Origin of the sequence: Natronococcus amylolyticus DSM 10524, assembly GCF_000337675.1 — an archaeon.
In the GTDB taxonomy this organism is placed as follows: domain Archaea; phylum Halobacteriota; class Halobacteria; order Halobacteriales; family Natrialbaceae; genus Natronococcus; species Natronococcus amylolyticus.
In genome coordinates this window covers 1-56428 of record NZ_AOIB01000039.1, presented here as the reverse complement: position 1 = coordinate 56428, position 56428 = coordinate 1, and the positions used below count along the sequence as shown (strand labels likewise).

Below are 56428 nucleotides of genomic sequence, written 5' to 3'. Positions count from 1 at the left end.
GAGCCTTGCGGGTCACGTGCTGTACGGAATCCTGCTCGGCGCGCTGTTCGCGGTGTTCGTCGATACCGACGCGGCCCAGGAGGTCGAGGCGCCGTTCGAAGAGGCGTCGGACTCGAGCTGACGCGCTCGAGCGATGATTTCCCCGCCGCTTCGAGGGGGCTACCGTGTGAGACGCGCGAGCGTCTCCCCGTTCCGTTTTTCGACCTCGACTAACCCGTCGTCCGCGAGATCCGACAGGAGCCCCTCGAGCCACGCCCGCCCGTACTCACCCTCGGGAACGTAGTCGACCCGGATCCGGTGGCCGAGTGCGTCCAGCTCGAGCTCGTCGTACTCCCGAAGCGTTCCGATCACGCGCCCACGGAACTGTCGGCGGCTCCCCTCGAAGCTGGGCTGGGTCGGGACGTCGGGGGCGGTGAAATCGCCCGTCGCGTAGGCCGAACACCACTCCCGCCAGGGGCAGCCAACTTCGTCACAGCGGGGCGTCTGTCGGCAGGCGACCCCGCCCAGCTCCATGATGGCGTTGTTCCAGACCCTCGAGCGACCCGCGGGCATCAACTCGTTGGCCCGCTCCTCGAAGGCCGAATCGTCGTCGGGAACGTCGAAGGCCCGGTACAGAACACGTTTGACGTTGGTGTCGACGACTGCGTTCCCGCTGTTGAACGCGAAGCTCGCGACCGCATTGGCAGTGTAGGGACCGACGCCCATCAGCTCCTGAAGCTCCTCGGGCGTCTCCGGAAACTCGCCGTCGTACTCCGCCTCGACCTGTCCGGCGGCCTCGTGGAGGTACTTCGCGCGGTTGTTGTAGCCGAGGCTGTGGTCGGTCCAGAAGCCGACGACGTCGGCCCGATCCGCGGCCGCCAGCTCGGCGGTGGTCGGCCAGCGCTCGAGGAAGTCCTCCCAGGCGTCAACGACCCGGTCGAGCTGGGTCTGCTGGCTCATCACCTCGCTGACGAGGATCTCGTAGGCGTCGTCGGTCTCGCGCCAGGGGTACGAGCGGTGGTCGGCCTCGTACCACGCGATCAGCGACTCGCGGACCGGCTCGAGGTCGTCGGGCACCGACGGCTCATCGGTCCCGGAGTCGACGTCGGCGTCGGCATCACTCATCGGCCGTTCTAGCGACTCCCCCGGCTTACGTCTACTGAATCGGCCTGCGATTCGAACGCGCTCGAGGAGTCTCGTCGGGCGAGCACGAAAGGTCTATCCGGCCCGCATGACTCCGCTCCCGTATGAGCCTCGACGATCTCAACGACGACGTACAGGAGTCCTACGCCGACGTCGGCGACGAGCTGTCCGTCGCCCTCGACCGCGAAACGAGAAACGAACTCGCCCTGCTCGAGTCGGCCCTCGAGCCCGAGGCGACCGACGAACTCGTCCGCCGGGCGATCCACATGCTGTTCCAGACGACCGTCGAGAGCGGCAAACTCGACTTCCAGCTGCGCTCGGGCTACGACGTCACCTACGACGAGTACCTCTCGGGGATGACCTACGACGAGATGACCGGCGCCGACCAGTATCCGAGCATGGACGACGAGCGACGCTACCAGTTTTAATCGACGAGCGCGAGCGGCGATCTCAGCGCTGCTGAGCCGGAAGCGTAACGGTGAACGTCGACCCCTCGCCGGACTCGGAGTCGACCCGGATCTCCCCGCCGTGGCGCTCGACGATCCGCTGACAGAGCGCGAGTCCGATCCCGGGTCCAGCGTGGTCGTCGACGGGATGGAGCCGTTCGAACACTTCGAAGACGCGATCGGATTCGCCGTCGGGGATCCCGATTCCCTCGTCGCTGACCGAGACGATCCACGTCTCGCCGTTCCGTTCGGCCTCGACCTCGATTTTCGGGGGTGTCTCGCCGCTGTACTCGATCGCGTTCTCGAGCAGATTCTGGAACAGCTGTCGGAGCTGGCTGGCGTCACCCTCGACGCGGGGCAAGGAGCCGACCGAAAGCACCGCGTCGCTTTCCTCGAGCCGGAGCTGGAGGTCGTCGCGTACGTCCTCGAGGACGTCCTCCAGGTCGACGGGCTCGAGGGGTTGGCCCTGGTTTTCGACCCGGGAGTACGCGAGTAGCCCGTCGATCATCTCGCGCATTCGGTCGGCGCCGTCGACGGCAAACGCGAGGAACTCCCGTCCGTCCTCGTCGAACTCCGTGGCGTAGCGGTCTTCGATCAGTCGAAGGTAGCTCGAGACCATCCGTAACGGCTCCTGGAGGTCGTGACTGGCGGCGTAGGCGAACTGCTCTAAGCGCTCGTTCGACTTCTCGAGGCGGTGGTTGGCTCGCTCGAGGCGCTCGTTCGTCCGCGCGAGTCGATCGTTCGTCTCCTCGAGTCGCTGCTGGTAGCGCTTGCGCTCGGTGATGTCGATGACGACTCCCTCGATGGTCTCGATGCTGCCGTCCTCGACGACCGCCCGCCCGGTCTCTTTGACCCACCGTTCGTCCCCGCCAGCGGTTTCGATCCGGTAGGTCGTCGAGAACGGCTCCCGATCGGAGACGTTCGTCTGGATTCGCTCCCAGAGCTTCCTGCGGTCCGCCGGGACGACGACGTCGGTTCCCCACTGCACGTCCCCCTGCTCGAGGACGGTCGAGCTGTACCCGGTCAGCTCCTCACAGCCGTCGCTGACGAACTCCATAGGCCAGCCGCGCTCGTTCCGACAGCGGTAGACCATCCCGGGAACGTTGCCCATCAGCCGTGAGAGTTCCTGCTCCCGCGCGCGAAGCTCCTGTTCGACCTTCCGCTGGTCAGTGACGTCGCTTGCGATCCCGACGATCCGGTAGACGTCGCCGTCGCTGTCGCGGATCGGAACCGCCCGATCCCGCACCCAGCGTACCTCGCCATCCGGGCGAACGACGCGGTACTCCTCGTCGTAGGTCCCCTCCCGTTGTTCGGGAAGGGCCTCGAGGACGCGGTCCCGATCCGCCGGATGGATCGCGTCGACGAACGACGCCGGGTCCTCGTACAGCGAGTCACGAGCCCGGCCCCAGACGTCCTCGTAGGCCGGGTTCACGTAGTGCATCTCGTCTTTCTCCGGGCTGCTCAGCCAGACCACCTCCGAAACGTTCTCCGTGACCTGGCGGAACTTCGCCTCGCTCTCCCGGAGGTCGGTTTCGATCTGCTTTCGCTCGGTGATGTCGACGAACGAAAACACTGCCCCCGATATCTCGCCGTCCTCACGCAGTGGCGTCCCGCTCACCGAGAGCCAGATCCGTCGTCCGTCGGCACGCTCGAGCCCGATCTCGAGGTCGTGGATCGTCTCGCCGTCGGAAAAGACCTGTCGGGTCGGAATTTCGTCGGGCGAAAACGGCTCTCCGTCAGGTTTCACGGGATCGAGTCCGGCCGTTCCGCCAGCGAGGTCCTCGAGCTCGTCGGCCGCGTACCCCGTGATCTCCTCGGCTCGTCGGTTCATCCGCTCGAACGAACCGTCGGGGCCGAGCGTGACGATTCCGGTCGGATTCGTCTCGATGATCCGGTCAGTGAGATCACGCTCCTCACGCAGGCGCCGTTCCCGCGCTTTCTGCTCCGAGATATCCCGGAAGTACACGGAGAGTCCCGTCTCCGAGGGGTAGACGTGGATCTCGAACCAGGTGTCGAGCGGGTCGGGGTAGTAGAGTTCGAACGAGGACGCCTCCTGGCGCTCCATGGCGCGTTCGTACTCCGTGCGGAGCTTCGAGTCGGCGGCCCACTCGAAGACGTCCCAGACGCGCTCGCCGACCAGTCCTCGATCCGTAACATCGATCAGCTCCGCCGCACGCTCGTTGACGTGTGTGAACCGCCACTCGGCGTCGAGCGCGTAGAAGGCGTCGGTCACCCGGTCCAGTATCTCCTCGAACTCGGTCTCGATTCGTTTCCGGTCGGTGACGTCGGTTAGCGCAAAGACCACGTCGGGACGGTCCGTGTCGTCCGTTCGCAACGGCGCGGCGTCGACCGAGAGCCAGACTCGCGTTCCGTCCGGGCGGGTCGCGCCGAGCTCAACGTCGGTGACCGGTTCGCCGGTCTCGAGGACCCGGTCGAACGGGAGGTCGTCGGTCGAGATCGGCTCTCCGTTCGCGTCGACGAGCCCCCAGCGCGGGTCGTCGTGGGCGACGTCGGCGATCTCTGTGCGACTCCGTCCGAGAATCTCCTCCGCTCGCTCGTTCGCGAACTGCAGCGTCCCGTCGGCGCCGACGACCGTAATCCCGACGGGGCTCCGTTCCAGAACCTCCCCCTTGCGGGTCCACTCCCCGCCGAGCTCGGCGTCCGCCTCGCCGGACGCGGACTCGAGCGCGCCAGCGAGGACGTTCGCGATCGTCCGCAGGGTCGCAGCGTCGTCCGCGTCGAACGCGTTCGGTACCGCGGCGCGAACCTCGAGGACGCCCCAGGGGTCGTCGGTGCCGACGGGCGCCCAGAGCCCGCTCCGGACGTCGCGTTCGAGCAGCCGATCAGGATACTCGCCTCCTCGATCCGCCAGGTCGTCAACGACGACGGAGTCGTCGTCCGTGACCGCCCGCACGAGCGGCGAGTCCCCGTGGTCGAGCGAGACCGTCGCCGACGCGTCGTCGTCGCTCGCACCCGTACTCCGACGACACACCGCGCGGTTCCCGCCGGGGAGTCGCTCGAAGAGCACCGAGGAGTCGGCCTCGAGCGCTCCCGCGGCGGCGTCGACGGCCGCGTCCAGCAGCTCCTCGGTATCCTCGGCCCGGAGCGCCAGCTCGGACAGCTCCGCGACGATCGCCTGCGAACTCTCCTGGCTGTCGAACGTCGTGTCGTCTCGGGACGAACTCATTCGATACGCAGCATCGCTTTTCACTTCGGAGTGATAAAGAGTGTGGCCGGTTTCAGTCGTCGATCAGCGCCGCACTCGAGAGGGCCTCGTCGATGTCGGCCTCGGCCATCTTCTCGATCAGGGCGTCGACGACCTCCTCGCGTTTGCCCTTGACGAACTTGATCGAGCCGACGACGAGGTGGCCGCCGCCGGAGACGCCGCCGCCGGGGATCTCCGCTTCGAGCTCCGAGACCATGTTCGGGATGTCGAGGCGAACGCCGTCGGAGCGGAGGACGGCGAAGTCGGGGCCGTAGCCGACCGTGATCACGGGGTCGCCGGTCTCCTCGATCTTGCGGTCGTGGATCTCGCCGGTGGTCTTGCCCGGTGCGGGGTAGGTAAAGCGGTGGGCGTAGTTCTCGACGTCGATCCCGTAGAGGTGGGCGCCGTTGTCGAGTTCCTCGTGTTCGACGTGGGGCATGGCGGCCTCGAGCTGTTCGTCGACCTCCTCGCGGGCGCGGTCGGCGAAGAACGACACCAGCTCGCGGTGGCGCTCCTCGTCGTCGCTGTCGACCTGGAGCAGGTCCTGGATCAGCTGATCGCCGGAGTTGTACCGGAGCCAGAAGGCGGCGTAGTCCAGCGCCTCGCTGACGTCCTTCAGGCGATCCTCGTCGTACCCCTCCTCGGCGGCGAGGGCGAGGTAGTCGTCCATCGCGTCGGCCTTCGAGCGATCGGAGAGACCGGCGACGGCAGGGATGTGGCGAAGCTCGTCGGTCATGTCCGGGTAGATCATCCGGGCGAGTTCGACACAGAGCATCCCCGTCGTGATGCGGTAGTCCTCGTCGTGGAGGTAGGGGTTGACGTGGGCGTCGAGCAGTCCGCCGACGGCGTCGGGGTCGGGGTGGTGGTGGTCGAGGGCAACGATCGGGATATCGTAGTGGGCCAGCGTCTCGTAGGCCGGCACGTCCTCGGCCGTCGAGCCGTTGTCGAGCATCAGGAGGAGGGGAAGCTGCTGGCCGTGTTTCTCTCGGTCCTCGAGCGCGAAGTTGAGGTCGCGCGTGGCGTCTTCCATCTCGTAGAATGGCGCCTTCGCGGGCAGTCGCTTGATGAGGTGTCGGGGGGCGTCCTCATCCTCGTGGACCTCGGCGATAAACCGCTCGAGGGCGATCTGGACGGGGACGGCGGCGCACATCCCGTCGCCGTCGGCGTGGTGGCGCACCCGGATGGGGCGTCCCTCGAGGACGGTTTGGCGAAGGAGCGTCGCGACCTCCTGCAGGTTGGGTCGGAGCTTCTCGAAGGCGGGCCAGTCGATCAGCGGCTCGACGTCGTGGGGCTCGGCGCGCTCCTCGAGGGCGGCCTCGAGCCGTTCGCGGGCCTGTTCGGCGTCCTCGCCCTCGAGTTTCGAGAGGCCGTCGACCTCGATCTGGACGGCGCCCTCGCGGTGTTCGGGCATCCCGGTGACCCGGATGACGTCGCCGACCTCGATGGCGGGGTAGGCGCGGACGCCAGCCTCCTCGAAGGCGGCGCAGGGAACGACGCCCTGCTCGTCGGCGACGTGGAAGATGGTCGGGCCGCCGGTCTGTTTGACCTGGACGACTTTCCCCTCGACGTGGATCTGGTCGCCGACGTTGGCCTCGAGACGGTTGGTGCCGGTCAGCGCGTAGTCGCGGGAAACCGATTCGAGGGTGTACTCCTCGATGTCGACGGGCTCGAACGCCATGTCGCCATTTTCACGGATCGACTCGAGCTCGACGACGAGCTCGTCGCCGACGGCGTAGGTGCCCTCGAGGACGGACTCGTGGACGAGTCCGGAGATCGAATCCGAGAGATCGACGAAGACGCCGTAGTCGACGATACCGTTGATCTCGGCCAGATACGGCCGGTCCTGTTCGAGGTCGTCTGCGGTGCAGTCGGCAGCGAGATCGTAGACGACGGAATCCCCGTCGTCCGCGCCGGAGTCTCCGGCGGGCTCAGCAGTCATCGTTGCCCGTTGTTTGGGACGGGCGCGTATAACCCTTGTTAAGCCTGCCGACCCGCTGGGTGGCCTTTCGGAACGTTTAGCAACCGGAAGCCCGGAGGAGGGGTATGGGGCTGTTCGACGCGCTGTTTCGCTCGAGCGAGGTCCTCGGCATCGCCGAGGAGACCCTCGAGTTCGCCATCGAGTCCTCCGAGGCGGCCCACCCCGACGAGTATATGGGGTTTCTGCGGGGCACCGAGGCTCGCGAGCTCGGACTCGAGCAGAGCGGGCTCGTCATCACGGACGTACTGGTCGTGCCGGGAACCGAATCGAACAGCGTCAGCGCGACGGTCCGGACGAGCCAGATCCCCAACGACGTGAAGGCGCTGGGGAGCGTCCACTCCCATCCTAACGGCGTGCTCCGTCCCAGCGGCGCGGATCTGGAGACGTTCGGCCGGGGGAGCGTTCACGTTATTATCGGCGCCCCCTACCGCCGAAGCGACTGGAAGGCCTTCGACTCACAGGGACGGCCGACGACGCTGAACGTGATCGACGTCGAACTTCCGGACAACGACGAGTTCTTCGATTTCACGCAGGCCGATATCGACGAGGATCTCTCATGACTCCGAACGCGACTCTCCCGCTCGAGACGACCGACGACTCGAACACCGATCGACGGCCGGCGACGGGGGCGGGATCGACGGTATGAGCCGCACCGTCATCGCGCAGGGAACGTTCGATATCCTCCACCCCGGACACGTCCACTACCTCGAGGAGGCCGCCGCCATGGGCGACGAGCTGTACGTGATCGTCGCCCGGAAGGCCAACGTCGATCACAAGGAGGCGCCAGTCTGTCCGGCGAGCCAGCGACGGGACGTCGTCGGCGCGCTCGAGGCCGTCGACGAGGCCCTGCTGGGCCACGAGGAGGACATCTTCGTCCCGATCGAGGAGATCGATCCCGACGTGATCGCGCTCGGTCACGACCAGCACCACGACGCCGACGCGATCCGAACGGCGCTCGAGGGACGCGGCGTCGACTGCGAGGTTCGCCGGGCAAGCGCGCGCGAGCCGGCGGCCGACGACGAGATCCTGTCGACGCGGCTGATTATTGATCGGATACTCGAACGGCGCGGTTGAGGCCGCTCGCGGGGAGAGAGCGATAGTTAGCTAACTGTGGGTGTGAAAAATATACTCTCGCTGAGGAACGTAGATAGCGGAAACATAATCCTGCTCTTCCCGTACCGAGTCGGCCGGCCCCGACGAAACGGTCGGTAGCTCGCGTCTCCGGCGTTCGGGCCCGTTCGAGTGAGACAAATCTTGCCTCTTCCTATGGTCCACAAATCCGAAATCTCGAGGTAGAGGGCCTGAAACCCGCAAACTTTTGAGGGCGGAGTACGGAGTATCTCGGTATGCAGACGAACTCCACTCGCAGACGGTTTCTCGCGGGAAGCACGACTGCGGGAATCGTCGCCGTCGCTGGCTGTCTCAGTGAGACGGACGGCGACGAGAGCGACGACCCGAACGGTGACGACGCCGACGACACCGAGGAGACCGACGACACGGCCGACTACGCCGACGCCGAGTACGAGGTCTGGGCGCTCGATCAGGGGACCGACAACATCCACATCTACGAACCCGGCGAGGGCGACGCCGAGTTCGATCTGAAGACGACGGTCGACCTGAACGAGCTCGAGGGCGTCCCGGAGGAGGGCGTCGTCCCGCACATGATCGACTTCAGCTCGGACTACGAGTACGCCGCTATCGCGTGTACGGCCGGCCAGCGCGTTCTCGTCTTCCGAACCGAGGGCTGCGAGCTCGTCGGCAACGTCGAGACCGGTCCCGGTTCGCACATGGCGATCTTCTCGCCCGACGACGAGTACATCCACGTCGACGTGATCGACGAGGAGGCGGTCGCCCGCGTCGACGCCGACCTCGAGAACGAGTCCTTCGAGGAGGTCGACCGCCTCGAACTGGCCGAGGACGAGACGGTCCAGGAGGCCGGCATCGAGTCGGCGAACCCGATCTGTCACCAGTTCGACGGGCAGGGACGATCGCTCCACACGCTCGGCCCGAGCTACCACGACGCCGGCGTCGTCATCGTCGACCACGACAGTTTCGAGGTCGAACGGGCCTACTCCGGCGACGAACTGCCGGCTAACTGCGGAACCATGCCCCACTTCGAGGACGGGAAGTTCTACCTCACCGCCGGGCTGCCGTCGGATCCCGACGAGGGCGAGGACGGCGTCGGCAAGTACTACGTCTACGACGTCGAGGAGGACGAGATCATCGTCGACGGCGAGAGCACGGAGGGCGTCGACGCCCACGGCTTCTGGTTCACTCCCGACGGCGAGGAGCTGTGGGTGCTGAACCGCGAGACCAACGACGGCGTCATCGTCGATCCGGAGACCGACGAGGTCGTCGAGGAGATCGAGGCCTTCGGGCCCGCCCAATCCGACGATCCCGAGGATCGCGACGCACCCGACATCATGTGGTCCTCGCCGGACGGCGAGTACATGTTCGTCACCCTGCGCGGTCCCGTCCCGCTGTCGGGCGATCCCCACGCCGCGACCGGCGTCACGCCAGGCTTCTCGGTGCTCGATATCGAGAGCCGCGAGATCGTCGACGTCGTCGAGCCGGATCCGATCGACGACTACGAGGAAGAGGAGCTACAGGCCGCACGGGACGAAGAGGAGGACGCACCCGCAATCCCGGACTTCCACGGACTGGGGGTTCGCGTGTTCAGTGACGGCGACAGCGAGATTCCGAACTCGCCACCGTTCTGATCGGCGCCGTTAGTTTTTGTTGACGCAGGGCGGCGGAAGCCGTATCGAGTCCACCGTGTGGCCGGTCTCGACGAAGTGCTCGATCGCCTTCCGCGAAACCTCCTGCTCGCTATCCCCGTCATCCGTACTCGCCTTCCAGTCACACTCGAGACAATACTTGTGCATCCCTCGCTCTGTTCGTAGTCGGGGACGGGACCGGGAAAGCCCCGTGCAGGAAATCGAAGGGAGGCTACTCCCGCTTGACGCCCGGATTGGTCACGGCGCCGTTCGACGCCGAGTCGAAGTCCCGGCCGTACTTCGCCAGCACACCGGCGTCGTAGGCCGGCTCCGGCTGGTCCCACTCTTCCCGTCGAGTTTCGAGTTCCTCGTCGCTGGCGTCGACTGCGAGGGTCCGCTCCGGAATGTCAATGGTGACCTCGTCGCCGTCCTCGAGCAGGCCGATCGGGCCGCCGACGGCGGCCTCGGGCGCGACGTGACCGATCATCGGACCCCGCGTCGCACCGGAGAATCGACCGTCCGTGATCAGCGCGACGTCGTCTTCGTGGCCGGCGCCGACGACCGCGGCGGTGACGCCGAGCATCTCGCGCATCCCCGGTCCACCCTGGGGACCCTCGTTGCGGATGACGATCACGTCGCCGCTCTCGATGTCCCCCTCCTGGACGTACCGCATGGCCTCCTCTTCGGTCTCGAAGATCCGGGCCGGCCCCTCGTGGTGGAACTGGTCCTCGCCGGTCGCCTTGAGGACGGCGCCGCCGGGGGCGAGGTTGCCCGTCAGGATCTTGATCGCGCCCTCTTCCTGTTTGGGCTCGTCGACGGTGTAGAGGAAGTCGGCCTCGATCTCCTCGTCGGCCGGGAGCCCGCGTTCGGCCTCGAGATGCTCGATCTCCTCGGCGATCGTTCGCCCCGTGACGGTCATGGCGTCGCCGTGGATCAGGTCCGCCTCGAGCAGTCGTCGGACGACAATCGGCACGCCGCCGAGCTCGTGGAGGTCGTTCATCACGCTGTTGCCGCCGGGCTGGAGGTCGGCGATCTTCGGGGTCCGTCGGGAGATCTCGTCGAAGTCCTCGATCTCGAGGTCGATCCCGGCCTCGCGAGCGAGCGCCAGCAGGTGGAGCACGCCGTTGGTCGAGCCGCCGATCGCGGTCTGGAGCGCGATGGCGTTCTCGAAGGACTCCCGTGTGAGGATGTCGGAGGGGCGCCGATCCGCCTCGACGACCTCGACGGCGAGTTCGCCCGCGCGCTCGGCGACGTCGTAGCGCTCCTCATCCTCCGCGGGCGGGGAGGCGCTGCCCAGTGGGGCGAGGCCGAGAGCCTCCGACACCGAGGCCATCGTGTTCGCGGTGAACATTCCGCCACAGGAGCCGGCGCCGGGACAGGCGCTGCGCTCGAGTTCGTCGAGTTCCTCGGCGTCCATCTCGCCGGTGCCGTAGGCGCCGACGCCCTCGAAGACCTGAACGATGGTGACGTCACGGCCCTCGTGCTCGCCGGGCATGATCGACCCGCCGTAGAGGAACACGGAGGGGAGATCGGTTCGGATCGCGGCCATCATCATGCCGGGCATGTTCTTGTCGCAGCCCCCGATCGTGACGAGCCCGTCCATGCGCTCGCCGAAGCTGACGAGTTCGACGCTGTCGGCGATCAGCTCACGGGAGATCAGCGACGCCTTCATCCCCTCGGTCCCCATCGAGATCGCGTCCGAAATCGTGATCGTGCCGAACTCGATTGGCATCCCGCCGGCGGTGTCGGCGCTCTCGAGAGCCGAGTCGGCGACGTCGTCCAGATGCACGTTGCACGGCGTGATGTCCGCAGCCGGGTTCGCCACGCCGATCATCGGCGAGGAGAGATCCTCGTCGTCGAACCCCATCGCTCGAAACATCGCACGGTGGGGGGCCTTCTCGGCGCCCTCGGTAACTTCGCTGCTCTGCAGGCGCTCGTCTTTCCCGTGGTCGAACCGATCGTCGCTGCTCATGGTCGGCCCTTGTCTCGAGGGGACATAAGTCACGCCTTCTCCTCAAGGGTTGCTGGCGATCGGGTGCCGGCTCCCGGGTTGGTCGAGGGTCATACTGTCGGGCGGAAGTCAGAGAGAAGTCGATCGCGAGTTCGCGGCCGTTGCCTCGGGAAACGGCCACAGTTGAGCGATCGATCTTCGAATAGTTCCGTCCGACAGTATCAGTGGCTCGGCGTCTCGAACCGGGTCGCCGCCTCCCGAAGCGCCTCCCGCGTATCGATGCTCTCGAAGGTATCCCCGCTCACCCCCTCGAGTTCGCCCTCGTCGACCACGACGACGTCGAGGTCCTCCACGGCCGCGAGAATCCGACCGTCCTCACCCTCGAGGGCGTCGGCGCAGGCCCGGGCCATCGGCTCGGTCCGGTAGACCGCCTGGGTCGTCTGGTACCAGCCGTCCTCGAGTTCGACGAGCGCCCCGTCGTGGCCCTGGGTGCGGTCGGCCAGCGCCTCGAGCAGGGTAGGGTCGACGAACGGCATGTCGCAGGCCACGACGGCGGCGTACTCTCGGGTGGCCGTCTCGAGTCCGACGGCGATCCCCGCGAGGGGTCCGCGGTCGGGTTCTGGATCGATCGCGAACGCGACGGGCTCGGGGAAGTCGACCATCGCCGCCTCGATCGCCTCCCGCTGGTCCTCGCGACAGTTGATTACGAGTTCGTCACAGACCGTCGCGAGCCGATCGGCGACCCGCCTGATCATCGGCGTTCCCGCGAGCTCCGCTACTGCCTTGTCGTCCTCGCCGAACCGGGTCGAGTAGCCGCCCGCGAGGACGACCCCCGACAGTGATCGCTGGGAGTGGGAACTCATAGTCGGCGCTTGGAGTGGGGAGCCGTAATACCTGTCGGGGACGCTGCGAAACCGACCGTTCGTCCGATCCGCTGCCCGCACCGGATGCTAGCTGAGGCACATAGATAATAATTATACACAAACCACGAACCAGTAATCACAGCAACATTTACCCCCCGAACCCGTGGCAAGTACTGTGGAGACAGATACCAAATGTCAATGAACGCTGTCGTCTATCAGGGACCGCACGAGGTAGCCGTCGAGGAAGTCGACGAGCCGGAGATCCAGCATCCGAACGACGTGATGGTCGACATCACGACGACCTGTATCTGCGGGTCGGACCTCCACATGTACGAGGGCCGGACCGCGGCGGAGGAGGGGATCGTTTTCGGCCACGAGAATATGGGGATCGTCAGCGAGGTCGGCGACGCCGTCTCGACCCTCGAGGAGGGCGACCGCGTCGTGATGCCCTTTAACGTCGCCTGTGGCTTCTGTCAGAACTGCGAGGACGGCTACACGGGCTTCTGTACGAACGTCAACCCGGGCTTTGCCGGCGGCGCCTACGGCTACGTCGCGATGGGGCCGTACAAGGGCGGCCAGGCCGAGAAACTTCGGGTCCCGTACGCCGACTTCAACGCCCTGAAACTGCCCGAGGGAGACGAACACGAGGACTCGTTCGCCTTGCTCGCGGACATCTTCCCGACGGGGTGGCACGGCACCCGACTGGCGGACCTCCAGCCCGGCGAGTCGATCGCCATCTACGGCGCCGGCCCGGTCGGTCTGATGGCCGCCTACAGCGCGAAGATCCAGGGCGCCTCGGAGATCTACGTCGTCGATCGGGTGCCGAGCCGCCTCGAGATGGCTGAAGACCACTGCGACGCTCATGCGATCAACTTCGAGGAGGGCGACCCCGTCGACCAGATCGTCGAGGCACACGGCGACCAGGTCGACAAGGGCGTCGACGCCGTCGGCTACCAGGCGATCGACCCCGAGACGGATCCGGGCGACGACGCCTACGACCCCGCCCGCGAGAACCCCGCGGTCGTACTCAACCAGCTGATCCAGACCGTGCGGCCGACCGGACAGCTCGGCATTCCGGGACTGTACGTCCCCTCCGATCCGGGTGGACCCGACGAGATGGCCCAGCAGGGCCGACTCGGCATCGACTTCGGGAAGCTCTTTGAGAAGGGTCACAAGTTCGGCACCGGGCAATGTAACGTCAAGCAGTACAACCGCCAGCTCCGCGACATGATCATCGAGGGCCGGGCGGACCCGAGCTGGGTCGTCTCTCACCGGGTCGACCTCGAGGAGGCCCCCGAGATGTACGAGCGCTTCGACGACCGCGAGGAGGGCGTCGTGAAGGTCTTACTCGAGCCCTGACGCGGACGGCCGCTAACTATTCTTTGCGCAATCTCCGCCCGCGAGCGTGCCGGCTGCGGAGTTTTACCGCTTCGCTGCCTACCTCAGTTGTTCATGCAGTACGCCGATCTCGTCGAGTCCTATCGCCGCATCGACGCGACCGCCTCGACCGACGAGAAGACCGCGATCGTCGCATCGGTCCTCGAGGCGGCGACGACCGACGAACTCGAGCGACTGTTGCCGCTATTTCGCGGGAAGGTAACGCCGGCGTACGAGGGGGCAGATCTCGGTATCTCCTCGAGTCTCACCCTGGAGGCGATCCGCAAGGCGACCGGCGTCGCCGAATCCGAGATCCGAACGACGTGGCACGAGACCGGGGACCTCGGCACCGCCGCGGCCGAGGCCGTCGCGAACCAGACCCAGCAGACGCTGTTTTCGACCGATCTGACCGTCGAGTCGGTTTTCGAGACGCTTCGGGACCTTCTCGAGTACGAGGGCGAGGGGAGCCAGCAGCGCCGCATCGACGCCGTCGCGAAGCTGCTCTCGAACGCCGAGCCCGAGGAGGCGCGCTACGTCGTTCGCACTGTCCTCGGCCACCTTCGGATCGGAATCGGCGAGGGGACGATCCGCGACGCCATCGCCCAGGCGGCCCTCGACGGGAGCGACGAGGCGACCGACGCCGTCGAGTACGCCTACCAGCTCACGAACGACTACCCGCTGGTCGCCCGAACGGCCCGCGAATCGGGCGTCAACGGCCTCCGTGACCTCGAGATCGAGCTGTTCCGGCCGCTGCAGGTGATGCTCGCCGATTCGGCCGACAGCGTCGAGGACGGGATCGACGCGGTTGCGACGAGCGACGGGCCGCTGCTGGCCGAGTACAAGTACGACGGCGTCAGGGTTCAGATTCACAAGGACGGCGACGAGGTGCGGGCCTTCACCCGCCGGCTCGAGGAGATCACCGAGCAGTTTCCCGACGTCGTCGAGAGCGTCCGTACGCGCGTCGCGGCCGACAGCTGCGTACTCGAGGGCGAGATCGTCGGCTACGATCCCGACACCGGGGCGCTGACGCCGTTCCAGGAGCTCTCGACCCGGATCACTCGAGAACACGATATCGAGGCGGCAGCCGAGGAGACGCCGGTCGTCGTCTACCTCTTCGACCTGCTCTCGCTCGAGGGCGAGTCGCTGCTCGAGGAATCGCTCGACGAGCGCCTCGCTCGCCTCGATTCCGTCCTCGAGCCCGAGGAGTGGGCGATCGAACCGACACAGCACGTTCGCTTCGATCCCGCCGATCCCGAGCTGGCCCGCGAGCTCTACGCGGACGCCCTCGCCGCCGGCCACGAGGGGCTAATGTGCAAGAACCTCGAAGTGCCGTACCAGCCGGGTCGGCGCGTCGGCTACATGCTGAAGGTCAAGCCGACGATGGAGCCCCTCGACGTCGTCGTCACCCGCGGAAAGTACAGCGAGGGCCGCCGGAAGGGCAAACTCGGTCGGCTCTACCTCGCCTGTCGCGACACCGAACACGACGAACTCAACGAGGTCGGCCGGCTGGCGACGGGGTACACCGACGAACAGCTCGCCGCCCTCACCGACGCCCTCGAGCCGCTGATCACCGAGACCGACGGTCGCGACGTGAACGTTCGCCCGGAGGTCGTCCTCGAGGTCGAGTACGAGGAGATCCAGTCCTCGCCGACGTACGACTCGGGCTACGCGCTGCGATTTCCCCGATTCGTGCGCCGGCGGGAGGAACTCTCGGTGTCGGACGTCGACACGCTCGAGCGGGTCGAGGCGCTGTTCGAGGCCCAGTAGCGACTCCTCACCCTTCGCCCGAGACTTTCACTTACACTACGGTTGGCGACGGTTTATCCGACCGTCGCCCGTTACTACGAGACGTCCCAGTTCGACGGTAAGCGACCGGTCCTGGCGCGGAATTCGGGTTAGCTGTATCGCCGGGCCGAGTGACAACGCCCGCGCTCACTACGTCCGCGACGCCCCATCACGAGTCGTCGACGACGGCGACCGAAGGAACGCCGATGCCGTGATCTCACACCTCAAAAATGAACGAGCTCGACCCCGATCCGACCGACCGTATCGACGCCGCCGCCTCGAACCGCCGCCCGCTCGCGGACGGCGAAACGCTGGTCCACGATCATCCGTTCGGAGCTGAGCACTAATGTTCGACCTCGGCATCGTTCTGATCGTCGTCGGACTCTGTCTGATGCTCGCGTCCGGACTGCTCGCCCCGATTATTAGATCCGGCTTCGAGCAGGACTCCGGAGGCGTCGACTGGTGACCGTCGGCTGGCGTTCGCCGCTCGGCGGCCCTCGCTACGACGGACCGGGGCTCGGCGAGCCAGCACGCGAGGAGTGTCGTCTCGAGGGTCGTAACCGAGAGGCGTCGACGGATCGTAGACAGGTCATGGATGTGGACGTCGCGACCGAGTGCAAGCACGCCGCCCATCACCGTCTCGGCCGTACTGCGGGATAGCACATGCGTCGAGTTCGCCTCGGAGACGGGATCCGGTTCGATCTGACGAACGGCGAGACCGTCGTCTGCGACGGCGAGCGCTCGAGCGACGGGATTCGCGTGCTGAGCCACGCCCACGGCGACCACCTCTATCGGGAGGACCCGGGCGCCGTGATCTGCTCGGACGTGACGGCGGCGCTCGCGCGGACTCGGCGCGAGGACACCCCGCTCGAGCGAACAACCCACCCCGCCGTCGACCTTCACGACGCCGGTCACGTTCCAGGTTCGCGGGCGACCCACATCACGGATCCCGACGGGACGACCTACTGCTACACCGGCGACTGCTCGACGCGGGATCGGTTCTACCTCGAGGGGTTCGACCCCAACTCCGTCGACGCCGACGTGCTCGTGATCGAGGCGACCTACGGCGAGCCCGAGTACGTCCTGCCGCCCCAGGAGACCGTCGAGGCCGAGATCGTCGACTGGCTCGAGGACACCGACGATCGTCCGGTGCTCCTGTTCGGTTACACGCTCGGCCGGGTCCAGGAGCTGCAGCTTCTGGTGAATCGATCCTCACGGGATCGACTGTTCGTCACGCAGGCGACCGAGCGAATCAACGCGGTCGTCGAGGACCACTACGACATCGACTTCGGCGCACGGCGCTACCGCGACGAGACGGAACTCGGCGCCGGCGACGCGTTGATCCTCCCCTCCCAGACGAGCAAGCTCTCGTTCGTCGACGCGCTGGTCCGCGACGCCGACGCGATCAAGGCCGGGTTCTCCGGGTGGGCGATCAACGACAGCTTTCAGTACCGCGGAGACTACGACGCGACGTTTCCGCTGTCCGATCACTGTGATTTCACCGAACTCGTCGACGTCGTTCGCGGCGTCGACCCCGACGTCGTCTACACCCAGCACGGCTCCGCCGCGGAGCTCGCGACGCATCTCGAGACGGTCGAGGGCTACGAGGCGTACCCGCTGGTCCGTAACCAGCGCTCGCTCGGCGACTTCTGAGTCGGTCGGAAAACGCGTGCCGAGGACGGACGCTATCGTCGAAGCCAGATCCGCGGGTGTTCTTCGCGGAGATGATCCTGGTAGCGTTCGATCAGGGCGGGGTAGGTGTCGTCGACAGCGTGCCACTCGCAGTGGTCACAGGAGCGTTCGACGACGTCGGTCGTGCTGGCGACGTAGGCACCGTTTCGGTTCGTGTTCATTGTCGGTGATCCGGCGGCGGGCCGTCGGATACCCGCTCTCGACGATACACCGGTATGGCTCTGTTGGATCGGGGGCCGGTTTCAGCGTCAGTGATAGGTTTTCGTGGCGGCGACGGAAAGGCGTATGTCGGCGTCGGTACTACCCGTCTCCGTGTGCAAGTACTGTAACTACTCGTTCACCGACGGCTGGGGCCAGCTGCTCGAGTACGACGACGTCTACCAGAACGCCCTCCCCGAGTCGGTGACAACACAGTCGACCCACGGCTTCCACGAGTCCTGGGACGAGCTCAGCGACGAGCTCGAGTCATAGCGGAAACGGGTCGGCCCAGCTCTCGGCTCCGTCGCGTTCGTCCGGATCGACGAGCATCGACTCGAGCTCCTCGCGAATCCGCTCCTCGTCCATCTCGCGGCCGATGAACACGAGCTGCGTTCGCCGGTCGTCGTCGGGCCGCCACTCGCCGATCGGTCCCGCCTGCACCGCGGGGCCGGCCTGACTGAGCCCGATCACCTCCTCGCGGCCGGCGACGTGACAGATCCCCTTTGCGCGGATGATCGAGCCGTCCCACTCCTCGAGCCACTCGCCGAATTCGTCGGGTCGGAACGGGTCGTCAGCCCGGAAGACGAACGAGGAGACGCCGTGGAGGTCGGCGGCGGAGTGGCCAGGGCCGTGGTCGTGATCCTCGTGATCGTGATCGTGCATCGCATCCGCTTTCCCGTGCTCGTGTTCCGCTTCTGCGTCCCCGTGCTCGTGGCTCTCGCCGCGCAGCTCCCGTTTCCACCCCTGGGAGCGCTTCGCGTCCTCAAAGTCGAACCGCCCCGTCCCCAGCACGAGGTCGGGGTCGATCTCGGAATACGTCGTTCGCACCCGTTCGGCCCGCGGCTGAAGCCGATCGACGACGGTCTCGATCTCCTCGAGGACGTCGTCGGGAACCATGTCGGTCTTGTTCAACAGGAGGACGTCGCAGAACTCGACTCCCTCGACGAGCACCTCGCTCAGCGGCCGCTCTTCGTCGGGCTGGGCGCCCTCGGGGAGCGTCGCGCCCGCGTCGAACTCCTTCCAGAAGCCGTAGGTGTCGAGGACGGTCACCATCGTATCGAGCCGGAACCGCTCGGTCGGATCGATCTCGCTTTCCTCGGTGCCCTCGAGAAACACCCGCGCTACCGGAATCGGCTCGCTGATCCCCGACGATTCGACGAGCAGGTAGTCGAACTCGCGGCTCTCGGCGAGCCGACGGGCCTCCTCGAGCAGGTCGCCCTGTAGCCGACAACAGATACAGCCGTTCGAGAGGTCGATCACCCCCTCCTCTTCGTTCTCGCGGGCGATCAGGTCCGCATCGATGTTCACCTCGCCCATGTCGTTGACGATCACCGCGATCTCGTGTCCCGCCTCGTTCGTGAGCAGGTGGTTGACGAGCGTCGTCTTGCCGGCACCGAGATAGCCGCTGACGATCGTCACCGGGATCCGATCGTCGTCTGGTCCTGTCATAGCGTACCGTACAGCACGGAATCCGACTACTAAACGCCCTTGGGTCGGGCTCGGTCCGATCCGACTGCCGTCGCGATTTCGGCACGTATCGAGACGAGGAACGACATACTGTCGTCTATTCGGAAAAACGGAAACCGACGGCATCTACTGAGTTCACCCGAGTGCTCCGGAGGAATCTGGCGGCCCCGGTTGTCGACACGTACGCGAGGGTATCGCCCGTCTCGTCACCGCAGAACGACGTACTACTAATATAACTGTTCTTTATGCTCGGCGTCGCGTGCTGTGGTATGCACTCGTCCGTCCGTACGACGCAGGGAAGGACTCGAAACACACAGCGACCGGGCGGGAGTGCCGTGCCGATCGGTCGGGAGGACTGCAATGAGCGATAACTGCCTGTCGGCTGTCGGCGACCGCGTCCTCCTCGGTCGCCTCGACTATCCGCGAACCCACCGGGCTCGGCGAATCGCCGTCGTCGGCGACCCACATGTCGCGACTCGAGCGTCGGGGACCTACCGCGTCTTTCACCGGACCGAGCAGCGACTTCGGGCCGTGATCGACGACGTCAACGATCGGGACGTCGATCTCGTGGTGTTCCCCGGCGATCTCACGAAAGACGGCGAGCCGTGGAACTACGACCGGGTCGACCTCCTCCTCGAGGACCTTACGGTGCCCTTTCTGGCGACGCCAGGGAACCACGATCTTCAAAAGCAGGGAGACGACCACCGCTGTCCGTCGACGACGACGTTCGCGGAACGATACGCCGGGGGATCGCTTCCGGCCCGCTACGATCTCGACGGGCTCGATCTCTTCGTCCTGAACAGCGCAGCGGGTCGGAACGGACCCTACACCGGGACCCACCGCGGCCGGATCTCCGACGACCAGCTCGAGTGGCTCGACGAGGGGCTTCGGGACGCGTCGATGCCCGTCGTCGTGTGCCATCACAACCCGATCCCGCTGGTCAGCGAGCCGCTCTGTGAGACGGACACCTGGAAGTGGTTCACGATGAGCGAACGGGATCGATTCCAGTCGATCCTCGAGAGCCACGGCGTCGGACTCGTCGTCTCCGGTCACCACCACCTTCCGTCGCTCGTGAAACGCGGCGGCGTCCGACAGCTCATCGCGCCGGCGGTCGCCTCCTACCCGCAGGCGTACTGTCTGCTCGAGATCGATGCGACCGGGACGAACGTCTGGCTGATCTCTCACGCCGACGAGACGGGACGAGACGAGGCGTACCAGCTCATGACCGAGGGGCCGGCGTTTCGCCGGACGCTGCTGGGGATCACCGAGACGACGATCCAGGATGCACCGATGCTGTACGAGCCGCCGCGGATCGCCGGGGCGCCGCTGACGGACTGATCGCTGCGAACGCGGATCAACTCGAGTCCGTCGTCCGTGTCTGTACGCTACAGTCGTCGAGGAAGTGTTTCGGAGTTGGGCCCGCACCGTGCGAGAGACGACTCTCCGCCGAGAACCCTCACGCGTCGATCGCCGACTCGGCCATTACGTCGACGACGTTGCCGGCGATCGCGGCCGTTCGACGAACGCTCTCGAGCGCCGTTCCGTAGGCGTACGCGTCCGGATCGGTACTCTCGCGGAGCGTCGCGTCCAGTTCGGCGACTGTCTCGGAGACCTCGTCGACGGTCGCCGTCGCGTGTTCGATCTCCCCGGCGAGCGCGAGTTCGAGCGCTCGTCGCGCGTTCGCCCCCGCGAGCTCGAGCGGATTCCCGACGTCCTCGGCCGGCGGCCCGGACTGCTGTACGGCGACGCTCGCGATCCGCTCGGCGTGGTCGGCGACGCGTTCGAGCTGTCGGGCCACCCGATAGTCGCGAAACGCCGAGGTCCGGTCGGTGCCGAGCCGGTTGATCTCGTGGACGTCCTCGAGCCCGCGATGAAAGCCCCGGCTCACGAACGCGAACAGTCGGTCGACCTCGTCGTCGCGATCGATCACCCGGCGGGCGAGTTCCTCGTCGTCCTCGACCAGGGCCTCGAGGGCGTCGGCGTGCATCTCGAGGGCGAGCAGGCGTGTCTGGAGAAGCGTCTGTGGCAGCGAGACGTCGTCGACGTCGAGCAGGTCCTGGACGACGAGTCGGTCGCCGGTATCCTCGAGGATCTCGACGCCGACGAGACGTCCGACTGTCCGGTCGAGGTCGCGTCGCCGCTCGGGATCGAGTCCGTCGGAACCGACGACGGTGATTCGATCGCAGCCGACGGCGTACGCCGCGCGGACGCGTCGAACGATCGTCTCGTCGCCGACTGCCGTCGCATCGATCGTCGCACACCGATCCTGGTCTGGGATCGACTCGGCGGAGGCGACGACGCGGTCTTCGTGAGGATACAGATGCATCGACATCCCCGACTCGAGATCCTGTTCGAGCGCCCACTCCTTGGGCAGCGAGATGACGAACGTGGAGTTGCCAGCCAGCTGGACCTTCCGTTCGACTGGTTCCCAGCCGGTCGTCGATCGATACTGGCTCATCAGTAGATCAGTTCGTCGTCGTTGTCGACCATGTACAGCGTTCGCGCGGCGATGTTGACTGCGTGGTCGCCGACGCGCTCGAGATCCCGGATCGTCAACAGCGTTCGGGAGACGTCCTCGAGCAGCGATTCGTCGCCGACCTCCGTCGCGAGGAGGTCCTCGACGACGAGCTCGCTCGCCCGCTTACAGCGCGCGTCGACCTCGTCGTCGGCCGCCGCAACGTCGTACGTCGACGGGGTGTCGTCGGTCGCGTAGGCCTCGATGGCGTCCTCGACCATCCCGACCGTCTGCTCGCCGATCGCCGAGATATCGATATCCGGATACCGGCTCCCCTGGCCGCGATCGGCGTACTCGGCGATGTTTACGGCGAGGTCGCCGATCCGCTCGAGATCGGTGATGATCTTGAACGAAGCGGCGATAAATCGCAGATCCCCTGCGACGGGCTGTTGAAGCGCGATCAGTTCGATGCAGCGTTGCTCGAGCTCGAGGTACAGCTCGTTGAGCTCGTGGTCGCCCTCGATGACGTTCTCAGCGAGGTTGACGTCCCGCCGTTCGTAGGCCTCGAGCGCCCGCCGGAGACGGTGACAGGCGAGGTCGGACATCTCCACGACGTTCGTGCGAAGCGCCTCGAGCTGCCGTTGGTAATCCGTTCGTGACATGGTTAGCCGAACTTGCCGGTGATGTAGTCTTCGACCCGTTCGTCCGCGGGGTCCTCGAAGATCGTGGCGGTGTCGTCGAACTCGACGAGTTCGCCCCCGGTGAGGAAGACGGCGGTCTTATCGGAGATGCGGGCCGCCTGTTGCATGTTGTGGGTAACGATGATGACGGTGTACTCCTCGACGAGTTCGTCGATGAGGTCCTCGACTTTCGACGCGGCGACGGGATCGAGCGCCGACGTCGGTTCGTCCATCAGGAGAACTTCCGGGTCCGGAGCGATCGCGCGAGCGATACAGAGCCGCTGTTGCTGACCGCCGGAGAGGTCGAGCCCGCTCGAGTCGAGTTGGTCGCCCACCTCGTCCCAGAGGGCCGCACCGCGCAGCGCTCGCTCGACGCGCTCGTCGACCCCCTCGGTCTTTCCCTGGACGTTCAGCCCGTAGGCGACGTTGTCCCGGATCGATTTCGGGAAGGGATTCGGCTTCTGGAAGACCATCCCGATCTTCCGGCGCAGCGCGACGGGATCGACGTCGTCGTCGTAGACGTTCTTGTCGTGGAAGTCGAGTTCGCCGCTGACGCGACAGGCGTCGATCTGGTCGTTCATTCGGTTGACACACCGAAGGAACGTCGACTTTCCACAGCCGGAGGGACCGATGATCGCGGTCACCTGCCGTTCGGGAATCTCGATATCGATTCCATCTAGGGCCTGCTCGTCGCCGTAGTAGACGTCGATATCGGTGGCCTCGACGACGGTTTCGGGGGACGCCGGCTGGTCGTGAGTTCTGTCGACCGATACCTCCGTCGAAATCAGCGATTCGGTGTCGTTCGTGGTGTTACTTGCCATGTTAGTAGCTCCGTTCGTACCGATTCCGCACGAAGAACGCGACGCCATACATCGCGAGGAGGATCGTCATCAGCACGGCGATCCCCATCGCGGCGAGGTACTGCAGTTCGATCTCGGGCAGGAACGCCCACTCGTAGATCTGGGTCGGCATCGCACCGAAGCGGTCGAACGGACCGGGGTAGTGTCGCATCCCCCAGACGGTTCCGACCATGAGCAGTGGCGCCGTCTCGCCGATCGCTCGAGCGAGCGCCAGAATCGTTCCGGTGACGATGCCGGGCATCGCCGATGGGAGGACGACGCCGCGAACCGTCTGCCACTGGGTCGCTCCCGTCGCCAGCGAGCCGTTTCGCATGCCGTCTGGCACGGCCCGGAGGGCCTCCTGGCTCGCGACGATGACGATCGGCGTCACGAGCAACGCGAGTGCCAGCGCGCCGGCGATCAGGATCGGACCCAGCCGCATCGCGTTCACGAAGACGCCGAGCGCCAACAGCCCATAGACGACCGAAGGAACGCCGGCGAGGTTGGTCAGGTTCGCCTCGATCAGCCGCGTGGTTCGGGTATCCGGCGCGTACTCCTCCAGATAGACGGCGGTTCCGACGCCGAGGAAGAACGAAAAGAACAATGTGAACACGAGCAGCCACGCCGATCCGATCATCGCACCGAGGAAGCCGGCGTTAGCCCAGTCGCTCGAGCCCGCCCGGGTGAGGAACGTCCCGATATCGATTTCGAAGACGACGACGCCGATCAGCGTGTCGAGGATGACGTCGGCGATGAGCAAGGCGAGCATAACCACCCCGAACAGCGACGCGCCGACGAGGGCGATGTGGAAGAGTCGATTCTTCCGTTTCACCCAGCGCAGGTCGACGTCGCTCATCCACTCGCGGACGTTCCCTCGTTCGGTGTCGGCACTCATCGATACTCCTCCCGGTAACTTCGCTTGACGTAGTCGTTTACGAGGTTCGCTGCGAGCGTCATCACGAACAGCGCGAGGCCGACCGCGAACAGGGACTGGTACTCGACGGATCCGACGAGCATCGTCGACCGGGTCGAGTCGACCATGAACGCGGTCATCGTCTGAATCTCGGCGAACGGATTCGCGGTCAGCCGCGGCGTGACGCCCGCCGCGAGCGCGACGGCCATCGTCTCGCCGATGGCACGCGAGACCGCCAGGATGTACGACGCCATGATGCCGGAGATCGATGCCGGCAACACGACGCTCGTCGAGACCGTGTACTTCGACGCACCGAGCGCGTACGCCCCGTTTCGCAACTCGTCGGGAACCGCACTCATTGCGTCCTCGGAGATCGACGCGACCATCGGGATCGTCATGATGCCGACGACGATCGCCCCCGAGAGCGCGCTGAATCGGCCGACGTCCTGCCCGAGCGCGGCCGCGAGCGGTCCGATGATGTTCGGTGTAATGAACGTCAGCGCGAAGAAACCGTAGACGATCGTCGGCACGCCAGCCAGCACCTCGAGCGTTGGCTTGAGATACTTGCGCGTTCCCGGCCGTGCGTACTCCGAGAGGTACAGCGCCGTCGCGGTCCCGATCGGAATCGAGACGAACGCTGCGCCGACGGTGATCAGCAGGGTTCCGGCTGCCAGCGGCAGGATACCGAAGCGCGGGTCGTCGGCGTGGGACGGCCGCCACTCCGTATCGAGCAGGAACTCGGTGATCGCGACGCGCTGTTCCGGAACGAGTCTGAACTCGGTTACGAGTCCGACGAGCCACTCGTGAAAGCGCACGTCGTAGAAGAAATGAAATGCGTTGTCGAACAGGACGGCGAAGATCGCCACCGTCGTCAACACGGTGATACTCGTACACCCGAACAGGAGTCGGCGCACGCGACGGTTTCGACGCCTGTCGGCGTCGGCACCGTCGCCGATGATCTCCGAATCCGGGCCTGTTTCTGTGCTCATTCTGACTCAGGTAGTTACTCGTCGGCTTCGTCCCCGTCGTCGGCGTCCTCGACGTCGAACTCGTCCTCGCCGGGCTCGCCGCCCAGTTCCTGGAAGTAGCCGACGCCGCCCCAGCCGAAGGCGTACTGGTTGTCGGCGACCCCCTCCATGATCGAGTCGGTGTGCGTGTGGGCGCTGTAGTCCGTCCGGATGGAGCCGACCTCGCCGTTGATCTCCTCGGTGAAGTAGTCGAAGGTCCCGGAGTCGCTGTCGCGAGCCCAGAGTTCGATCTCCTCGTCGGGATAGTCGTCATCGAGGTCGCTCCACATTTCGACGTCGGACTCGTACTGCCAGATCGCGTGGAGCTCGTCGAGCGAGACTTCCTCCATCCAGTCGTTTTCGCCGTGTTTGACGACCGAGAGCCCGTCCCAGCCGATCTCGTAGGAACTGTACTCGACACCGTTTTCCTCGGCGAGCTCCGCCTCCTCGTCCATGATCTTGCGGCTCGCGCTCTGGACGTCGGAGTCGCCCTCCGCGAACGCCTCGAACCCGGCGCCGGTCCCCTCGGGATCGACGTAGACGTTCGCGTCGGGGTACTCCGCTTCGAAGGATTCGCCCGCCGCGTCCGTTACCGGTGCGACGGTGTTACTGCCCGAACAGTCGATATCGTCGTCGACCGCGTCCTCATCAGGTTCGATACCGAGGTCGTCGAGGACGGCCTGGAACTCCGCTTTGTTCTCGTCGCGGACCTCGTCCGTCGCCGCGTAGTATCCGGTGTCGCGGGAGAAGTCGTGTTGCCCCTCGAAGTAGTGCTGGACGAACGCCGCGAGCGTATCCGGCTTCTCTTCTAAGCTCGCGTGGTTTACGTAGATAAACAGCGGGCGCGTCAACGGCGAGTAGACACCACTCTCGATGTTGTCCTCTGTCGGGTGGTAGTACTCGCCGTCCTCGTCGCTCTCGACGGCGACCGTCGCGATCGTCGCGTCGGTTTCCGCCGCGCTCTCGAGAAACGCCGTACACCCCGCGAGGCTCGCAAGCCCTGCCGCACCCGCGCCGGCCAGGAACGTTCGTCGCGATTTACCCCCGATTCGCTCGGTTGCGGACTGTTTGTCCGTCATCAGGTGAACGATGCGATAGATCGTATAAAGACGATGCTAATATCTATATATCCGATCGAGTACCTCGATAGAGTGCTCTATAGTGCAGTGTAGCTCGACGTCCGTGATCACTGTCTCACCTCGAGTCTATGGGATTGCACAGAAAGGTTTTACAACCGCTCTATCGCCCTTATCGAACAAACTGGCCGGCGACTGGATCGGTCGCTATCGGATACTCGAGTGGCGTTACAGTTCCAGAGAGGGGCCCGTATCCGATCACACCAGTACCGCCCACTATATAGTTATACATTTCCCACGATATCGGTACAGTGAGATATGATATAGTCGGGAGTTCGCTCCTATTTTCTCGACCGGACTAGTGCATCTCGAGACAATCTCTATAGACGCAGTCAGATTTATAGTGTGGCCGGAAGAATCGGATCAGTATGGAGACGCGCAAGATCCAGGTGACCGGGGGCTCGACCTACACCGTCTCGCTGCCGAAGACGTGGGCGACGGCAAACGACGTCAGCAGCGGGATGACCGTCGAGATCTACGCCGAGGACGACACGCTCCTGATCACCCCACAGAACGATGTCGATCACCAGGAGGGAACCCTCGAGGTCGCCTCCCTCGAGGACGAACAGCTAAAACGGGCGATCCTCGCGATGTACGTCAGCGGCTTCGACGTCATCCGCCTCGAGGCGACCCGGATTACGACCGAGCAGCGACGGGCGATCCGCAGCGCGATCCAGGGACTGATCGGGGTCGAGGTCGTCGAGGAGCAAAGCGGCTGCGTCGTCGTCCAGGATCTGCTCGACTCGTCCGAACTCTCGATCGTCAACGCCGTCTCCCGAATGCGCCTGATCGCCTCCTCGATGCTCTCCGACGCCCTCACGGCCCTGGTCGAGAACGACGACGACGTCGCCCAGGACGTCATCGAGCGCGACGACGACGTCGATCGGCTCTTTCTGGTCGTCTCGCGGATCTTCCGCGCGACGCTCCGCTCGCCCGGGGCCGCCGAGGGGCTCGGCGTCTCCCGCGAGGACTGTTTCGACTACCACTCGAGCGCTCGCCAGCTCGAGCGCGTCGGCGACCACGCCGTCAAGATCGCCCGGCTTGCGCTCAGGCTCGGAGAGGTTCCCGAGGACGTCGCGGACGCGCTGTTGGCCCTCCACGAGGACGCGGCGGCGATCATCGAGCGGTCGATGGACGCGCTGTTCGCCGAGGGGAGCGACGAGGCCACCAGGAACGGCCACCGCGCGCTCGAGGCCGTTCCGGAGATCGACGAACACACACGTCACGTCGACGAACTCCTTCGGGATCTCGATCCCGTGCAGGCCCAGTCGCTCGGTCTGGTGCTCGACTCGCTGTCCCGCAGCGCGGACTACGGTGGCAACATCGCGGAGACGGCCCTGCAGAAGGCCGCGCCCCGCCCCTGACCGACCGCCAGCAAGCGAGCGTCGTCGATCGTTGCCAGCGTCGAAACCCCCTTCCCGGACGGATTCCTACGGCGAGAACAGATGACTACGGCGACCGTCAGCGCGGGTGCGCGCCTCCACTTCGGCTTTCAGAACCTCTCGCTCGCCCGTCGACGCCTCTACGGCGGCATCGGGGTCGGCCTCGAGCGACCACGAGTGACCGTCACCGCCGAGCCCGCCCCGACGGTCGCGGCGTCGGACTCGCTCCTCGAGGAGTACGCCCGTCGGGCCGTCGACGTGCTCGACGTTCGGGGCGTCGATGTCACCCTCGAGGAGCGACTTCCCCGTCACGTCGGCCTGGGCAGTGGCACCCAGCTCGCACTCGCCGTGCTCGCGGCGACCGCACGGGCACACGGGCTCGAGCGCCAGGTCAGGGAGCTGGCGCCTGCGATGGGTCGGGGCGGCCGCAGCGGGATCGGCGTCGCGACCTTCGAGGACGGCGGGTTCGTCGTCGACGCGGGCCACCCGACCAGTCGGTTCACGACCGACCCGCCCGCGGAGGGCGACTGGACGGTTCCCCCGGTCGTCGCCCGCCACGACCTGCCCGAGGAGTGGCGCTTTCTGATCGTCGTCCCCGACGCCGACCCCGGACGCAGCGGCGAGAACGAGGATGCGAGCATGCGCGCGGTCGTCGAGCGAGCCGATCCCGCCGTCGCCGACGAGCTCGCGGGCGTGGTCACCCGCAAGCTGTTGCCCGCTGCGGCCGAGGGTCGCCTCGAGGCGTTCGGCGAGGCGGTCGCCGAGATCGGCCGCAAGAACGGCGCCTGGTACGCCGACGCCCAGGGCGGGGTCTTCCGCCCGCCCGCGGGCGAGCTCGTCGCGACCCTCGAGGACTGTCCCGTCCTCACCGGCGTCGGCCAGTCCTCGTGGGGGCCGGTCGTCTACGGGCTGACCGACGCCGACCACGCAACGGAGGCCAGGGGTGCGGCCCAGGACGCACTCGAGGACCGCGGGCTCGGCGGCGAGGTCGTGCTCTCGGCTGCCGCGACCGGGGGAGCGACTGCTGACCTCGAGACCGGTCGGACGTAAACGGGGCCGACGGGTCGGCTCCGAACGTCCCTGCTGTCCGCTCGAGCAGGCCATCCGAGTCCTTCTCGGTAGTCGGAAGGGGCGTCCGATGCCGTCGATCTCGTCCTCGAGACCGCCGAACGACACGGAACGAGTAGCGGAGCCGGGCAACGGCTGAACCGGCCTCTCTCGGTTTTCGTTCCGTTCGAACGGACCGAAACAATGATTCCGATATAGTTGTGAGTAGCGCTATGGAAGACCAGCGACGGGACGGGCTCCTCCCTGACGATGGGGGGCTCGGCTACACTCTCAGGAGGCTTCCAGTCCAGGCCTACTGGCGTCTTGCCCCGCGGTACGCCCGGCTCCGTCGCGACCACGACGTCGATCGGTACGCGGCCCCGACCGATCCTTACCGGGTGATCCGGATCGACCCCGATCGGATCGTCCGACACACGAACCGGCCGTACCCACCCTGGGAAGGTACTGTCGGCCGCTGTGGAAGCGTCGCCCGCGGCGACTGGGACCGTCCGAGCGAGGACTACCGCAAACCCCCCAGATTCGAGGATCGCCTCGAGTTCGAGGCGTTCCGCGCCCACTTCGAGGATGGAATCCCCTGGGCGGAGACGGCCTACATCCGGGACAAAGCCGAACGGGTCGAGGCCGGCGAGAAGGAGAGCCGGTACGGCGACACGTTGGATGAGATCGTCGACTTCTACCGGGGGTACGACGCCCTCTACGAGTCGATCGCGAGCGAGGGCTACCGCTCACAGCGGGAGCTGCTCGCCCGCGGCGAGGAGCGAAAGCGGTTCCTGACGGCGATCGGCAACGAGGTCGCGATCGACGTCGCCCGCGACGGCGAACCGCTGTTCGTCGACGGCTCCCACCGGCTCTCGATCGCAAAACTGCTCGAGCTCGACGCGATCCCGGTCGTCTGTTACTACCGCCACGCCGACTGGATGCGCGTTCGGGAGGCGGTCCACGCCGCCGACTCGCCCGCAGACCTCGACGAGGACCGCCGCCAGCTGCTCGCCGCCGACCACTTCGATCTTCGAGATCTCGCTCCCCCGGCGTAGCCCTCTCGGCCGCTGTCGCGGCTCCGTGGTTTTCGCAGGTCGAGGGGGTATCGGTTGGGAGGACGAGCGAGGGAGTTTTGTCGCTGTACGTGCGTACGTGGGGACATGCAGTTTTGCGACGACTGCGGCTCGATGATGAAAGCCGACGGCGACCGCATGGTCTGTTCGAACTGCGGCGCCTCGAGCGAGCGCGACCGCGAGGCCGAAAGCGAGTTCGTCACGACCGAGTCCCAGACCGACGACGAGATAATCGAGTCCAGCGAGGACGCGAACTTCGAGGGCAAGCCCAAGGCGACCGACGTCGTCTGCGACGAGTGTGGCACCCAGGAGGCGTGGTACACGCTCAAACAGACCGCCTCGGCCGACGAACCGCCGACCCGATTCTTCAAGTGCACCGAGTGTGGCCACCGCTGGCGCGGGTACAACTAAGCGCTTACTTCCAGATCAGTCCCTCGACGGTCGCCGTCAACACCGTCTCTCCCGCGTCGTTCTCGCAGTCGACGGCTGCCACGAGGTCGTACCGATCCTCGAGCTCTTCGACCTCCTCGTAGCTCCACGTACAGACGACCCGGTCTCCGGTGTACACCGGTCGGCGGAACTCGAAGCTCATCTCGGAGGCCAGCACCTCGAGGTCGCTCCCGATCTTCGTCGGCAGCGTCGCCGTCAGCAGGCCGTGGACCAGCAGCCGTCCCTCCTCGTCGGGCTCGGTGTGACGCGGTTGGGTGTCCCTCGAGAGCTCGGCGAACTGCCGAACTTCCTCGGTCGTGAACGTGCGCTCGAACGCGTGGGTCTCGCCCTCGGTCGGTCGGTGCATACGAGTCGACTTTCGTTCTCGGGCGAAAAACCTCGAGTTTCCAGTGCGTCGCTCGAGCCCGCCCTCGGAGGCAATACTCGTCCACTCCCTCGCCGTCCGACCCAAATAAAGATCCTAATACAGACCCTATTCGATTGGAGATACTACACCAGTGGCACGGCACACCAGAATATTGGTTGTTTGTAAACGGTTAGCATTATAATCTTTAGGCTGATGTGGATATACCATGTACCACGAAACGTTCGACTGCGTTCCGCGCGGATTCCACGACGGACTGTTACTCGAGTCGGATCGGGAAACGAGGGCGGACCCCGACCGTCCCGACGATCCGAACCTCGAGGTGCGCGTCTGAGATGTCCGGCGGCGAGCCGTCCGAACTCGAGGCCGGCGTCCGCGGCGGGCCCGAGCGGGCCCTCTCGGTGCTGACGTTCGGCTATTTCGTCGGGTTCGCCGGCGTCGTCGTCTACGGCCCCGTCGCCTCGGAGTTCCAGGACGTGCTCGGGCTGTCCGGACTCCTGCTCGGGCTGCTCGTCGCCGCGCCGCAGCTGACGGGGTCGCTGCTGCGGATCCCCTTCAGCGCGTGGGCTGACAGCGTCGGCGCGAAGAAACCCTTCAGCGTCCTCCTCGGGCTCTCGGTCGTCGGGATGGGCGGGCTGCTCGCGATCCTGGTGTCGGCCTACCCCGACGGGTTGACGCTCGCTCACTACCCGCTGATCTTCCTGTTCGGCTCGCTGAGCGGCTGCGGGATCGCCGCCTTCTCGGTGGGGATCACGGACACCGCCTACTGGTACAGCTCGGAGCGACGCGGGACGATGCTCGCGCTCTTTGCCGGCCTCGGCACCACTTCGCCGGGGCTGTTCACCATCGTCTCCCCGGTCGCCCTGCTGGCGCTCGGGCTGACGGGGACGTACGCCGCCTGGTTCGTCTTCCTCCTCGTGGGGACGACCGTCTTCGTCGTCTTCGCCGTCGACTCGCCGTACTTCCAGTACCGCAAGCGCGGGCTCGAGGAGGCCGAAGCCAAGCGGCGCGCTCGGGACGCCGGCCAGGAGCTGTTCCCGACTGGCGACGCGATGGCCTCCGTTCGGAAAGCGGCGACTATCCCCCGCTCGTGGCTGCTGACCGCGATGTTCTTCGTCTCCTTCGGCGGCTACCTCGCGCTCACGACCTGGTTTCCCTCCTACTGGAGCAACTTCCACGGGCTGGACCTCCGTACGGCCGGCGTCGTCACCGCGCTCACCTTCACCCTCCTGTCGGCGCTGTTCCGGGCCGCCGGCGGCGCGGTCAGCGACCGGATCGGCGGCGAGGTGACGACCGTCGCGAGCTTCGGCCTGGTCGTGCTCTCGACGGTGGCGCTCATGGGCACCGGCAGCCTCTACGCCGCGATCCTCGCGACCGTCGTCCTCGGCGCGGGGCTGGGGATCGCCAGCGCGGCGATCTACCAGCTCCTCCCGCGGTACGTTCCCGAGGCCGTCGGGGGCGCCTCGGGACTCGTCGGCGGGCTCGGCGGGTTCGGCGGGTTCGTCGTCCCGCCGCTGCTGGGGCTGTTCGTCGACGTCCAGGGCGTAAGCGGGTACGCGACCGGGTTCGTCGTCTACTTCGTGCTCGGACTCGGCGCGCTCGCCATCGCCGTCTCGCTGTACCGCTCGGAGCCGACGACCGTTCCGACGGAGACGCCCGCCCCGGCAGGCGACTGAGCGCTCCGCCCAGTCTCCGACCGCTCGAGTCGCTCCCGAACGAGGGGCGCAACGTTCACAACCGTCCGCCCGAACTCTCCTGTGAATGGCAGACGGGCCGCGACTTCCCGGCGTCGAAGACGACGAGGACGAGGAGGATCCCATAATCCTTCACGTCGACGCCGACTGCTTCTACGCCGCCTGCGAGCGGCTTCGAGAGCCCGAACTCGAGGACGACCCCGTCGTCGTCGGCATGGGGTACGAGCCCGGCGAGACGAACGGGGCCGTCGCCACCGCCAGCTACGAGGCCCGCGAGTTCGGCGTCGAGAGCGCGCAGGCGATCTCGACGGCCCTCGAGCGACTTCCCCGTCGCGCCGCACTGAATCCGGACGCGGACGACTACGACCCCGAACTCGTCGAATCGGAGACCGGTTACTACCGCACCGTCGACCTGGACTACTACGAGTCCGTCGCGAGCGAGGTCCAGGAGATTCTCCACGACTGCGCCGACGTCGTCCGCGAGGTGAGCATCGACGAGGCCTACCTCGAGGTCACCGACCGAACCGCCTGGGAGGTCGCCGACGGCTTCGCCCGCCACGTCAAGGACCGTATCCGCCGGGAGGTCGGAATCGTCGTCAGCGTCGGCGCCGCGCCGACGATGAGCGCGGCCAAGATCGCCAGCGACTTCGACAAACCCGACGGGCTGACCGTCGTTCGTCCCGGCGAGCTCCGCGAGTTTCTCGCGCCTCTCGAGGTCGACCTGCTCCACGGCGTTGGCCCCGTAACGGCCCGCGAATTGCGGGAGATGGGGCTCGAGACCGCCGGCGACGTCGCCGCAGCCGACCCCGAACCGCTGGTCGAGCGCTTCGGCGAGCGCGGCCGGGAGCTGTACGACCGCGCCCGCGGGGACGACGACCGTCGCGTCGAGCCGAAAGGGGATCCCAAGAGCTTCTCGCGGGAGTCGGCGTTCGCCGAGCCCGTCAGCGAGCCGGAGCCGAAGTACGAACAGATCGAGACGCTGGCGGCCGCGGTCGCAGACCGCGCCCGGCGAGAGGGCGCCCTGTACCGGACCGTCGGCGTCAAGGCCGTCGAGCCCCCCTTCGAGGTAAACACCCGCGAGCGATCGCTGCCCGGCCCGATCGACGAGCCGAAACTGGTCGAGCGCATCGCTCGAGAGCTGTTCGCGGAGTTCGAACGGGAACCGGTCAGGAAGGTTGGCGTCAGGGTCGCGAACCTCGAGTTCGCCGCGGCCGACCAGACCAGCCTCGACGGCTGGGCGGGGACCCCCGATACCGAAGCCGAACCAGCTGACGGAACCGACGCCGATCGGGACGGCGATCCGAACCCCGAGGAGGGCCAGTCCTCGCTCGAGGACTTCTGACTATCCCACGAGCGTCGCGACGCCTTTCGTCTGGCGGTAGTCCCGCCCGAGGATCGCCTCGAGGCGCGCGACGAGCGCCTCCCGTTCCGTGTCCTCCCACTCGCTCGGGTCCCTGATCGGGACGACCAGAAAGCCCCGGCCGCGGATCTCCGTGGCGTGTAACGCGGGCATCTCGAGGTCGATCCGGCTGCGCTGGGTGGTGTACCCCTCGAGGACGCGGTCGGTCGCGCGCTCGCCGACGGGCATGAGGATGTGGGCGTTGATCGCGCGCAACTCGGCGTCGAGGTAGCGCTCGAGGTCGTCGTACCCCCGGTCGGTTGGGACGTCGCCCGTCGGGAGCGTACACATGTGGACGTAGCTGGCGAACAGGTTCTCGAAGATAGGCTCGTCCCGCGGGCCGCTCTCGAAGCCGACCTCGCGGAGGATCTCCCGCAGTGGCTCGACCTCGGGGGCGCCGAAGGGGACGCCGGTGTCGGCGCCGCCGTGGACGCCGGGATGGTCGCCGATCAGGTGGAAGTCCGCGTTGGCGTCGCCGTAGCCGAAGACGGCGGCTCGATCGCCGGGCGGGCTCCGGTCGAAGGGCGGTCGCATGCCGAACGGGTTGCTCGTCCTGTCGGTGACGTTTTGCACGGCCCGTACTGAAGGGGTCGGCTCCCATAACGACCGCGGTTGGACGCGAGCGACTCGAGACGTTCGGGGGAGAACTTATCAACGATCGGGAACCAGTTACCCGAGATGTATCAGTACGGTCACTACGGCGCCGCCCTGCTCGCGTACGCGCCGATCGGCGCCGTCGTCGCGCTCGCCGACTTCGAGGCCGTGGCGATCGTCGGCGGCCTCGTCTGTGTCTCGCTGTCGACGCTGCCCGACGTCGATCACCGACTGCCGTTCGTTGCACACCGCGGGCCGACCCACACCCTCGTCTTCGCGGCGCTGGTCGGGGCTGCCCTCGCCGCGGCCGCGGCCGTCCTCGTCGAGGCCGCGTCGCCGCTCGTCGACGTCGCGTTCGTCGGATTCGCCTTTCTCATTGGGACGCTCTCGATCGGCTCGCACCTGCTCGCCGACGCGCTGACGCCGATGGGAATCAGGCCGTTCTGGCCCGTCTCGAGGCGCCGGTACACGTTGAACGTGACCCCCGCGAAGAGCCCGGTGGCGAACTACGTGCTGTTTCTCGCCGGCGTCGCAGCGACGGCCGCGGCTGCGGGAGTCGTGCTCACGGCCGGATAGCAGCAAACGGTCGTACTAATTTCTCTATTTGATAGTCTGGTGAAGATTGGGTTACGCATAGGTGGACCATGTATCAGTTCGATCCGACCGTTCTTCCTGCGGTGGCGCGCGCTGTCGGCCGGCCGAACGCTAGTGAGGACGGTCGAAGACACTGTGCGAGGTCTTCGCGAGTAACACGAGCGAATGGCTTGGCAGAGCTTGCTCTGCCAGTGGATGAGCGAGCGAAGCGAGCGAATCGGTTGGGGAGGGCGTGGCAATCCCCTGTGTTCGTGCGAGCAGACCTCCTACTCGTCGGTATTACCGCGAAAGCCCCTGGCCGGCTCGAGGGCTGCGGCTCGCTGCGCGTGGTTCGAGAGAGCAAAGCTCTCTCGTCATCACGAAAGACGCTTCGCGTCTTTCGAACGACTTCCCCTCGCTCCGCTCGGTCGGTGCTTGCGTCGCCTCGCTCCCCGAGCCGGCCAGCCCGTTTCAGTCCCACCCAGCGGTGGTCAGTCAGGGCTGCAGACTCATTGCCATATGGTCCATACGCACCCTCCGTGTACCGAATCGACCGATCAAGATTCACGAAAGAGACCGAACACCGAACCCGTTTTCTCAACAACTGAGCAGCAGAGGAGAGCGATCAGGCGTTTCGAGCGCCGGCCGAGGATCGGCTTCGCCAGATTCCGACGCCGAAGACGACGAGCAACGCGAGCGCGGTGACGAGGTAGAGGTCGTCCAGCAGCGGACTGTAGGTCATCACGGCCTGGCGGCCGAGGTAGGTGACGACCAGCGCCAGCACGGCCGACACCGAGAGCAGCCCCAGTAGCGCGGTGTCGTCGAAGCGCCATCGGCCGACCAGGACGGCGACGATCACCGACGCCAGCAGGGCAAGGGTGACGCCGTACTGGAGCAGCTGAACCGTTGGCGAGTAGCTCGAGACGAGACTCAGGTCGGTCGGGCTGAGCGCGACGTGGGCGGGCAGGGTGAGAAGGCCGAGCCCGAGCGCGGCGCTGACGTGGCCGGCTCGCAGCGAGGCCGACCAGACGAGCGCGGTCGCGACGACGAACATCGAGAAGATCAGGACTGCGGTCCAGAAGTGCAGCGAGAGGATGTCCATCGTGTACTGAGTGACCGTCTCCCGGCCCAGGACGACCTGGATCGGCGTCAGGATCATCCCGGCGACGACGAGCGCCGTGACGCGTTTGTCGATCGACGGCGAGCGCCAGGCTGCGACCGCCGAGCCGATGATGGCGAAGCCGGCGAACATCGCGACGAAGCGGTGGAACCACTCGTAGAAACTCGGCAGGTTCGCGGGCAGGAGGTTGTACGGGCCGGCGTCACACTGGGGCCAGTTGGCCTCGCAGGCCAGTCCTGCACCGGTGGCTTTCGCCGCGACGCCGAGCAGGATCGTCGCCGCGACCAGCGCGAGCGTCGCCGCGAGCAGGTGTGGGAAGCCAACGCGAGCGATCAACGAGCGAAATCGGAGACCGGGGGTGTGGCTGTGGGTCGACACGGACGTTCTGGCGAGGATTAGGACCACCCGTATTTAGATTGCCCGAGTCGAGCCCGGTCCCGGGCGGATTCGCACCGTTCACCCGAGTCGAGCCGAACCGGTTCGTCGCATTCAAGGCTCGACCTCACCAGCGCCCGGCATGGACAAACGCGACCGACTCGAGCGCCACCTCGAGGTCCGCGACCTCGACTCGATCTGGTTCGCCCGACCGAACGCCTTCGCCTGGCTCACGGGCGGGAGCAACGTCGTCGACCGCGAGGGCGACGCCGGCGTCGCGGCCGTCGGCTTCGACGGCGAGATCCGCGTGCTGGCCGACACCATCGAGGCCGACCGTATCGAAACCGAGGAGCTGCCCGACCTCGAGGGCGTTTCCGTCGAGCGGTTCCCCTGGTACGAGAGCTCGCTGGCCGAGGCGATCGGTGATCGGACCGAGAGCGAGCGCGCGGCCGCGGACATCGACGTCCCGGGACTCGAGTGGGTCGATCCGACCGAACTCCGCCAGCCCCTGACCGAGCGCGACCGCGAGCGCTACCGCGAGCTCGGCCGGGAGACGGCGACGGTCCTCGAGTCGGTCTGTCGGGAGCTCGAGCCCGGCGACACGGAACGCGAGGTCGTCTCGGCGCTGCGGGTCGGGCTCTCGGCCCGCGGGATCGAGTCGCCGGTCGCCCTCGCCGGCGGAAGCGAGCGCGCACAGCGATACCGTCACTACACGCCCACCGAGGCCGAACTCGGCGACTACGCGCTGGTCTCGGCGACGGCCGAGCGGGGCGGCTTGCACGCCAGCTGTACCCGCGCGGTCGCCTTCGACCCGCCCAACTGGCTCGCGGACCGTCACCGGGCCGCGGCCCGCGTCGAGACGACGGCGCTGGCGGCGACGCAGGAGGCCGCGACGAATGGCGGCACAGCCGGCGACGTTTTCGATGCGATCCGCGAGGCCTACGCCGGAGTCGGCCACGACGGCGAGTGGGAGCGCCACCACCAGGGCGGGGCCGCCGGCTTCGCCGGCCGCGAGTGGATCGCGACGCCGGACCACGGGGCATCGGTCCGATCGCCGATGGCCTACGCCTGGAACCCGACGGTACAGGGTGCGAAAAGCGAGGACACCGCGCTCGTTACCGACACCGAAATCGAGGTGCTGACCGAGACCGGCGAGTGGCCGACGCTCACTGTGTCGGCCGTCGATCGATCGTTCGAACTCGAGCGGCCCGCGGTGCTCGGACTCGAGGAGTAGGTTGCTACCGGTCCGACTCCGGCTCGTCGTCGTCCGATTCGCCGCTGTCGATGTCCATGTCGTCCTCGAGGGCCATCGGATCGACGTCGTCGTCGGCCGACGCCGCGTCGGTGTCGTCGACGGTGATCGTGACGGGCTCGAGTTCCTCCTCGAACCCGTCCTCCGCGTGTCGGTCGAGGACTCGATCGAGCGTGAAGATGGTGTTGAGCTCGTGCTGGACCTGGTCGACGACGCCGCCGACCAGTTCGCTCGGCTGGATCGCCGTGTACTCGTAGGGGTTGTTGCCGGCCCCCTCGCTCTCGCGTTTCTCCCGGCTGACGCGCTCCTCGTCGTGAAGCTCCGCCAGCGCCTCCCGGACGGTGCTCGGGTAGAGCCCGGTCCCCTTCGCGACCTCCTCGGAGGTGCTGCCCGGGTTCGCCAGCAGGTGGACGTATATCTTCGCGCGCGTCTCCGTGTCGAGGATCCACGAGAGCAGATCCACGATCCGCTGGTCGACCTCCTCGACGGTCGGGGGACGTTCGGTGCCCGTCCCGTCGGCCTCGAGTCGTTCGTCGTCCCCGCCCCCCTCGTCCGGACGGTCGTCGGTGTCGTCTGAAGCCATGTCCCTCTCGTGGAGGACGAGGCCACCTGTATGGTTAAACCTTTGTGGGGGTTCGGTTCCCGACCTCGAGTGGCTCAGACGCGCGTTTCGAGCAGCTTCTCCTCGTCGTCGATCCGACGGTTGTGCAGCGCCCGTCCGCTCGAGCGATCGAAGAGATGAATCGCGGACTCGGGCAGTCGGGCGGCGTAGCGCTCGTCAGCTTGGACGTGGCGCATCCCGTCGACGATCGCGTTGATCGACAGCTCGCTTCCCTCGAACGTCGCCAGCAGGTTGTTCTCGTTACCCATCGGCTCGACGACGTCGACCGTGACCGGGAACGCGTGGTCGTCGGTCGCCTCGTCGAGAATCTTGACGTCCTCCGGGCGAACGCCGAGGACGAGTTCGGTCTCGCCCTCGAGCTCCTCGCGGATCGGCGCCGAGAGCGGGTACGACAGCTCCGTTCCCTCGAGGACGAGCTCGTCGCCCTCGAGGGTCGCGTCGAAGAAGTTCATCGAGGGCTCGCCGATGAAGCCGGCGACGAACAGGTTCCGCGGCCGGTGGTAACACTCCAGCGGCGTCGCAACCTGCTGCAGTTTCCCGCCGTCGAGGATGGCGATTCGGTCGCCCATCGTCATCGCCTCGGTCTGGTCGTGGGTGACGTACACCGTGGTCACGTCGAGGTCGTTCTGCAGGCGCTGAAGCTCCATGCGCATCCCCGCGCGGAGCTTCGCGTCGAGGTTGCTGAGCGGTTCATCCATCAGGAACACCGACGGATCCCGGACGATCGCCCGCCCCAGTGCGACCCGCTGTTGCTGGCCGCCCGAGAGCTCTCCGGGTTTTCGATCGAGCAGCTCCTCGATCTCGAGCAGTTCGGCGGTGCGCTCGACGGAGCCGTCCATCGTCTCGGTGTCGAGGTCGGTCGACTCCTCGAGGCCGAAGCGCATGTTCTCCCGCACGGTCATGTGGGGGTACAGCGCGTAGCTCTGGAACACCATCGCGATGTCCCGTCGCTGGGCCGGTACGTCGTTGATGATCTCGTCGTCGATCGCGATCGCGCCCTCGGAGATCGTCTCGAGGCCCGCGACCATCCGCAGCGTCGTCGACTTGCCACAGCCGGAGGGACCGACGAGGACGAGGAACTCGCCGTCGTCGATCTCGATCGATACGTCGTCGACCGCGACGATCTCGTCATCGCCGTCGGCGAAGCGTTTCGTTACGTTTTCGAGCGTGAGAGTTGCCATTGGTAGTGAGTGTGTCGTGGTCGTCTACGATGCACCGGTGATCCCCTTCGCGAACTGCCGTCCGAAGACGACGTAGATGAGGATCGTCGGCAGGGCGGCGATGAAGGCGCCCGCCATCTGGATGTTGTACTCCTGAGCCATCGACCCCTGGAGCTCGTTCAGCGACTGGGTCACGACGTAGTTCGACCGCGACGTGACGAGCACCAGCGCGAACAGCAGATCGTTCCAGACCTGCGTGAACTGGTAGATCAGCGTCACGGCGAACATCGGCATCGACAGCGGGAGGATGATCCGCTTGTAGATCCCGAAGGCGCTGGCGCCATCGATCTTCGCCGCCTCGATCATCTCGTCGTCGAGCGTCTTGTAGTAGGATCGGAACAGGATCGTACAGATCGGGATCCCGTAGGCGGTGTGGGTGACCGTCAGCTCGATCAGGTCCGCCCGCTCGGCGAGAAACGGCGCGAACGCGAGCAGCCCCGCGAGGTCGACGGCCGACCAGAACTGCCGCAGGGGAACCAGCACCGACTGGTAGGGCAGGAAAACCCCCGCCAGAAAGAGCACGAGGATTCCGATCTGTCCCCGCCAGGACAGCTTCGTCAACCCGTAGGCCGCGAGGCTACCCAGCAGCGCCGACAGGATCGTCGCCGGAACGACGAACAGCAGGCTGTTGACGAGCCCGCCCTGCATCGTCGCAAAGGCCAGCTCCCAGGGCTCGAGGGTGAACCACTCGGGAGTCGGCGGCGCCAGCGGCGTCGTCTGGACGAACCCCGTCTGGGTCTTGAACGCCGTCGTCAGCCCGCCCCACAGCGGGGAGAGGTAGAACGCGATCAGCCCCAGCAACACCGCGTACAGCGCGGCCCGCTGGCTATCGATCGTCTCGAGGGTCGTCGCGAGTCGGCCCTCGCTCGAGCCCGATTCGGTTCGCTCGGCAGCGGTCATCGGTCGCTACCTCCGTCGCGTTCGATTCCGTTCGGTCGCCTCGTTCGCGTTCGTCCTTCCATCAGAGATCACCGCGCTTGTACTGCATGTAGAGGTACGGAGCGACGACCGACAGCGCCATCAGGAAGAGGACTGTCGCGACCGCCGCGCCGTAGGCCCACTCGGTTCGCGAGAACGCGACCCGGAACATCATCACCGCGAGGATGTCCGCGGATCGCCCGGGCGTGTCGCCGAACATCACGAAGATGAAGTCGAACGCCTTCAGTGCGAACACCATCAACACGACCGCGGCGGAGGTCGTCGACGCGCTGAGCTGGGGAACGATCACGCGGCGGTACATCCGCAGCGAACTCGTGCCGTCGACCTTCGCGGCCTCGTAGTGTGCGTCGGGGATCGCCCGCAGCCCCGCTAAATAGACGACCATCGCGTAGCCGCTGAACTGCCAGGTCAGCGCGAAGATGATCGCCGCCAGCCTGGTCGTCGGATTGCCGATCCAGTCCATCGTCAGGAAGTCGAGCCCGATCGTACTGAGGAAGACGTTGATCGTCCCCGTCGAGGGGTTGTACATCCACGACCAGAAGATCGCCGTGACGACGAACGACAGCGCCATCGGCAGCAGGTAGATCGTTCGGAACGTGTTCTCGAAGCGGATGTTCTGGTCGACCAGGATCGCCAGCACGAGGCCGATCGCCAGCGAGACGACCGTGAAGGCGACCAGCAGGACGNGGCTCGTGTAGTCGGGCTGGGCGAGCCCGCTCCAGTCGGTCAGCGAGATGAGCAGGTTCCAGCTGACCGCGCCGTAGACGAACAGCCCGACCAGAAGCGCCGGCGGCAGCCAGAACGGAAGCGCCTGCACGGCGTCGCTGTGGCGCAACCGCGAGGCTCTGCTCCCGCGGCTCGAGGTCGTTCCCCCGTCCGTTCTGAGCGTCCGCTCGCCGTCTTCGGAGCCGTCCGTCCGTCCGCGGCGAATACGATCGAGTAGCCGACGTATATCAAATCCCATAAAATATCGTCGTGGTTCGTCAGAAGATTCCGATGAGGTCCTCGGTGGTCTCCTCGGGATCCCAGTTGTCGGTAAACACCGCGAACGCCTCCTCGACCTCGCTTGCCTGTCCCGGCTCGAGACCGCTCCCGTGGGAGATCGACGTCACCTGCTCGTCGGATTCCTCGAAGTCGTCCATCTGGTCCTGGAGGAACGGCGGGAATTCGTCGGTCGGGACGTCGGTTCGTGGCGGGATCGACCCCTTCGGCGGGTTAAACCGCTCCTGGGCGTCGACGGTCGAGCAGTACTCGATCCACGCCTCGGTCGCGTCGGGCGAGGGGTTGTTCGCCGGCATGACGAACGAGTCCATCACCATCGTGTAGACGTCTTCGGTACCAGGGAACGGGATGTAGTCCCAGTCCTCGCCGTATTCGAAGTCGTCGGCACCCTGGTACTCGCCGGCCGCCCAGTCGCCGTTGTGGTGGAAGGCGGCGTCGCCGGTGATCACGTCGGCGTTGGCCTCGTCCCACGAGACCGTGCCGGCGTCCTCGTTGTAGTACTCGCTGGTCTCCTCGACGAGTGCAAGCGACTCCTCGATCTCGGCCTCGAGTTCGGCCGCCTCGCCGTCTAAGAACTGCTGGAAGGCGTCGACGCCGTGCTGGCCGGTGAAGACGACCTCCCAGAGCTGGAGCACGCCCCAGGGCTCCTGGGTCTGCTGGGTGAGCCCGACGTATCCCGCGTCGTCGGCCGCCTCGAGCGCCTCGAGGAACGCTTCCGGGCTGTCGACTCCCTCGGGGTCGACGCCAGAGTCCTCGAGCACCTCGACGTTGTAGAAGACGTTGTTCAGCCGGTGGATGTTGATCGGGACCGCCACGGTATCATCGTCAGGACTGGAGGCCTCGAGAACGCTCTCGAGGTACTCCTCTTCGGCGCCGTCTTCCCACAGCTCGTCGACCGGCTCGAGCGCCCCCTCATCCGTGTAGGTTCGAAGCGCCTCTCCGGGCCAGATCTGGAACGTTCCCGGCGGATCCTCGTCGAGCACCCGGGTCTGGATCTCGGCGTCGATGGCCGCGCCGGCCCCACCCGGTGCCGGATTCGACTCGACCGTGTACTCCGTCTCCGATTCGAAGCCGTCGACCAGCGCCTCGAAGGCCTCCTCCTCGCCGCCGGCGGTCCACCAGTGGACGACCTCGAGGTCGCCGTCGTCGTCCCCGTTCCCGTTCCCGTTCCCGTTCCCGTTCCCGTTCCCCTCGTCGTCGATTTCGTCGGGATCCTCGTCCTCCGCACACCCGGCGAGGACCGCGGTCCCGACTGCACCGGTCGACAGCAGGTACTGTCGACGCGTGACTAGGCGGTTGTTTGCCATAACCACCCACAAATTTCGGTGCCCTCATAATAAATATGCGTATTTTCATTCGCTCACGAGTACCCCTCAACGTTCGGCCGAGGAGGCGACTCCCGCTTGCGGTCCGTCGGTCGGACCGAACCGGTTCGGATCGCGCTCGAACGTTCTCGATTCGTGATGGATCGGTCACAGAAGACGTAAACCGAATCGCACTCGAGACCAGCGTGGATGGACGACGCACTGCGGTACCCGCTTCGCGGCGAGCACGGCGAGAAGGCGCTGCTCGTCGCCTGGCTCTGTGTGTTCGTCCACGCGATCGCCGTCCCCGTCCTCGCGCTCGTCCCGCTGGCGGGGTATCTCGTGTCGGTGTTCGCCGCAGCGCCCGATCCGGACCCCCCGTCGGCGCTCAAGCGGAGCGTCCTCTCCCGTGGCATCGGCGCGGCCGTACTCGGACTCGCCTACCTCGCCGCGCCGCTGCTCGCCGCGGGCGTGACGTTCCGATTGTTGCTCGAGACGACGCGAGCGCCGACGGGCGGTGACGCCGTCGTCGTGCTGGCCGGATCGACGGCCGTGCTGTTCGCCCTCGCGGTCGCCGGCTACCTATTCCCGATCGGGATCGGGAACTACGCCCGACGCGGCTCGCTCCGGGCTGGGTTCGGCGGGCTCGGCGACGTAGCGGGTAACGCCGCCTACTTCGTCGGCTGGTGTTCCGGAGCGATCGTTTTCCTGCTCGGGATCGCCCTCTCGAGCGCGCTCGTCGAGATGGGCGGACCCTCGCTGGTCGTCGGCTCGCTGGTCGGCGCCTACGCGACGCTGGTCGCGACGCGACGGATCGCGCGGGGGTACGTCGCCGCGACGGATTGATCGGTCCGGTTGGTTTTCACTCGAAGGCGGCTGGCTCGTCCTCGAGCGCTCGTATCGCGAGCCAGGCGTTCGTCAGCGGGTGGTAACCCGGCTCGACGGCCGTCCCCCGGTTCGGGTCGTCGCGCTCGTGCTCGCGGGTCAGGCGCTCGTACCAGTTGCCGTACTTCGGGTTCCGGAGGTGCTCGAGCGAGTGCGCCCACAGCCGATCGTACCAGTCGGCGTAGGCGTCATCGTGGCGACTCAACAGCGCGCTGGCGCCGATCGCCTCCGTGTGAACCCAGCCGTACTTGTCGGGAACGATCGGCTCGCCGTCGGCCTCGACCGTGTAGTAGAGCCCGCCGTACTCGTCGTCCCAGCCGAGGTCGACCGCGGCATCGAACAGCTCGAACGCCCGCTCGAGTATCCACGACTCCGACCGGTGGTCCGCCAGCAGGGCGAGCAGCTTCGCCCACTCGGCGTGGTGGCCCGGCTGGTAGCCCGGCGGGCGGAACTGGTGGCGCGGGCTGTCCTCGTTGTACGAGAGGTCCGGCTCCCACTCCTCGGTGTAGTGTTCCCACAGCAGGCCATCGGTCGCGCTCGTCACCTCGCGCGTAAAGCGGTCGGCGACGGTGGACGCCCGCTCGAGAAAGCGATCCTCGTCCGTCGCCTCGTAGGCCGCGAGCAGCGCCTCGCAGGCGTGCATGTTCGCGTTCTGGCCGCGGTAGGACTCGAGTTCCCAGTCCGGCGAGGCCTGGTCCGCGTACAGGCCGTGCTCGGGCTCCCAGAACCGGTCCTCGAGGACCTCGAACGCCCGTTCGACCTCCGTTCGGGCACCGAGAATCCCGGCCTGCAGGGCTCGCGCCCCGGCCAGCAGGACGAAGGCGTGGCCGTAACAGTAGCGGGTGCGGTCGGTCGGCTCCCTGCCGTCGAGCAGCCAGTCGTACCCCTCGCGGTCGGCGTCCCAGTGGGCTGTCGAGAGAAATTGGAGGCCGTGTTCAGCGGCGTAGCGACACCAGTCGGGGCCGTCGGCGACGACGCCCAGGCTGAAGTTGTGGACGCCCCGCGCGGTCGCGACGAGGTGTCTCGTCTGTGAGTCGTAAACGTGGCCGTCGCGCTCGTCGAGCTGGGCCGCGTATCCGCCGACCCTGGTGTCGATGCAGGCGGGGTAGTAGAAGTTCAGTACGTCCCGGAACTGGTGACTGAGCCCGGTTTGGGTCCGATAGACGTTCATGGCTGGTCGTATCCGACGGGATCACGTGACATCCTCCCCGTGGTAAACGACGGGGCTTCCCGTACCGCAGGGTGGGATATTTGCTGGTCTACGATACGACCTGTTCTCTCGTGGTGAACGTCCCGCTCTCGCGGTCGAACAGGTGTACCGATGGCTGTGCCACACAGCCGTTACTCCTATCCTCGCCGTGAGGACTCGGAGTTATCTTCTGTCGCATGTTCTCCGCCCCGTTACAATCTGCGTTGGCTACCAACTCACACGATGAGCAGACGTACAGGCCACGTTCGACACGATTCGACTTCGTATCGTCACCACACCGTGAACACGTCTTCGAGGTGTTCCACTCGTTCTCTTTCAGCACCTCGACTCCACGGATCTCACCTTTGTATTCGAGGTACTGGTAGATGCGGTCAAACGCCCACGTGTGGAGTTTCTTGTTGCCGGTCTTACCCCAGTCTGACTCACGCACGTCTTCAGGCCAACTCACCGCGAGTGTTCCAACACCGCGTTCGACACATTCGGTGATGATGGTGTCCGTGAGAACGTGGTAGAAATGCGTCTCGCGGTCTGCGAGTTTCCTGCGTGCCCACATCGACTTCTTCGACGGGCCGTTCTCACCCTCAGTGTCGTACTCTGCTCGGGTGAAGTAGTGCCTGTCTTCTTTGAGCGAGTTACCGGGGTAGAGAACGTATTTGACGGGGAAGGCGACCGTGGCGATGTTCGTGATGCCAAGATCGATTCCAGCAACACCGTCGCCTGCGGAATCGTTGGTTTCGAGTTCAACCTTGCAGACGAAGTGCAGCTCCCACTCGTCACCGTCCCAGACAGCTCGAACGTTCTGCACCTTAGTGACTTCCGAGAGATCAACGTCGGGACGAGTCTGGTACTCACAGAGGATGAAGTCCGACCAGTTTTCTTTGAGGTTTGAGCCTTTGCTGAGTCGGACGCGGTTGTTTTCGGGGTCGTGTTTGAACCCGTCTGCTTTGAACGTGACCGTACTCTTGGGCCGGGTATCGCCGTATTTGCGGTAGCCGGGCGGATTCGCCTCGTCATCCTTGTGTCGCAGAACGAACCATGACTGGAAAGCGTCAGAAAGTTCTTCAATGACTTTCTGACTGGATTGTGCATTCAGGTCTTTCCAGCAGGGTTGGTTCTTCATGTACGCTTTGAGCGCCCTTTCGTCTGGGATTTCGCCTGTTGCGTTCCAGATACGGCCGGTTGTCCAGCGTGCGACGTTCCAAATCTTCGAGGCGGAGTCTCCGAGCGAATCGAGGCCATCGCTGACCTGTCGGTGGTTCTGGATGGAACCAACGTAGGTGCGCGTGACCTCAATCGCCATACATAGCCTATGTAGGCACGATAACTTAATGATTCGGGTTAGCGTGGAATATCCGGTCTGGCATCGACGGTTGATTGTGTAGGCGAGTGACGCGATTCACGCCCGGTCGTCAGACTACGTCTGACGGGCAATCAACAATCGGAAATTTCTGATGACGGCGTAAACGCCGGGATTTTCTCGCTGTTTAAAGATAGTGATTCGGTCGACCGGCCGTGACCAACGTACGAGTGACATATCGAGGAGGGACTCGTCTCGATTGGCACGAAAAATACGAGCGAGGTAACGGCCACCGCCGTTATTCCTCGAGGAGTGCCAGTATCCGGGTGACGTAGGGGCTGTCGTCCCAGCTTCGGTGCGGGCTGATCGCGCCGATCAGCGTTCTCGCCTCGCCGTGGGTCAGATGGCCGTTCCGAGCGTAGTCACGGATGAGTCGCGGCGTCGGGACGATGCGCGGACCCTGGAGTACCGCGTGGATGAGCGGAAAGTTCGTCCCACCGAACTCGTCGGTCAGAAAGCCGTCAACGCCGAGCGCGTTCGCGAGAACGATCCCATCGGTCTCGCCGTCGTCGAGACTGAACGTTGGCCGTGAGTCCGGGGCATCGGAGCGTTCGTACGGATCCTCGACCGAGTAGTGATCGCGAGCCGCGAGGACGTTGCTCGCGGCGGCGCCGTGGATATCCCGGTACTGCGTCATATCCCGAAGCTCCGCGATCACCTCGGGCGGTACGAATACTTCACATGACGTGAGAAGGTACTGGAGCGGATCCGGAGCCGTATCGGTGTCGGGGTCCGCGTCGGTGCGGGGCACGGCGAGACTGACGAGCGCACTGGTGTCGGCGACGACCGTTCGGAGCTGTCTCCCACCGCTCATCGATCGTCGTCCGCGGGATCGATCGTCACCGCGTCGTCGCCGTAGACATCCGCGTCGTCGGGAGCAGCGAGATCGAGCGGCTCGTCCTCGAGATCCGCCCTGAGGAGCCGGAGTCGCTGAGCGGTCTCGGCACCGACCAACTGCTTGACCGTCTCGAACTCGAGTCGGCCGTCGTAGTACTTCCTCGCAACCAGCTCCTGAAACGTCTCGCTGTCTGCGGTCTCCTCGATGTACTGACGGATGGCCTCGACGAGGAGCTCCGTCCGATCCGTCTCGAGGAGCTCCGCGATCGCGTCGAGCCGGTCGACCAGGTACTCCGGCGACTGGAAGTGGACGCGTCGGGGATCGTCGCTCGCACTCATGCTATGTGCAAATTTTGCACACGGATCGATAACCCTTTCGGTGCTTGTGCAACGTTTGCACATTCGATCCGAAAACCGATAGCGAACGTCCCGGTCGTCCGTATTGCCTCCTTCAGTCCTCGCCGTCGGTGGTGGCTCGATCGGGATTTCCGCACTGCCACAGGGAAGCCGGACGGGCTCCGTCCCCGAGGACGGCAATCAGAGACGACGGCTCGAAACGAGCGACCGTCGCGTCGACGTCGTCGCCCCTCGGCGTGCGGTTCTTTACCGATGGCCGAGACATCGGACGCATGGAGTTCGGCATCATCGGCACGGCGGGAATCGCGCGGAAGTCGGTACTGCCCGCGATCGACGCGAGCGAGCACGCGGTCGGAGCGGTCGCCTCCCGCGACCTCGAGCGGGCTCGGGCGTTCGCCGACGAGTTCGACATTCCGCGGAGCTACGGCGCGTACGGGGAGCTGCTCGAGGACGGCGGGATCGACGCCGTCTATATTCCTCTGCCGAACACCGCCCACGCCGAGTGGACGATCCGAGCCGCGGACGCCGGCCTGGACGTGCTCTGCGAGAAGCCGCTGGCGGTCGACGCTGACCAGGCCCGCGACGTCGCCGCCCGCTGCGAGGACCGCGGCGTCACGCTGATGGAGGCGTTCATGTACCGCTACCACCCGCGAACCGAGCGCGCGATCGAGCTCGCCCGCGAGGAGCTCGCGGACGTCCGCTCGGTCTCGGCTGCGTTCAAGTTCCCGCTGTTCGGCGATCCCGACAATGTCCGCCTCGATCCCGACCTTGCGGGCGGCTCGCTGATGGACGTCGGCTGCTACGCCGTCTCGGCCGCCCGCCAGTTCCTCGGCGAGCCCGACCGGGTCTACGCCCACACCCACGACTCCCGGGCTGTGGGCGTCGACACCGAACTCGCGGGGATCCTCGAGTACCACGACGGCGCCTCGGCCCGGATCGCCTCCGGGTTCGACACGCAGAAAGTACAGCGCTGCCGTGTCGAGGCCGCAAACGGCTGGCTCGAGGTCGAGGACGCCTTCGACGCACCTCTCGAGGAACCGCTCGAGCTCGAGTACCGAATCGACGGCCGCCACGCCGTCGAGACGTTCGATCCCGTGGACCACTACCGCCTGCAGGTCGAGCGGTTCGCCGACTACGTCGAATCGGGCGCGCGGCCCCGGACCGATGCTGACGAGGCCGTCGCGAACATGCGGGTGATCGACGCGCTCTACGAGAGCGCCGAGCGCGGGGAGCTCCGGGCGCTCCCGTAGTTAGGAAAAAGTGGGATGATCAGTGCGTCTCGAGCAGCAACGACTCGCAGAGGGCGTCGGTTCCCTCGTTCTCTCGGAGCCGGCGCTGGCGCTCGGCGCCGCTCTCGCGCTCGTAGACCTCGCGGATGCCGTCGATCCCCAGCCGTTCGCACTCCCGGTCGACGAGTTCGCCGAGGTCGACGGTCCCCTCGAGGTCGCGATCGATAAGGGAGACGTCCTGTCCGTGGCGGATCGCGCGCCACTTGTTCTCGTCGAGCAGCTCCCGACGGTGCCGATGGCCGGCGGTGCCGTCCTCGTACTCCTCGGCGAGGACCTCGACTAACGCGTGGGCGTACTCGACGAACGCCATCACGACGTCGGGGTCGGCCTGGCCGTCGGGCGTCCGCAGCTCGACGGTGCCGTGGGCCGTGTGGGGCCGGACGTCGTACCAGAGTTCGCCCCGGTCGGCGATGGCGTCGGTCTCGAGCATCCGGCGTTCGAACCGGTCGAAGTCGTCGAAGTCCTCGAACTGCGTCGGCATCCCGGTGTTGGGCAGTGCCTCGAAAATCTTCGCGCGGGCGGACTGGAGTCCGGTGTCGAACCCGTTCCAGTACGGCGAGTTCGCCGACAGGGCGAGCAGGATCGGCACGTACCAGCGCAGCTCGTTGGCGATCCAGACCGCCTTATCGGCGTCGTCGACGCCGACGTGGACGTGGACGCCCGCGGTCGTGTTGCGGTGCTGGGGGTACTGGATGCGGTCGAGCTGGGAGCGGTAGCGCGGCTTCTCGGCGTGCTCGAGTTCGCGCCACTTCGCCAGGGGGTGGAGTCCAGCCGCGGCGATCCGGTAGCCGTGGGTCTCGGCGTGGTCGGCCAGCGCTTCTCGAACCGACAGCAGCGAGTCGCGGGCGTCGCCCGGCTCCTCGATCAGCGGGGTCTGGGTCTCGATGACGAACTTGAACAGCTCGTGGTCGAGCCGTCCCTCGAGGATCTCGGGCGGATCGTGCTCGTAGACGAGGTCGTCGGTGCCGCTCGTCGGGCGACCCCGTTCGTCGACGACGTAGAACTCCTCCTCGATCCCGAGCGTACCCATGCGCGTAAACGATTCCGGCGACCCGCGTTCCATTGGCTCCCGTTTTCGGCCGCGGTGATAAATACCGTTTGGACTCGACAGGGCGACGGACGGACCGGGCACTCAGTCGTCGGCCGGCTGCGCCTGCGAGACCGGCTGTGGCTCGCCGAGCATCTCCTGGAGGTCGGCCTCGGGCTCGCCGATCGGCCGCAGGCCGAACTCCTCGTGGAGCAACTCGACGTTCGACTCGGTGAGAAACTCCGGCACCGTCGGTCCGAGTCGAATGTCCTCAACGCCGAGGTGGAGGAGACCGAGCAGGACGGCGATCGCCTTCTGCTCGAACCACGACAGCACCACCGACAGCGGGAGGTCGTTGACGCCGCAGTCGAACGCCTCGGCGAGCGCGCCCGCGATCTTTACCGTCGAAATCGAGTTGTTACACTGGCCGAGGTCGATGTACCGGGGGATCTCGGTGCCGGGAACGGTCCCCATCTCGAGGTCGCTGAACCGGAACTTGCCACACGAGGTCGTCAGCACGACGCAGTCGTCGGGGATCGCCTTGACGAGTTCGCGGTAGTAGTCCCGACCGGGCGTCGGCCCGTCACAGCCCGCGACGACGAAGAAACGACGGAGCGTGCCCGACTCGACGGCGTCGACGATCTCGTCGACCTGATCGAGGACGGGCTCGTGGTGGTAGCCGGTCGTGACGGTCTCGTCGCTCTCCCAGTCGACCGCCGGCAGCTCGTTAGCCCTCTCGATGACGGGTCCGAATTCGTAGTCGTCGATCGCTTCAACGCCCTCGAGCCCGGTCAGTCCCGTCGTGAAGAAGCGATCGCGGTACTCCTCTTTGGGCGGTTGGACGCAGTTGGTCGTGCCGACGATCGCGCCGGGGAAGTCGGCAAAGAGGAGTCGCTGGTCGTGCCAGGCGCCGCCGACGTTCCCCTTCAGATGGTCGAAGCGCGCGAGCTCGGGGTAGCCGTGGGCCGGCAGCATCTCCGAGTGGGTGTAGACGTTGATCGGCTCGTCCTCGGTCTGCTTGAGCAACTGCTTGAGTCCGTAGAGGTCGTGGCCCGTCACGAGGATCGACTTCCCTTCCACGGCGTTCTGGGGCACCTCGGTTGGTTCGGGGACCCCGAGTTCGGTCGTGTGCGCCTCGTCGAGCAACTCCATCACGTCGACGGCGGCCTTCCCGGACCGCATCGCGAGGTCGACGTGATCCTCCGTACTGAAGTTGACGTTGGTCAGCGTCGAGTACAGCGCCTCGTGGACGAGAGCGTCGACGTCGGGGTCGCGGTAGCCCATGTCGCGGGCGTGGGTCGCGTACGCCGAGATTCCCTTGAGCCCGTAGACGACGAGTTCCTGGAGCCCGTTGATGTCGGGCTCCTTCCCGCAGACGCCCCGCACCGTACAGCCGCCTTCCGGGGTTTGCTCGCACTGGTTGCAGTCCATACTCGAGTCACGGAACGGCGACCACATAAGGACAGAACGCGATTCCCGCGGGCTCGTAAGACCCGCAAAACGGGTTCGGGTTGGGGTTTATGTACCCTTGCTATGACGGTCAGCGAAAGCGGACCGATCGGCCGTCGAACACCTCTCGTGTGACGCGATCCGATTCCACCTACCGCGGACGCGCGACGATCCCGAGGTGGTCCGCGTGGTAGTCGTCGAGCCGACGATACTCGAGAACCTCGTACCCCTCGGACAGCTCGTCGCGGACGTCGGCGAAGACGTCGCCGGGTTCGCGGGTGACGTCCTCGCTTCGGGCCTTGACCGCGAGCACCAGTCGGCCGTCGTCGGCGAGAAAGCGCGCGTTCTCGAGGGCGACCCGGGCCTGACCCCGCGTCGCGACGTCCTGGACGATCGCGTCGACGTCGCACTCGACGACGTGGGCGTAGCGCTCTGGTTTCCGGGCGTCCGCGAGCAGCGGGAACAGTCGAGGCCGGGAGTCGGCCGCCTCGAGAAGGTCCCGTGCCGGACGCGGGGCGAACTCGACGGCGTACGTCGGGCCTGCGACGTCGGCGACGTGGCTCACCGTCGTCCCGCTGGCGGCGCCGAGGTATAGCACCATCTCGTCGTCGCCGCCCGCGAGCCCCGTCTCCATCCCAAGCTCGAGCATCGCGCCGAGCTTCGATCGGTTCGGGTTCCAGGCGCGCCATCCCTCGTTCGTCGGCTCGCCGTAGACGGGCTCGCCCCGCGTCGCAAGGCGTTCCTCACCGTCGAACTGACGGCGCTCGACGCCCGCGGGAAGCTCGTCGCTCACTCGTCGTCACCCCCGCTCTCGCCGCCCTCGCCGTCGTCGGTTCGGGACTGGATCGTCTCGATACGCTCCTCGAGTTCGGCCTCGAGTTCGGGCTTGCGCTCGCCCGAGTAGTGGTCGACGCGGGCCGCGATCGAGAGTTTGCCCGCGACCGCCCGCGCCGCGGAGCCCCGCTCGTCGGGGTGGGTGCCCCGCACCGCGTCGTGGGTGTAGATGATCCCGTGTTTCGGCGAAGAAGCGTGGCCCCGGAGGTGGGCGAAGAGGGCGTCCTCGGCGCCCAGAACCTGGACGGTTCCGCTGGGTTTCTTCGCGAGGGGCTCGAGGCCGCCGGCCAGCGAGATCAGCCGGGCTGCGAGCACGGGACCGGCAAGCGCCGCGAGATTGGGGGCGACGGTCGGCGTCTCACGCTCGACGTACTCGCGGAGCGCCTCGGCCTCGTCGGCTAGCGCGACGACGCGCTCGGCGAGCGAGACGATTCGGGGGTGATCGACGCCACCGTCGCGGTCGGCGTCATCGTCGGCGACCAGCTCGCGGGCGTAGTCGACGCCCGCGCCCGCGTCAGGGTCGATCGTCCCGGCCCACTCGGCGAGGCGTTCGGCCAGCTCGTTGGCCGTTCGCTGACAGTCGTCCATCGTCCGCACCGCGTGGACGAGCTGGCGGTCGTCGGCCCGCTCGGCCCGCTCGACGGCCTCGCGAGTCGCTGCCGTCGTCGCCTCCTTGAGTCGGTCGTAGTACTCCTTGGCGTCGTTCGCAAAGCCAGCCTCGACGGCTAGCTTCGGCCAGTCCGCGGGATCGGGGGCCGTTTCCTCGGCGATCGCGGCCGCCGCGGCCTCGGGATCGTCGGGCTCGAGGCCCGCGAACCAGCCCGCCTCCGCGGGCGAATCTGCTGTCATACCCGTCCCTTGTATCTCGGCGCGGTAAGTCGTTCCCGATCCGGCGACGGTGCAGGTCGGCTACCGTCCATCGTCCCGGATCCTATCGAGGCCCTCTCTCGTCACGTCGATGCCCTCGCTCTCGCCCGGCAGGATGTCGCCCAGGGCGGCGCCGAACGCCCCCGCCGTCCAGATAACCGTGATCCGTCCGAACGCCTCCGCAGTCGTCGGCTCTCCCTCGAAGATCCGTCCCCACATGATCATCAACCCCGTCGCCGTCAGCAGCGAGATCCCGAGGACGCCGACCAGGCGGCGGGGGACGAAGCCGAACAGCGGGTCGGTCACGCCGACGTCGCGGATATCGGTCCAGTAGAGCAACGCGGTCGTGAACAGGCCGATGAACAGCACGTTCGCGATCAGAAAGACCGGCACCCCCGCGACCGCGAACTCGACGAAGTGTTCGGCGATCTCGAAGACCCCGTCCTCGACGAGCAGGGGAAGCGAGAGGAGGATGCTGCCGACGAACGCCTCGGCCATGTCGCGCGTGGTGTAGCGCTTGATCCCGTTCTCGACCGCGTGGACGCCCGGCACGCGGTGAGCGGTGTGGATCGCCCGTCGAACCTGCTCGCGCTCGGCCGGGTGGTCGACGAGCTCCTCGAGTTCCTCGAGCTCCTCGACGAGCCGCTCGAGATCGGCCTCGGACGACGGATCCCTGTGCGGCGGGGGCTCCGAACCGGTGCGTGGCTCTCGCTCGGTCATTCGAGACGGATATCCGAGGGCGAGCGCAAAAGCACGTCGACTCGAGGCGGGCGCGACGACGGATCCGCCGCGTCAGACGCCGAACGTCGCCCGGAGCATGTCACGGCTCCCGGGACCGAGGCCGACGGCGACGACGGCGACCAACAGCAGGTACGCGAACTGCGGGCTCTCCTCGAAGATCTCCTCGTTGAACAGCCAGATGATGAACACGGGTGCGGCGAGTTTCAGGAGCGCGAAGGGCCAGGCCTCGCCGATCACCTCCGCGCTCTGGGGGAGCAACGCACCGGTGTACGTGACGATCGCGTCGTTGAGGGGGTGTTTCGGCGTGTACGTCATCCCCCAGACGTGCGACCAGTCGAGCATCAGCTGGTTTGCGAAGCCGTCGACCGCGTGGGCCCAGATGATGACGATCCCCATGTACCGGGTGCCCGCGTTCAGATCGGGTGCAAACCGCTCGATACCGAGCCAGACCAGCGCGGTCGAGACGGTGGCGGCCGTAAGCACGATCGCCGGGATCGACGGGTAGAACGTCGAGTACGGCTGCGTCGCCGCGGTGTATCCGAGGAAGCCGAGCGTCGCCGCGAGCGCGACGGCGCCGACCCCGAACAGCGGGTACTCGTAGCCCGAGACGTACTCCTTTCGCTCGAGCCAGACCCCGGCGACGATCGCGACCAGCGCGACCAGGAAGACGGTGACGTAGATCAGCGGGCTGATCAGAAAGCCCGACCACGGCAGCTCGATCGCCAGCTCACCCGTGTCGCGGTAGGCCGCGACGTTCGCGTCCTCGACGGTTCGCAGGGCGCCGCCGAACAGCATGAACGGGAACAGCGCGAAAAAGCCCGCTCGGTAGCGCTCGATCTCGAGCCAGTCGATGATGAAGTAGATCCCGACCAACAACAACAGGAGCGTCGGGATGTAGCCGGCGTACGAGATCGCCGTGTAGCCGGGCTCTGCGGTCGGCCCGGCGTTGGCGCCGGCCTCGTTGCAGGGTAGTTCGGCGCCGTCGGCCCACGCGACGCAGTTCCAGCCGTGAGCGTCGGCGACGACTGGCCCCCAGTAGTACTGCCAGATGAGATCGACGTACACTCGCTGTGGAAACGCCACCGCGAGGGCGGCAATGGCGACAGCGAGCACGATGACGGTCGCGGCCCAGATTTTGACGGGCCCGAACCGTTCGATGTACTCGTCCATACCCGATACCCGTGGGAGCGACCGCTTACCGTTTCCGGTTTACACTCCGAGAAAAACGCCAGCCTACGCGTCGATTCCCCGGGCGGCCTCGAGCAGTTCGTCGTGAATCGCGCCGTTCGAGGCGACCAGTCCCTCGCTGTCGTGGCGCCAGCGTTCGCCCTCGAGATCGGTCACCTGCCCTCCGGCCTGGCGGATCACGTGGACGCCTGCGACGGTGTCCCAGGGGTTCGCTCGCAGGTTCGTCGTGATCCCCTCGAGGGCGCCCGAGGCGACCATCGCGAGGCCGAGCTGGGCGCAGCCGAATCGTCGCATGTCGCCGAAGCGGGTGACGATCTCCCGATTTGCGGCGGCGTACTGGTCGCGGTGGTCGAAGTCCCACCAGAACGTCGGTGAGACGGTCGCGGCCTCGGGGTCGGCACAGTCGCTGACGGCGATCGGCTCGTCGTTCCGGAACGCTCCCTCGGGACCGCTTCGGTACTCGTCGTCCAGCGCCGGACAGACGATCGCCGCACCGACAGGTTCGCCGTCGATGACCGCTGCGACGGCGGTCCCGAACGCCCGGATCCCCCGGACGAAGTTGTTCGTCCCGTCGATGGGGTCGACGATCCAGGCCGGGCCCGACTTCGGGACCGCCTTCAGTTCGTCGTCCTCCTCGCCGACGACGGGGTCGTCGGGGTAAGTCTCGCGGATCGCCTCGATCACCGCAACCTGGGCCTCGCGGTCGGCCCGTGTGACGACGTCGGTTTTGCCGTTTTTCGTCTCGACGTCCAGGCTCGTGCGAAACGCGTCGCCAGCGATCGCAGCGCCCGCTCGAGCCGCGCGGACGGCGGTGTCGGCTCGTCGGTCGAGTTCGTCGGAGTCGCTCATTATTCGATTTCGGTGGGCCGCCGTGAAAAAGGGATCACGTTTCGACACGTCCCTCGGCTCGAGTCGGCGTCCGTGGACCGCTGGTTCTCGAGAGAACTGATAGCAACTACAGCAGTGGAGGGTCGCATAGTTTCGTTGCTCAGACATCGCACGAAACTCGCGTTCAGTACAGCCGAGCTACGTCTCACCCCGAGTCAGCCACTCTCTCTGCAGTGGCGCGCGCTGGTGAGCAGTTCGAGCAGTAGCGAGAACTGCTCGCTGACACTGCGCGAGGTCTTCGCGAGGAAACGAGCGAAGGCTTGGAAGACGCGCTGCGTCTTCCTGTGGATGAGTGAACGAGCACAGCGAGTGAGCGAATCGGTTGGGGAGGGTGTGGCAATCCCCTGTGTTCGTGCGAGCAGGACCTGCTACTCGTCGGTACCACCGCGAAAGTCCCACCCACGGGTGGGTGGTCGATACCGCAGACCCATCGCCGGCCTTCCATTCGCATCTGTATAGTAACAACTGAAGCTGTTTGCACACCGATCGCACAGCCATCGTGCGATCGGGTGCGCACTGACTTTCAGTGGCTACTATAGGTATCGAACCGTCTCAGATTTACGGGTCAGACTAAATACGAAAACCGTACTGCCAGCTACTAAGCGTGTCAACTGGAACTGTCTCACACACCGATCGTATAGTTCGCGGTTCTCACTCACTTCGTTCGCTCGCGGGTCACGTCGTTTCCCGTCTGCTCGCGGGCGCTGAGCGCCCGCTCGCACGGTCCGCGGGACCAGGTCCCGCGCTACTCGCATCCGCGGTTCTCACTGCGCTCGCTCCGAACCGCGCTCCAGTCATGGGACGGTGTGCACTGATGTTCAGTGATTACTCGTCGGTCAGTGTTGCGTAGAAGTTTGCGAGGGCAAGAGGCTCGCTCTTGCCGCACTGTGGTGAGTGCGAGGGGAGGGGATCGAACCCACGAACGTCTACACGAGCGGATCTTGAGTCCGCCGCCGTTGACCGCTTGGCTACCCTCGCACGCAGACAACGGTTCGTAGCTGTCGTATGAATACCCTGCGGTTTCGTCTACACCTCGAGCCGGCGCTCGAGGCCGCTTTGCTCCGCTGATCTCCCGCCCAAAGGCTCGAGGAGGTGTCGCGCACCGCAGTTGTGACACGCGTATCCGCCGTCGACGTGAGCGAAGAGGCGCTCGCCACAGCTCAGGCAGCGTCCGTCCGAGTGCTTCATCGGTCCGACGGTCACTGCTGCCGGGGAATAAGCATTCCGGGAGCTGTCTCTTATACACATCTCTGAGCGG

At 66.2% G+C, this 56428-nt stretch carries 54 protein-coding genes and 1 tRNA gene (1 of these 55 cut by a window edge); 21 read left to right on the top strand and 34 right to left on the bottom strand.

Annotated elements, in window-relative coordinates; genetic code table 11:
• Positions 1-121, top strand: partial view of a hypothetical protein gene (locus tag C491_RS20100; RefSeq protein WP_005559723.1) — the 3' portion only. 443 nt of this gene lie to the left of the window's left edge; the window shows 121 of its 564 coding nt (coding positions 444-564); its start codon lies beyond the left edge, outside the window; the stop codon is at positions 119-121.
• A gap of 38 nt (positions 122-159) precedes the next feature.
• Here the strand turns inward: C491_RS20100 and C491_RS20095 are convergent, their stop codons facing one another.
• On the bottom strand, positions 160-1104 hold the full coding sequence (locus C491_RS20095; RefSeq protein ID WP_005559721.1) for an HhH-GPD family protein: 945 nt from the start codon (positions 1102-1104) through the stop codon (positions 160-162).
• A gap of 122 nt (positions 1105-1226) precedes the next feature.
• Between C491_RS20095 and C491_RS20090 the strand changes: the two genes are divergently transcribed.
• Complete coding sequence (locus tag C491_RS20090) at positions 1227-1550, top strand: hypothetical protein (protein ID WP_005559719.1); 324 nt, start codon at positions 1227-1229, stop codon at positions 1548-1550.
• Between the two features lie 22 nt (positions 1551-1572).
• Here the strand turns inward: C491_RS20090 and C491_RS20085 are convergent, their stop codons facing one another.
• Both C491_RS20085 and C491_RS20080 read right to left on the bottom strand, forming a co-directional pair.
• On the bottom strand, positions 1573-4755 hold the full coding sequence (locus tag C491_RS20085) for a PAS domain S-box protein (RefSeq protein WP_005559717.1): 3183 nt from the start codon (positions 4753-4755) through the stop codon (positions 1573-1575).
• 52 nt (positions 4756-4807) lie between these two features.
• On the bottom strand, positions 4808-6712 hold the full coding sequence (locus tag C491_RS20080) for a DHH family phosphoesterase (protein ID WP_005559716.1): 1905 nt from the start codon (positions 6710-6712) through the stop codon (positions 4808-4810).
• A 104-nt stretch (positions 6713-6816) separates the two neighbouring features.
• On the opposite strand from C491_RS20080, the gene C491_RS20075 reads away from it, so the two are divergent.
• The 3 genes from C491_RS20075 (at position 6817) to C491_RS20065 (ending at position 9471) form a co-directional block, all read left to right on the top strand.
• Positions 6817-7311: a Mov34/MPN/PAD-1 family protein gene (locus tag C491_RS20075; RefSeq protein WP_005559715.1), complete on the top strand. Its 495-nt coding sequence runs from the start codon at positions 6817-6819 to the stop codon at positions 7309-7311.
• Between the two features lie 82 nt (positions 7312-7393).
• On the top strand, positions 7394-7825 hold the full coding sequence (locus tag C491_RS20070) for an adenylyltransferase/cytidyltransferase family protein (RefSeq protein ID WP_005559713.1): 432 nt from the start codon (positions 7394-7396) through the stop codon (positions 7823-7825).
• A 272-nt stretch (positions 7826-8097) separates the two neighbouring features.
• Positions 8098-9471: a YncE family protein gene (locus tag C491_RS20065; protein WP_005559707.1), complete on the top strand. Its 1374-nt coding sequence runs from the start codon at positions 8098-8100 to the stop codon at positions 9469-9471.
• 229 nt (positions 9472-9700) lie between these two features.
• On the opposite strand, the gene ilvD is transcribed toward C491_RS20065, so the two are convergent.
• Both ilvD and mobA read right to left on the bottom strand, forming a co-directional pair.
• Positions 9701-11440 (bottom strand): dihydroxy-acid dehydratase, encoded by a 1740-nt coding sequence (gene ilvD, locus C491_RS20060; RefSeq protein WP_005559703.1) that lies wholly within the window; start codon positions 11438-11440, stop codon positions 9701-9703.
• 200 nt (positions 11441-11640) lie between these two features.
• A complete protein-coding gene (gene mobA, locus C491_RS20055) occupies positions 11641-12282 on the bottom strand; it encodes a molybdenum cofactor guanylyltransferase (protein ID WP_005559701.1) in 642 nt (213 codons plus the stop codon).
• 198 nt (positions 12283-12480) lie between these two features.
• On the opposite strand from mobA, the gene C491_RS20050 reads away from it, so the two are divergent.
• From C491_RS20050 to C491_RS20040, 3 genes are all read left to right on the top strand, one after another.
• Positions 12481-13641, top strand: a complete 1161-nt coding sequence (locus tag C491_RS20050; RefSeq protein ID WP_005559693.1) for a glutathione-independent formaldehyde dehydrogenase — start codon at positions 12481-12483, stop codon at positions 13639-13641.
• Between the two features lie 93 nt (positions 13642-13734).
• On the top strand, positions 13735-15426 hold the full coding sequence (locus tag C491_RS20045) for an ATP-dependent DNA ligase (RefSeq protein ID WP_005559691.1): 1692 nt from the start codon (positions 13735-13737) through the stop codon (positions 15424-15426).
• 681 nt (positions 15427-16107) lie between these two features.
• Positions 16108-17097, top strand: a complete 990-nt coding sequence (locus tag C491_RS20040) for an MBL fold metallo-hydrolase (RefSeq protein ID WP_005559688.1) — start codon at positions 16108-16110, stop codon at positions 17095-17097.
• A gap of 32 nt (positions 17098-17129) precedes the next feature.
• On the opposite strand, the gene C491_RS23450 is transcribed toward C491_RS20040, so the two are convergent.
• Positions 17130-17297, bottom strand: coding sequence for a hypothetical protein (locus tag C491_RS23450; RefSeq protein WP_005559686.1), 168 nt, complete (start codon positions 17295-17297; stop codon positions 17130-17132).
• Positions 17298-17448: 151 nt separating this feature from the next.
• Between C491_RS23450 and C491_RS23445 the strand changes: the two genes are divergently transcribed.
• Positions 17449-17607 (top strand): hypothetical protein, encoded by a 159-nt coding sequence (locus C491_RS23445; RefSeq protein WP_169331752.1) that lies wholly within the window; start codon positions 17449-17451, stop codon positions 17605-17607.
• Here C491_RS23445 and C491_RS20030 read toward each other — a convergent pair.
• The gene (locus C491_RS20030) at positions 17602-18783 is read right to left on the bottom strand and encodes a CobW family GTP-binding protein (RefSeq protein ID WP_005559682.1); all 1182 of its coding nucleotides are present in this window, start codon (positions 18781-18783) and stop codon (positions 17602-17604) included. The genes C491_RS23445 and C491_RS20030 overlap by 6 nt on opposite strands.
• 378 nt (positions 18784-19161) lie before the next feature.
• Here C491_RS20030 and C491_RS20025 point away from each other — a divergent pair, with 378 nt between their 5' ends.
• Positions 19162-20139, top strand: a complete 978-nt coding sequence (locus C491_RS20025) for a metallophosphoesterase family protein (RefSeq protein WP_005559680.1) — start codon at positions 19162-19164, stop codon at positions 20137-20139.
• A gap of 118 nt (positions 20140-20257) precedes the next feature.
• On the opposite strand, the gene C491_RS20020 is transcribed toward C491_RS20025, so the two are convergent.
• From C491_RS20020 to C491_RS23905, 6 genes are read right to left on the bottom strand one after another with little or no spacing between them, the layout of a single operon-like run.
• Positions 20258-21259 carry a phosphate signaling complex PhoU family protein gene (locus C491_RS20020; RefSeq protein WP_005559678.1) on the bottom strand — a complete coding sequence of 334 codons (1002 nt, stop codon included), beginning with the start codon at positions 21257-21259 and terminating at the stop codon, positions 20258-20260.
• Complete coding sequence (phoU, locus tag C491_RS20015) at positions 21259-21918, bottom strand: phosphate signaling complex protein PhoU (RefSeq protein ID WP_005559676.1); 660 nt, start codon at positions 21916-21918, stop codon at positions 21259-21261. The genes C491_RS20020 and phoU overlap by 1 nt, the downstream gene beginning before the upstream one ends.
• A gap of 2 nt (positions 21919-21920) precedes the next feature.
• On the bottom strand, positions 21921-22757 hold the full coding sequence (pstB, locus tag C491_RS20010; RefSeq protein WP_005559668.1) for a phosphate ABC transporter ATP-binding protein PstB: 837 nt from the start codon (positions 22755-22757) through the stop codon (positions 21921-21923).
• Position 22758: 1 nt separating this feature from the next.
• Entirely contained in the window at positions 22759-23670 is a 912-nt protein-coding gene (gene pstA, locus C491_RS20005; RefSeq protein ID WP_005559667.1) for a phosphate ABC transporter permease PstA, read from the bottom strand.
• Positions 23667-24677, bottom strand: a complete 1011-nt coding sequence (pstC, locus tag C491_RS20000) for a phosphate ABC transporter permease subunit PstC (protein ID WP_005559666.1) — start codon at positions 24675-24677, stop codon at positions 23667-23669. Before pstC ends, pstA begins: the two co-directional genes overlap by 4 nt.
• Before the next feature lie 14 nt (positions 24678-24691).
• Complete coding sequence (locus tag C491_RS23905) at positions 24692-25774, bottom strand: substrate-binding domain-containing protein (RefSeq protein ID WP_005559665.1); 1083 nt, start codon at positions 25772-25774, stop codon at positions 24692-24694.
• 425 nt (positions 25775-26199) lie between these two features.
• Here C491_RS23905 and C491_RS19990 point away from each other — a divergent pair, with 425 nt between their 5' ends.
• The 4 genes from C491_RS19990 to C491_RS19975 all read left to right on the top strand — a co-directional run bounded on the left by C491_RS19990 (position 26200) and on the right by C491_RS19975 (position 29744).
• A complete protein-coding gene (locus tag C491_RS19990) occupies positions 26200-27195 on the top strand; it encodes a phosphate uptake regulator PhoU (RefSeq protein WP_005559664.1) in 996 nt (331 codons plus the stop codon).
• Positions 27196-27276: 81 nt separating this feature from the next.
• A complete protein-coding gene (locus C491_RS19985; RefSeq protein WP_005559663.1) occupies positions 27277-28263 on the top strand; it encodes a beta-ribofuranosylaminobenzene 5'-phosphate synthase family protein in 987 nt (328 codons plus the stop codon).
• A gap of 230 nt (positions 28264-28493) precedes the next feature.
• Positions 28494-29315, top strand: a complete 822-nt coding sequence (locus C491_RS19980; protein WP_005559662.1) for a hypothetical protein — start codon at positions 28494-28496, stop codon at positions 29313-29315.
• A gap of 105 nt (positions 29316-29420) precedes the next feature.
• Positions 29421-29744 carry a transcription factor S gene (locus tag C491_RS19975; protein ID WP_005559661.1) on the top strand — a complete coding sequence of 108 codons (324 nt, stop codon included), beginning with the start codon at positions 29421-29423 and terminating at the stop codon, positions 29742-29744.
• Positions 29745-29748: 4 nt separating this feature from the next.
• Here the strand turns inward: C491_RS19975 and C491_RS19970 are convergent, their stop codons facing one another.
• On the bottom strand, positions 29749-30129 hold the full coding sequence (locus tag C491_RS19970) for an FAS1-like dehydratase domain-containing protein (protein ID WP_005559660.1): 381 nt from the start codon (positions 30127-30129) through the stop codon (positions 29749-29751).
• Between the two features lie 226 nt (positions 30130-30355).
• Between C491_RS19970 and C491_RS24080 the strand changes: the two genes are divergently transcribed.
• The 3 genes from C491_RS24080 to C491_RS19960 all read left to right on the top strand — a co-directional run bounded on the left by C491_RS24080 (position 30356) and on the right by C491_RS19960 (position 33183).
• Entirely contained in the window at positions 30356-30481 is a 126-nt protein-coding gene (locus tag C491_RS24080) for a hypothetical protein (protein ID WP_275040030.1), read from the top strand.
• Between the two features lies 1 nt (position 30482).
• On the top strand, positions 30483-31823 hold the full coding sequence (locus tag C491_RS19965) for an MFS transporter (RefSeq protein ID WP_005559659.1): 1341 nt from the start codon (positions 30483-30485) through the stop codon (positions 31821-31823).
• A gap of 85 nt (positions 31824-31908) precedes the next feature.
• Positions 31909-33183: a DNA polymerase Y family protein gene (locus C491_RS19960; protein WP_005559658.1), complete on the top strand. Its 1275-nt coding sequence runs from the start codon at positions 31909-31911 to the stop codon at positions 33181-33183.
• Here C491_RS19960 and C491_RS19955 read toward each other — a convergent pair whose 3' ends face one another.
• Complete coding sequence (locus tag C491_RS19955) at positions 33184-33813, bottom strand: uracil-DNA glycosylase family protein (protein WP_049892418.1); 630 nt, start codon at positions 33811-33813, stop codon at positions 33184-33186.
• A gap of 105 nt (positions 33814-33918) precedes the next feature.
• Here C491_RS19955 and C491_RS19950 point away from each other — a divergent pair, with 105 nt between their 5' ends.
• Positions 33919-34410: a metal-dependent hydrolase gene (locus C491_RS19950; protein WP_005559656.1), complete on the top strand. Its 492-nt coding sequence runs from the start codon at positions 33919-33921 to the stop codon at positions 34408-34410.
• Positions 34411-35032: 622 nt separating this feature from the next.
• Here the strand turns inward: C491_RS19950 and C491_RS19945 are convergent.
• Positions 35033-35905 (bottom strand): COX15/CtaA family protein, encoded by an 873-nt coding sequence (locus C491_RS19945; RefSeq protein ID WP_049892415.1) that lies wholly within the window; start codon positions 35903-35905, stop codon positions 35033-35035.
• A 139-nt stretch (positions 35906-36044) separates the two neighbouring features.
• On the opposite strand from C491_RS19945, the gene C491_RS19940 reads away from it, so the two are divergent.
• A complete protein-coding gene (locus C491_RS19940) occupies positions 36045-37136 on the top strand; it encodes a M24 family metallopeptidase (RefSeq protein ID WP_005559654.1) in 1092 nt (363 codons plus the stop codon).
• Positions 37137-37140: 4 nt separating this feature from the next.
• Here the strand turns inward: C491_RS19940 and C491_RS19935 are convergent, their stop codons facing one another.
• From C491_RS19935 to C491_RS19915, 5 genes are all read right to left on the bottom strand, one after another.
• Positions 37141-37737 carry a helix-turn-helix domain-containing protein gene (locus C491_RS19935; protein WP_005559653.1) on the bottom strand — a complete coding sequence of 199 codons (597 nt, stop codon included), beginning with the start codon at positions 37735-37737 and terminating at the stop codon, positions 37141-37143.
• A 74-nt stretch (positions 37738-37811) separates the two neighbouring features.
• Positions 37812-38957, bottom strand: coding sequence for an ABC transporter ATP-binding protein (locus C491_RS19930; protein WP_005559652.1), 1146 nt, complete (start codon positions 38955-38957; stop codon positions 37812-37814).
• A 24-nt stretch (positions 38958-38981) separates the two neighbouring features.
• Entirely contained in the window at positions 38982-39896 is a 915-nt protein-coding gene (locus C491_RS19925; RefSeq protein ID WP_005559651.1) for a carbohydrate ABC transporter permease, read from the bottom strand.
• A gap of 61 nt (positions 39897-39957) precedes the next feature.
• Positions 39958-40899, bottom strand: a complete 942-nt coding sequence (locus C491_RS19920) for a carbohydrate ABC transporter permease (RefSeq protein ID WP_005559650.1) — start codon at positions 40897-40899, stop codon at positions 39958-39960.
• A gap of 19 nt (positions 40900-40918) precedes the next feature.
• Positions 40919-42244 (bottom strand): ABC transporter substrate-binding protein, encoded by a 1326-nt coding sequence (locus C491_RS19915; protein WP_005559649.1) that lies wholly within the window; start codon positions 42242-42244, stop codon positions 40919-40921.
• A gap of 207 nt (positions 42245-42451) precedes the next feature.
• On the opposite strand from C491_RS19915, the gene C491_RS19910 reads away from it, so the two are divergent.
• The gene (locus C491_RS19910) at positions 42452-43087 is read left to right on the top strand and encodes a DUF4013 domain-containing protein (RefSeq protein ID WP_005559646.1); all 636 of its coding nucleotides are present in this window, start codon (positions 42452-42454) and stop codon (positions 43085-43087) included.
• Positions 43088-43103: 16 nt separating this feature from the next.
• Here C491_RS19910 and C491_RS19905 read toward each other — a convergent pair whose 3' ends face one another.
• From C491_RS19905 to C491_RS19890, 4 genes are all read right to left on the bottom strand, one after another.
• Entirely contained in the window at positions 43104-44297 is a 1194-nt protein-coding gene (locus tag C491_RS19905) for an AGE family epimerase/isomerase (RefSeq protein ID WP_005559645.1), read from the bottom strand.
• An 88-nt stretch (positions 44298-44385) separates the two neighbouring features.
• Entirely contained in the window at positions 44386-45636 is a 1251-nt protein-coding gene (locus tag C491_RS19900) for an RNA-guided endonuclease InsQ/TnpB family protein (protein WP_005559644.1), read from the bottom strand.
• Positions 45637-45931: 295 nt separating this feature from the next.
• Positions 45932-46507, bottom strand: a complete 576-nt coding sequence (locus C491_RS19895) for a hypothetical protein (RefSeq protein ID WP_005559643.1) — start codon at positions 46505-46507, stop codon at positions 45932-45934.
• Entirely contained in the window at positions 46504-46869 is a 366-nt protein-coding gene (locus tag C491_RS19890) for a ribbon-helix-helix domain-containing protein (RefSeq protein ID WP_005559642.1), read from the bottom strand. Before C491_RS19890 ends, C491_RS19895 begins: the two co-directional genes overlap by 4 nt.
• 290 nt (positions 46870-47159) lie before the next feature.
• On the opposite strand from C491_RS19890, the gene C491_RS19885 reads away from it, so the two are divergent.
• A complete protein-coding gene (locus tag C491_RS19885; protein ID WP_005559641.1) occupies positions 47160-48137 on the top strand; it encodes a Gfo/Idh/MocA family protein in 978 nt (325 codons plus the stop codon).
• Positions 48138-48156: 19 nt separating this feature from the next.
• Here C491_RS19885 and C491_RS19880 read toward each other — a convergent pair whose 3' ends face one another.
• From C491_RS19880 to C491_RS23030, 9 genes are all read right to left on the bottom strand, one after another.
• Positions 48157-49239 (bottom strand): glutamate--cysteine ligase, encoded by a 1083-nt coding sequence (locus tag C491_RS19880; RefSeq protein ID WP_005559640.1) that lies wholly within the window; start codon positions 49237-49239, stop codon positions 48157-48159.
• Positions 49240-49308: 69 nt separating this feature from the next.
• On the bottom strand, positions 49309-50634 hold the full coding sequence (gene hcp, locus C491_RS19875; protein ID WP_005559639.1) for a hydroxylamine reductase: 1326 nt from the start codon (positions 50632-50634) through the stop codon (positions 49309-49311).
• A gap of 169 nt (positions 50635-50803) precedes the next feature.
• Positions 50804-51445: a fibrillarin-like rRNA/tRNA 2'-O-methyltransferase gene (locus tag C491_RS19870; RefSeq protein ID WP_005559637.1), complete on the bottom strand. Its 642-nt coding sequence runs from the start codon at positions 51443-51445 to the stop codon at positions 50804-50806.
• A complete protein-coding gene (locus C491_RS19865) occupies positions 51442-52335 on the bottom strand; it encodes an NOP5/NOP56 family protein (protein WP_005559630.1) in 894 nt (297 codons plus the stop codon). Before C491_RS19865 ends, C491_RS19870 begins: the two co-directional genes overlap by 4 nt.
• Positions 52336-52395: 60 nt before the next feature.
• The gene (locus C491_RS19860) at positions 52396-53073 is read right to left on the bottom strand and encodes a hypothetical protein (protein WP_005559624.1); all 678 of its coding nucleotides are present in this window, start codon (positions 53071-53073) and stop codon (positions 52396-52398) included.
• A 72-nt stretch (positions 53074-53145) separates the two neighbouring features.
• On the bottom strand, positions 53146-54264 hold the full coding sequence (locus C491_RS19855) for a DUF63 family protein (RefSeq protein WP_005559622.1): 1119 nt from the start codon (positions 54262-54264) through the stop codon (positions 53146-53148).
• 63 nt (positions 54265-54327) lie between these two features.
• Entirely contained in the window at positions 54328-55131 is an 804-nt protein-coding gene (locus C491_RS19850) for an inositol monophosphatase family protein (protein ID WP_005559619.1), read from the bottom strand.
• Positions 55132-56065: 934 nt separating this feature from the next.
• Positions 56066-56148 (bottom strand) — tRNA-Leu (locus C491_RS19845).
• Between the two features lie 48 nt (positions 56149-56196).
• Positions 56197-56358, bottom strand: coding sequence for a hypothetical protein (locus tag C491_RS23030; protein ID WP_160167170.1), 162 nt, complete (start codon positions 56356-56358; stop codon positions 56197-56199).
• Positions 56359-56428 lie beyond the last annotated feature (70 nt).

Bases quoted from the DNA above. Each gene is read 5' to 3' on its own strand.
- C491_RS23905 (WP_005559665.1), bottom strand. From the start codon at position 25,774: ATGACGGACAAACAGTCCGCAACCGAGCGAATCGGGGGTAAATCGCGA.
- C491_RS20090 (WP_005559719.1), top strand. From the start codon at position 1,227: ATGAGCCTCGACGATCTCAACGACGACGTACAGGAGTCCTACGCCGAC.
- C491_RS20075 (WP_005559715.1), top strand. From the start codon at position 6,817: ATGGGGCTGTTCGACGCGCTGTTTCGCTCGAGCGAGGTCCTCGGCATC.
- hcp (WP_005559639.1), bottom strand. From the start codon at position 50,634: ATGGACTGCAACCAGTGCGAGCAAACCCCGGAAGGCGGCTGTACGGTG.
- C491_RS19950 (WP_005559656.1), top strand. From the start codon at position 33,919: ATGTATCAGTACGGTCACTACGGCGCCGCCCTGCTCGCGTACGCGCCG.
- C491_RS19935 (WP_005559653.1), bottom strand. From the start codon at position 37,737: ATGGCTTCAGACGACACCGACGACCGTCCGGACGAGGGGGGCGGGGAC.
- pstC (WP_005559666.1), bottom strand. From the start codon at position 24,677: ATGAGCACAGAAACAGGCCCGGATTCGGAGATCATCGGCGACGGTGCC.
- C491_RS19970 (WP_005559660.1), bottom strand. From the start codon at position 30,129: ATGCACCGACCGACCGAGGGCGAGACCCACGCGTTCGAGCGCACGTTC.
- C491_RS19905 (WP_005559645.1), bottom strand. From the start codon at position 44,297: ATGAACGTCTATCGGACCCAAACCGGGCTCAGTCACCAGTTCCGGGAC.
- C491_RS19930 (WP_005559652.1), bottom strand. From the start codon at position 38,957: ATGGCAACTCTCACGCTCGAAAACGTAACGAAACGCTTCGCCGACGGC.
- C491_RS20025 (WP_005559680.1), top strand. From the start codon at position 19,162: ATGAGCGATAACTGCCTGTCGGCTGTCGGCGACCGCGTCCTCCTCGGT.
- C491_RS20080 (WP_005559716.1), bottom strand. From the start codon at position 6,712: ATGACTGCTGAGCCCGCCGGAGACTCCGGCGCGGACGACGGGGATTCC.
- C491_RS20050 (WP_005559693.1), top strand. From the start codon at position 12,481: ATGAACGCTGTCGTCTATCAGGGACCGCACGAGGTAGCCGTCGAGGAA.
- C491_RS19925 (WP_005559651.1), bottom strand. From the start codon at position 39,896: ATGACCGCTGCCGAGCGAACCGAATCGGGCTCGAGCGAGGGCCGACTC.
- C491_RS19890 (WP_005559642.1), bottom strand. From the start codon at position 46,869: ATGAGTGCGAGCGACGATCCCCGACGCGTCCACTTCCAGTCGCCGGAG.
- C491_RS20070 (WP_005559713.1), top strand. From the start codon at position 7,394: ATGAGCCGCACCGTCATCGCGCAGGGAACGTTCGATATCCTCCACCCC.
- C491_RS19900 (WP_005559644.1), bottom strand. From the start codon at position 45,636: ATGGCGATTGAGGTCACGCGCACCTACGTTGGTTCCATCCAGAACCAC.
- ilvD (WP_005559703.1), bottom strand. From the start codon at position 11,440: ATGAGCAGCGACGATCGGTTCGACCACGGGAAAGACGAGCGCCTGCAG.
- C491_RS23450 (WP_005559686.1), bottom strand. From the start codon at position 17,297: ATGAACACGAACCGAAACGGTGCCTACGTCGCCAGCACGACCGACGTC.
- C491_RS19960 (WP_005559658.1), top strand. From the start codon at position 31,909: ATGGCAGACGGGCCGCGACTTCCCGGCGTCGAAGACGACGAGGACGAG.
- C491_RS19885 (WP_005559641.1), top strand. From the start codon at position 47,160: ATGGAGTTCGGCATCATCGGCACGGCGGGAATCGCGCGGAAGTCGGTA.
- mobA (WP_005559701.1), bottom strand. From the start codon at position 12,282: ATGAGTTCCCACTCCCAGCGATCACTGTCGGGGGTCGTCCTCGCGGGC.
- C491_RS19975 (WP_005559661.1), top strand. From the start codon at position 29,421: ATGCAGTTTTGCGACGACTGCGGCTCGATGATGAAAGCCGACGGCGAC.
- C491_RS19880 (WP_005559640.1), bottom strand. From the start codon at position 49,239: ATGGAACGCGGGTCGCCGGAATCGTTTACGCGCATGGGTACGCTCGGG.
- C491_RS19860 (WP_005559624.1), bottom strand. From the start codon at position 53,073: ATGACCGAGCGAGAGCCACGCACCGGTTCGGAGCCCCCGCCGCACAGG.
- C491_RS19985 (WP_005559663.1), top strand. From the start codon at position 27,277: ATGACTACGGCGACCGTCAGCGCGGGTGCGCGCCTCCACTTCGGCTTT.
- pstA (WP_005559667.1), bottom strand. From the start codon at position 23,670: ATGAGTGCCGACACCGAACGAGGGAACGTCCGCGAGTGGATGAGCGAC.
- C491_RS19915 (WP_005559649.1), bottom strand. From the start codon at position 42,244: ATGGCAAACAACCGCCTAGTCACGCGTCGACAGTACCTGCTGTCGACC.
- C491_RS19940 (WP_005559654.1), top strand. From the start codon at position 36,045: ATGGACAAACGCGACCGACTCGAGCGCCACCTCGAGGTCCGCGACCTC.
- C491_RS20065 (WP_005559707.1), top strand. From the start codon at position 8,098: ATGCAGACGAACTCCACTCGCAGACGGTTTCTCGCGGGAAGCACGACT.
- C491_RS19910 (WP_005559646.1), top strand. From the start codon at position 42,452: ATGGACGACGCACTGCGGTACCCGCTTCGCGGCGAGCACGGCGAGAAG.
- C491_RS20045 (WP_005559691.1), top strand. From the start codon at position 13,735: ATGCAGTACGCCGATCTCGTCGAGTCCTATCGCCGCATCGACGCGACC.
- C491_RS19965 (WP_005559659.1), top strand. From the start codon at position 30,483: ATGTCCGGCGGCGAGCCGTCCGAACTCGAGGCCGGCGTCCGCGGCGGG.
- C491_RS19850 (WP_005559619.1), bottom strand. From the start codon at position 55,131: ATGAGCGACTCCGACGAACTCGACCGACGAGCCGACACCGCCGTCCGC.
- phoU (WP_005559676.1), bottom strand. From the start codon at position 21,918: ATGTCACGAACGGATTACCAACGGCAGCTCGAGGCGCTTCGCACGAAC.
- C491_RS19980 (WP_005559662.1), top strand. From the start codon at position 28,494: ATGGAAGACCAGCGACGGGACGGGCTCCTCCCTGACGATGGGGGGCTC.
- C491_RS20020 (WP_005559678.1), bottom strand. From the start codon at position 21,259: ATGAGCCAGTATCGATCGACGACCGGCTGGGAACCAGTCGAACGGAAG.
- C491_RS20085 (WP_005559717.1), bottom strand. From the start codon at position 4,755: ATGAGTTCGTCCCGAGACGACACGACGTTCGACAGCCAGGAGAGTTCG.
- C491_RS20030 (WP_005559682.1), bottom strand. From the start codon at position 18,783: ATGACAGGACCAGACGACGATCGGATCCCGGTGACGATCGTCAGCGGC.
- C491_RS19990 (WP_005559664.1), top strand. From the start codon at position 26,200: ATGGAGACGCGCAAGATCCAGGTGACCGGGGGCTCGACCTACACCGTC.
- C491_RS19895 (WP_005559643.1), bottom strand. From the start codon at position 46,507: ATGAGCGGTGGGAGACAGCTCCGAACGGTCGTCGCCGACACCAGTGCG.
- C491_RS20040 (WP_005559688.1), top strand. From the start codon at position 16,108: ATGCGTCGAGTTCGCCTCGGAGACGGGATCCGGTTCGATCTGACGAAC.
- C491_RS19865 (WP_005559630.1), bottom strand. From the start codon at position 52,335: ATGACAGCAGATTCGCCCGCGGAGGCGGGCTGGTTCGCGGGCCTCGAG.
- C491_RS19855 (WP_005559622.1), bottom strand. From the start codon at position 54,264: ATGGACGAGTACATCGAACGGTTCGGGCCCGTCAAAATCTGGGCCGCG.
- C491_RS23030 (WP_160167170.1), bottom strand. From the start codon at position 56,358: ATGAAGCACTCGGACGGACGCTGCCTGAGCTGTGGCGAGCGCCTCTTC.
- C491_RS20095 (WP_005559721.1), bottom strand. From the start codon at position 1,104: ATGAGTGATGCCGACGCCGACGTCGACTCCGGGACCGATGAGCCGTCG.
- C491_RS24080 (WP_275040030.1), top strand. From the start codon at position 30,356: ATGTACCACGAAACGTTCGACTGCGTTCCGCGCGGATTCCACGACGGA.
- pstB (WP_005559668.1), bottom strand. From the start codon at position 22,757: ATGGCAAGTAACACCACGAACGACACCGAATCGCTGATTTCGACGGAG.